This is a genomic window from Shinella sp. BE166 (assembly GCF_051201095.1).
In the GTDB taxonomy this organism is placed as follows: Bacteria; Pseudomonadota; Alphaproteobacteria; order Rhizobiales; family Rhizobiaceae; genus Shinella; species Shinella lacus.
Genome location: NZ_JBPEHL010000001.1, coordinates 457,114 through 511,421 on the forward strand (window position 1 = coordinate 457,114; position 54,308 = coordinate 511,421).

Annotated in this window: 60 protein-coding genes and 1 other annotated feature (2 of these 61 only partly in view); of the genes, 29 read left to right on the forward strand and 31 right to left on the reverse strand. The window is 64.2% G+C overall.

Annotated features, from left to right (window positions below; genetic code table 11):
- Positions 1-400, reverse strand: partial view of a PLP-dependent aminotransferase family protein gene (locus J2Y63_RS02045; protein WP_435264692.1) — the 5' portion only. The gene continues 983 nt to the left of window position 1, outside the view; the window shows 400 of its 1,383 coding nt (coding positions 1-400); its start codon is at positions 398-400; the stop codon falls past the left edge of the window.
- Between the two features lie 122 nt (positions 401-522).
- Here J2Y63_RS02045 and J2Y63_RS02050 point away from each other — a divergent pair, with 122 nt between their 5' ends.
- Positions 523-972, forward strand: coding sequence for a GNAT family N-acetyltransferase (locus tag J2Y63_RS02050; protein ID WP_435264693.1), 450 nt, complete (start codon positions 523-525; stop codon positions 970-972).
- Positions 973-1,061: 89 nt separating this feature from the next.
- Positions 1,062-2,609, forward strand: a complete 1,548-nt coding sequence (locus tag J2Y63_RS02055; protein ID WP_435264694.1) for a DUF2235 domain-containing protein — start codon at positions 1,062-1,064, stop codon at positions 2,607-2,609.
- 57 nt (positions 2,610-2,666) lie between these two features.
- Here the strand turns inward: J2Y63_RS02055 and J2Y63_RS02060 are convergent, their stop codons facing one another.
- The 5 genes from J2Y63_RS02060 to J2Y63_RS02080 all read right to left on the reverse strand — a co-directional run bounded on the left by J2Y63_RS02060 (position 2,667) and on the right by J2Y63_RS02080 (position 8,718).
- Positions 2,667-4,172, reverse strand: coding sequence for a calcium-binding protein (locus tag J2Y63_RS02060; RefSeq protein ID WP_435264695.1), 1,506 nt, complete (start codon positions 4,170-4,172; stop codon positions 2,667-2,669).
- 106 nt (positions 4,173-4,278) lie between these two features.
- The gene (locus J2Y63_RS02065) at positions 4,279-5,217 is read right to left on the reverse strand and encodes an AraC family transcriptional regulator (protein ID WP_435264696.1); all 939 of its coding nucleotides are present in this window, start codon (positions 5,215-5,217) and stop codon (positions 4,279-4,281) included.
- 230 nt (positions 5,218-5,447) lie between these two features.
- Positions 5,448-6,089 carry an Isoquinoline 1-oxidoreductase subunit gene (locus J2Y63_RS02070; protein ID WP_256114847.1) on the reverse strand — a complete coding sequence of 214 codons (642 nt, stop codon included), beginning with the start codon at positions 6,087-6,089 and terminating at the stop codon, positions 5,448-5,450.
- Between the two features lie 13 nt (positions 6,090-6,102).
- A complete protein-coding gene (locus tag J2Y63_RS02075) occupies positions 6,103-8,256 on the reverse strand; it encodes a molybdopterin cofactor-binding domain-containing protein (RefSeq protein ID WP_435264697.1) in 2,154 nt (717 codons plus the stop codon).
- Between the two features lie 3 nt (positions 8,257-8,259).
- Positions 8,260-8,718 carry a (2Fe-2S)-binding protein gene (locus J2Y63_RS02080; protein ID WP_256114845.1) on the reverse strand — a complete coding sequence of 153 codons (459 nt, stop codon included), beginning with the start codon at positions 8,716-8,718 and terminating at the stop codon, positions 8,260-8,262.
- A 303-nt stretch (positions 8,719-9,021) separates the two neighbouring features.
- Between J2Y63_RS02080 and J2Y63_RS02085 the strand changes: the two genes are divergently transcribed.
- The gene (locus J2Y63_RS02085; RefSeq protein ID WP_256114844.1) at positions 9,022-9,321 is read left to right on the forward strand and encodes a hypothetical protein; all 300 of its coding nucleotides are present in this window, start codon (positions 9,022-9,024) and stop codon (positions 9,319-9,321) included.
- 33 nt (positions 9,322-9,354) lie between these two features.
- Here the strand turns inward: J2Y63_RS02085 and J2Y63_RS02090 are convergent, their stop codons facing one another.
- From J2Y63_RS02090 to J2Y63_RS02100, 3 genes are read right to left on the reverse strand one after another with little or no spacing between them, the layout of a single operon-like run.
- Complete coding sequence (locus J2Y63_RS02090; protein WP_435264698.1) at positions 9,355-11,712, reverse strand: xanthine dehydrogenase family protein molybdopterin-binding subunit; 2,358 nt, start codon at positions 11,710-11,712, stop codon at positions 9,355-9,357.
- Positions 11,709-12,182 (reverse strand): (2Fe-2S)-binding protein, encoded by a 474-nt coding sequence (locus J2Y63_RS02095; RefSeq protein ID WP_435264699.1) that lies wholly within the window; start codon positions 12,180-12,182, stop codon positions 11,709-11,711. Before J2Y63_RS02095 ends, J2Y63_RS02090 begins: the two co-directional genes overlap by 4 nt.
- On the reverse strand, positions 12,179-13,030 hold the full coding sequence (locus tag J2Y63_RS02100; protein ID WP_435264700.1) for an FAD binding domain-containing protein: 852 nt from the start codon (positions 13,028-13,030) through the stop codon (positions 12,179-12,181). Before J2Y63_RS02100 ends, J2Y63_RS02095 begins: the two co-directional genes overlap by 4 nt.
- Before the next feature lie 203 nt (positions 13,031-13,233).
- Between J2Y63_RS02100 and J2Y63_RS02105 the strand changes: the two genes are divergently transcribed.
- Positions 13,234-14,193, forward strand: a complete 960-nt coding sequence (locus tag J2Y63_RS02105; RefSeq protein ID WP_435264701.1) for a helix-turn-helix domain-containing protein — start codon at positions 13,234-13,236, stop codon at positions 14,191-14,193.
- On the opposite strand, the gene J2Y63_RS02110 is transcribed toward J2Y63_RS02105, so the two are convergent.
- Both J2Y63_RS02110 and J2Y63_RS02115 read right to left on the reverse strand, forming a co-directional pair.
- Complete coding sequence (locus J2Y63_RS02110; protein ID WP_435264702.1) at positions 14,151-15,041, reverse strand: LysR substrate-binding domain-containing protein; 891 nt, start codon at positions 15,039-15,041, stop codon at positions 14,151-14,153. The genes J2Y63_RS02105 and J2Y63_RS02110 overlap by 43 nt on opposite strands.
- 31 nt (positions 15,042-15,072) lie before the next feature.
- Positions 15,073-15,981: a LysR substrate-binding domain-containing protein gene (locus tag J2Y63_RS02115; protein WP_435264703.1), complete on the reverse strand. Its 909-nt coding sequence runs from the start codon at positions 15,979-15,981 to the stop codon at positions 15,073-15,075.
- Between the two features lie 108 nt (positions 15,982-16,089).
- Between J2Y63_RS02115 and J2Y63_RS02120 the strand changes: the two genes are divergently transcribed.
- The 6 genes from J2Y63_RS02120 to J2Y63_RS02145 all read left to right on the forward strand — a co-directional run bounded on the left by J2Y63_RS02120 (position 16,090) and on the right by J2Y63_RS02145 (position 20,222).
- Entirely contained in the window at positions 16,090-16,764 is a 675-nt protein-coding gene (locus tag J2Y63_RS02120; protein WP_435264704.1) for a cysteine hydrolase family protein, read from the forward strand.
- Positions 16,761-17,063, forward strand: coding sequence for a GYD domain-containing protein (locus J2Y63_RS02125; RefSeq protein WP_435264705.1), 303 nt, complete (start codon positions 16,761-16,763; stop codon positions 17,061-17,063). The genes J2Y63_RS02120 and J2Y63_RS02125 overlap by 4 nt, the downstream gene beginning before the upstream one ends.
- 120 nt (positions 17,064-17,183) lie before the next feature.
- Positions 17,184-18,023, forward strand: a complete 840-nt coding sequence (locus J2Y63_RS02130) for a transporter substrate-binding domain-containing protein (RefSeq protein ID WP_435264706.1) — start codon at positions 17,184-17,186, stop codon at positions 18,021-18,023.
- Between the two features lie 16 nt (positions 18,024-18,039).
- Positions 18,040-18,717, forward strand: coding sequence for an amino acid ABC transporter permease (locus J2Y63_RS02135; RefSeq protein ID WP_435264707.1), 678 nt, complete (start codon positions 18,040-18,042; stop codon positions 18,715-18,717).
- 24 nt (positions 18,718-18,741) lie between these two features.
- Entirely contained in the window at positions 18,742-19,482 is a 741-nt protein-coding gene (locus J2Y63_RS02140; protein WP_435264708.1) for an amino acid ABC transporter ATP-binding protein, read from the forward strand.
- On the forward strand, positions 19,479-20,222 hold the full coding sequence (locus J2Y63_RS02145) for an MBL fold metallo-hydrolase (protein ID WP_435264709.1): 744 nt from the start codon (positions 19,479-19,481) through the stop codon (positions 20,220-20,222). Before J2Y63_RS02140 ends, J2Y63_RS02145 begins: the two co-directional genes overlap by 4 nt.
- A 16-nt stretch (positions 20,223-20,238) precedes the next feature.
- Here the strand turns inward: J2Y63_RS02145 and J2Y63_RS02150 are convergent, their stop codons facing one another.
- From J2Y63_RS02150 to J2Y63_RS02170, 5 genes are all read right to left on the reverse strand, one after another.
- Entirely contained in the window at positions 20,239-21,723 is a 1,485-nt protein-coding gene (locus J2Y63_RS02150) for a SulP family inorganic anion transporter (RefSeq protein ID WP_435264710.1), read from the reverse strand.
- Between the two features lie 67 nt (positions 21,724-21,790).
- Positions 21,791-21,846, reverse strand: a sequence feature (sul1 is cis-regulatory element that is thought to sense ions involved in sulfur or methionine metabolism; They are found in Alphaproteobacteria).
- Positions 21,847-21,976: 130 nt separating this feature from the next.
- Positions 21,977-22,303 carry an Atu4866 domain-containing protein gene (locus J2Y63_RS02155; protein WP_435264711.1) on the reverse strand — a complete coding sequence of 109 codons (327 nt, stop codon included), beginning with the start codon at positions 22,301-22,303 and terminating at the stop codon, positions 21,977-21,979.
- Positions 22,303-23,031: an SDR family oxidoreductase gene (locus tag J2Y63_RS02160; protein ID WP_435265030.1), complete on the reverse strand. Its 729-nt coding sequence runs from the start codon at positions 23,029-23,031 to the stop codon at positions 22,303-22,305. The genes J2Y63_RS02155 and J2Y63_RS02160 overlap by 1 nt, the downstream gene beginning before the upstream one ends.
- A 159-nt stretch (positions 23,032-23,190) precedes the next feature.
- The gene (locus J2Y63_RS02165; RefSeq protein ID WP_256114827.1) at positions 23,191-23,322 is read right to left on the reverse strand and encodes a hypothetical protein; all 132 of its coding nucleotides are present in this window, start codon (positions 23,320-23,322) and stop codon (positions 23,191-23,193) included.
- Between the two features lie 104 nt (positions 23,323-23,426).
- Positions 23,427-24,317, reverse strand: a complete 891-nt coding sequence (locus tag J2Y63_RS02170; protein ID WP_435264712.1) for a LysR family transcriptional regulator — start codon at positions 24,315-24,317, stop codon at positions 23,427-23,429.
- A gap of 106 nt (positions 24,318-24,423) precedes the next feature.
- On the opposite strand from J2Y63_RS02170, the gene J2Y63_RS02175 reads away from it, so the two are divergent.
- Both J2Y63_RS02175 and J2Y63_RS02180 read left to right on the forward strand, forming a co-directional pair.
- Positions 24,424-24,912 carry a carboxymuconolactone decarboxylase family protein gene (locus tag J2Y63_RS02175; RefSeq protein ID WP_435264713.1) on the forward strand — a complete coding sequence of 163 codons (489 nt, stop codon included), beginning with the start codon at positions 24,424-24,426 and terminating at the stop codon, positions 24,910-24,912.
- Positions 24,913-25,045: 133 nt separating this feature from the next.
- Positions 25,046-26,053, forward strand: a complete 1,008-nt coding sequence (locus J2Y63_RS02180) for a magnesium and cobalt transport protein CorA (protein ID WP_435264714.1) — start codon at positions 25,046-25,048, stop codon at positions 26,051-26,053.
- A gap of 55 nt (positions 26,054-26,108) precedes the next feature.
- Here J2Y63_RS02180 and J2Y63_RS02185 read toward each other — a convergent pair whose 3' ends face one another.
- The 3 genes from J2Y63_RS02185 to J2Y63_RS02195 form a co-directional block, all read right to left on the reverse strand.
- Positions 26,109-28,073 carry a methyl-accepting chemotaxis protein gene (locus J2Y63_RS02185; protein ID WP_435264715.1) on the reverse strand — a complete coding sequence of 655 codons (1,965 nt, stop codon included), beginning with the start codon at positions 28,071-28,073 and terminating at the stop codon, positions 26,109-26,111.
- Between the two features lie 126 nt (positions 28,074-28,199).
- The gene (locus tag J2Y63_RS02190) at positions 28,200-29,375 is read right to left on the reverse strand and encodes an MFS transporter (protein ID WP_435264716.1); all 1,176 of its coding nucleotides are present in this window, start codon (positions 29,373-29,375) and stop codon (positions 28,200-28,202) included.
- A gap of 13 nt (positions 29,376-29,388) precedes the next feature.
- Entirely contained in the window at positions 29,389-29,604 is a 216-nt protein-coding gene (locus tag J2Y63_RS02195) for a DUF1127 domain-containing protein (RefSeq protein WP_435264717.1), read from the reverse strand.
- 113 nt (positions 29,605-29,717) lie between these two features.
- On the opposite strand from J2Y63_RS02195, the gene J2Y63_RS02200 reads away from it, so the two are divergent.
- Positions 29,718-31,226: a winged helix-turn-helix domain-containing tetratricopeptide repeat protein gene (locus J2Y63_RS02200; protein ID WP_435264718.1), complete on the forward strand. Its 1,509-nt coding sequence runs from the start codon at positions 29,718-29,720 to the stop codon at positions 31,224-31,226.
- Between the two features lie 130 nt (positions 31,227-31,356).
- Here J2Y63_RS02200 and J2Y63_RS02205 read toward each other — a convergent pair whose 3' ends face one another.
- Entirely contained in the window at positions 31,357-32,115 is a 759-nt protein-coding gene (locus J2Y63_RS02205) for an alpha/beta fold hydrolase (RefSeq protein ID WP_435264719.1), read from the reverse strand.
- A gap of 32 nt (positions 32,116-32,147) precedes the next feature.
- The gene (locus tag J2Y63_RS02210; RefSeq protein ID WP_435264720.1) at positions 32,148-33,905 is read right to left on the reverse strand and encodes a cytochrome c biogenesis protein DipZ; all 1,758 of its coding nucleotides are present in this window, start codon (positions 33,903-33,905) and stop codon (positions 32,148-32,150) included.
- Positions 33,906-34,179: 274 nt separating this feature from the next.
- Here J2Y63_RS02210 and J2Y63_RS02215 point away from each other — a divergent pair, with 274 nt between their 5' ends.
- From J2Y63_RS02215 to J2Y63_RS02235, 5 genes are all read left to right on the forward strand, one after another.
- Positions 34,180-35,217: an alpha/beta fold hydrolase gene (locus J2Y63_RS02215; RefSeq protein ID WP_435264721.1), complete on the forward strand. Its 1,038-nt coding sequence runs from the start codon at positions 34,180-34,182 to the stop codon at positions 35,215-35,217.
- A gap of 89 nt (positions 35,218-35,306) precedes the next feature.
- Positions 35,307-36,047 (forward strand): response regulator, encoded by a 741-nt coding sequence (locus J2Y63_RS02220; protein WP_435264722.1) that lies wholly within the window; start codon positions 35,307-35,309, stop codon positions 36,045-36,047.
- Positions 36,044-37,348, forward strand: a complete 1,305-nt coding sequence (locus J2Y63_RS02225; protein ID WP_435264723.1) for an ATP-binding protein — start codon at positions 36,044-36,046, stop codon at positions 37,346-37,348. The genes J2Y63_RS02220 and J2Y63_RS02225 overlap by 4 nt, the downstream gene beginning before the upstream one ends.
- Before the next feature lie 167 nt (positions 37,349-37,515).
- The gene (locus J2Y63_RS02230) at positions 37,516-37,932 is read left to right on the forward strand and encodes an organic hydroperoxide resistance protein (RefSeq protein ID WP_435264724.1); all 417 of its coding nucleotides are present in this window, start codon (positions 37,516-37,518) and stop codon (positions 37,930-37,932) included.
- A 24-nt stretch (positions 37,933-37,956) separates the two neighbouring features.
- Positions 37,957-38,079 (forward strand): hypothetical protein, encoded by a 123-nt coding sequence (locus tag J2Y63_RS02235; RefSeq protein ID WP_435264725.1) that lies wholly within the window; start codon positions 37,957-37,959, stop codon positions 38,077-38,079.
- A 91-nt stretch (positions 38,080-38,170) separates the two neighbouring features.
- On the opposite strand, the gene J2Y63_RS02240 is transcribed toward J2Y63_RS02235, so the two are convergent.
- Positions 38,171-38,320 carry a DUF1127 domain-containing protein gene (locus tag J2Y63_RS02240; protein WP_256114806.1) on the reverse strand — a complete coding sequence of 50 codons (150 nt, stop codon included), beginning with the start codon at positions 38,318-38,320 and terminating at the stop codon, positions 38,171-38,173.
- 170 nt (positions 38,321-38,490) lie between these two features.
- On the opposite strand from J2Y63_RS02240, the gene J2Y63_RS02245 reads away from it, so the two are divergent.
- From J2Y63_RS02245 to J2Y63_RS02255, 3 genes are all read left to right on the forward strand, one after another.
- Positions 38,491-39,051: an SDR family oxidoreductase gene (locus J2Y63_RS02245; protein ID WP_435264726.1), complete on the forward strand. Its 561-nt coding sequence runs from the start codon at positions 38,491-38,493 to the stop codon at positions 39,049-39,051.
- 89 nt (positions 39,052-39,140) lie between these two features.
- Positions 39,141-39,413 (forward strand): CopG family ribbon-helix-helix protein, encoded by a 273-nt coding sequence (locus J2Y63_RS02250; protein WP_256114803.1) that lies wholly within the window; start codon positions 39,141-39,143, stop codon positions 39,411-39,413.
- Positions 39,401-39,694 carry a type II toxin-antitoxin system RelE/ParE family toxin gene (locus J2Y63_RS02255; protein ID WP_435264727.1) on the forward strand — a complete coding sequence of 98 codons (294 nt, stop codon included), beginning with the start codon at positions 39,401-39,403 and terminating at the stop codon, positions 39,692-39,694. The genes J2Y63_RS02250 and J2Y63_RS02255 overlap by 13 nt, the downstream gene beginning before the upstream one ends.
- 26 nt (positions 39,695-39,720) lie before the next feature.
- Here J2Y63_RS02255 and J2Y63_RS02260 read toward each other — a convergent pair whose 3' ends face one another.
- The 4 genes from J2Y63_RS02260 to J2Y63_RS02275 all read right to left on the reverse strand — a co-directional run bounded on the left by J2Y63_RS02260 (position 39,721) and on the right by J2Y63_RS02275 (position 41,076).
- Positions 39,721-39,960, reverse strand: a complete 240-nt coding sequence (locus tag J2Y63_RS02260) for a BrnA antitoxin family protein (RefSeq protein ID WP_435264728.1) — start codon at positions 39,958-39,960, stop codon at positions 39,721-39,723.
- Between the two features lie 138 nt (positions 39,961-40,098).
- Positions 40,099-40,479: a DUF6481 family protein gene (locus J2Y63_RS02265; protein WP_256114800.1), complete on the reverse strand. Its 381-nt coding sequence runs from the start codon at positions 40,477-40,479 to the stop codon at positions 40,099-40,101.
- 34 nt (positions 40,480-40,513) lie between these two features.
- The gene (locus J2Y63_RS02270; protein ID WP_256114798.1) at positions 40,514-40,738 is read right to left on the reverse strand and encodes a hypothetical protein; all 225 of its coding nucleotides are present in this window, start codon (positions 40,736-40,738) and stop codon (positions 40,514-40,516) included.
- Positions 40,739-40,866: 128 nt separating this feature from the next.
- A complete protein-coding gene (locus J2Y63_RS02275; RefSeq protein ID WP_256114797.1) occupies positions 40,867-41,076 on the reverse strand; it encodes a cold-shock protein in 210 nt (69 codons plus the stop codon).
- Positions 41,077-41,398: 322 nt separating this feature from the next.
- Between J2Y63_RS02275 and J2Y63_RS02280 the strand changes: the two genes are divergently transcribed.
- The 7 genes from J2Y63_RS02280 (at position 41,399) to J2Y63_RS02310 (ending at position 49,612) form a co-directional block, all read left to right on the forward strand.
- Positions 41,399-41,902, forward strand: coding sequence for a hypothetical protein (locus tag J2Y63_RS02280; RefSeq protein ID WP_435264729.1), 504 nt, complete (start codon positions 41,399-41,401; stop codon positions 41,900-41,902).
- Between the two features lie 117 nt (positions 41,903-42,019).
- Positions 42,020-42,517: an RNA polymerase sigma factor gene (locus J2Y63_RS02285; RefSeq protein ID WP_435264730.1), complete on the forward strand. Its 498-nt coding sequence runs from the start codon at positions 42,020-42,022 to the stop codon at positions 42,515-42,517.
- 83 nt (positions 42,518-42,600) lie between these two features.
- Complete coding sequence (locus J2Y63_RS02290; RefSeq protein WP_435264731.1) at positions 42,601-43,551, forward strand: FecR family protein; 951 nt, start codon at positions 42,601-42,603, stop codon at positions 43,549-43,551.
- A gap of 102 nt (positions 43,552-43,653) precedes the next feature.
- On the forward strand, positions 43,654-46,062 hold the full coding sequence (locus tag J2Y63_RS02295; RefSeq protein ID WP_435264732.1) for a TonB-dependent receptor: 2,409 nt from the start codon (positions 43,654-43,656) through the stop codon (positions 46,060-46,062).
- A gap of 2 nt (positions 46,063-46,064) precedes the next feature.
- Entirely contained in the window at positions 46,065-46,946 is an 882-nt protein-coding gene (locus J2Y63_RS02300) for an ABC transporter substrate-binding protein (protein WP_435264733.1), read from the forward strand.
- Between the two features lie 3 nt (positions 46,947-46,949).
- Positions 46,950-48,923, forward strand: a complete 1,974-nt coding sequence (fhuB, locus tag J2Y63_RS02305; protein WP_435264734.1) for a Fe(3+)-hydroxamate ABC transporter permease FhuB — start codon at positions 46,950-46,952, stop codon at positions 48,921-48,923.
- Positions 48,920-49,612 carry a siderophore-interacting protein gene (locus tag J2Y63_RS02310; protein ID WP_435264735.1) on the forward strand — a complete coding sequence of 231 codons (693 nt, stop codon included), beginning with the start codon at positions 48,920-48,922 and terminating at the stop codon, positions 49,610-49,612. Before fhuB ends, J2Y63_RS02310 begins: the two co-directional genes overlap by 4 nt.
- 23 nt (positions 49,613-49,635) lie before the next feature.
- On the opposite strand, the gene J2Y63_RS02315 is transcribed toward J2Y63_RS02310, so the two are convergent.
- The 5 genes from J2Y63_RS02315 to J2Y63_RS02335 form a co-directional block, all read right to left on the reverse strand.
- A complete protein-coding gene (locus J2Y63_RS02315; RefSeq protein WP_435264736.1) occupies positions 49,636-50,175 on the reverse strand; it encodes a chromate transporter in 540 nt (179 codons plus the stop codon).
- Positions 50,168-50,770, reverse strand: a complete 603-nt coding sequence (locus J2Y63_RS02320; RefSeq protein ID WP_435264737.1) for a chromate transporter — start codon at positions 50,768-50,770, stop codon at positions 50,168-50,170. The genes J2Y63_RS02315 and J2Y63_RS02320 overlap by 8 nt, the downstream gene beginning before the upstream one ends.
- Positions 50,770-51,777 (reverse strand): aldo/keto reductase, encoded by a 1,008-nt coding sequence (locus tag J2Y63_RS02325; protein ID WP_435264738.1) that lies wholly within the window; start codon positions 51,775-51,777, stop codon positions 50,770-50,772. Before J2Y63_RS02325 ends, J2Y63_RS02320 begins: the two co-directional genes overlap by 1 nt.
- Positions 51,778-51,779: 2 nt before the next feature.
- Positions 51,780-52,019, reverse strand: coding sequence for a hypothetical protein (locus J2Y63_RS02330; RefSeq protein ID WP_256114785.1), 240 nt, complete (start codon positions 52,017-52,019; stop codon positions 51,780-51,782).
- Between the two features lie 89 nt (positions 52,020-52,108).
- Positions 52,109-53,461: a Rieske 2Fe-2S domain-containing protein gene (locus tag J2Y63_RS02335; RefSeq protein ID WP_435264739.1), complete on the reverse strand. Its 1,353-nt coding sequence runs from the start codon at positions 53,459-53,461 to the stop codon at positions 52,109-52,111.
- A 215-nt stretch (positions 53,462-53,676) separates the two neighbouring features.
- Between J2Y63_RS02335 and J2Y63_RS02340 the strand changes: the two genes are divergently transcribed.
- Positions 53,677-54,308, forward strand: partial view of an IclR family transcriptional regulator gene (locus tag J2Y63_RS02340; protein WP_435264740.1) — the 5' portion only. 121 nt of this gene lie beyond the right edge of the window; 632 of the gene's 753 nt are visible here — the first part of the coding sequence; its start codon is at positions 53,677-53,679; its stop codon lies off the right edge, out of view.

Genomic DNA, 54,308 nt, shown 5'->3' on the forward strand with positions numbered 1-54,308 from the left:
AGGACAGCACAGCGGTCGGCGGGAGGGTGTCCGCCAACCGGTGCAGCGCGTCCTTCATCCGATCCAGATGAAAGGAGGTGCAGACAGGCGTGACGATGGAAAGATCGATGACATTGGCCAAGCGCTCGGCAATGTAGGGAGATTGCAGGGAAGGGCCGGTCGACGTCACATAGGTGCCGCGGCCGACCTCGCCCGAGACCAGCCCGCGCCGCGCCAGGACGTCATAGGCCTTGCTGACCGTCTGGATCGAGACCTTCAGGTCATAGGCGAGGTCGCGGTGCCCGGGCAACTTCTCCTCACGCACAAGCCGGCCGCTCTTGATGGCCGCCGTGAACTGGTCCGCAAGGGAAATGTAAACGGGCCGCCGCAATTGGCCGGCATCGGGTCGCCACTTTGTCATGCATTCTTGTCGGTCAAATGCAGGACAATTTCAATCCTCATGGGAATCTTTCCCGGTGGCACGCGCGAGGCTTTCGCTGCTAACCTTTCCGAAACGGCCAAACTCCCCGGAAAGGTTCTTCAATGTCCGACATCACGGTTCGCGCGCTTCATCTGGACGATCGTGCGCAATGGGACGCGCTCTATCAGGGCTATGCGACCTTCTACAATGTCACCCAGACAGCGCAGATGCGCGACACGGTCTGGTCGTGGCTGCACGATGCGAACGCGGACCCACGCGGTCTCGTCGCCGCGCGCGCGGATGGCACCTTGATCGGCCTCGCGCATTTCCGGCCGTTCCCGCGGCCGCTCTCCGCCACCACCGGCTGTTTCCTCGATGACCTTTTCGTCTCGCCCGACGCCCGCGGGACGGGTGCCGCCGACGCGCTGATCGAAAACGTCCGCTCGATTGCCGCAGGCGAAGGATGGTCCGTCGTGCGCTGGATCACCGCCGAGAACAATTATCGCGGCCGCGGGGTCTACGACCGGGTGGCGAGCAAGACGGCGTGGGTGACCTACGACATCAAGATCTAAAAGGGATCGCCTTTAAATTGTAAAAGCTGCTTTCCTTCCGCCGATTTGGCGGCATACTTTCCGGCAGCAACGTCTCGGAGGAAGGGAAGATGCATCTCATCGTATTCTGCGACGGAACCTGGAACACGCCCGATCAACTGGAAGACGGGCTGCCGGCGCCGACCAATGTCGTGAAACTGCACCACGCGCTGGCACCTCTGGATGGGGCCGGCCGGGAACAGCGGGCCTATTACCACCCCGGCGTCGGCACCGACGGCGGTGTGTGGGATCGCCTTGCCGGCGGCGGCATGGGCGAGGGGCTCGATCGCAACATCATGAGCGCCTACAACTGGCTGGCGCGCAACTACGAGGAGGGGGCGCAGATCTGGCTCTTCGGCTTCAGCCGCGGCGCCTATACCGTGCGCAGCCTCGGCGGCATGATCTCCCGCTGCGGCCTGTTGAAGGCCGCGGGACTGGAGGAAAAGGCGATCTGGGCCGCCATCGAGACGCTTTTCGAGAATTACCGCACGCCGGAAAAGACAGCAAAGCCGGTGACCGCGACGAAGCGCCTGCCGTTTCATGGCGTCGCGAGTGGCCAGAAATGCAAACATTCGATGCCGATCCACTGCATCGGCGTGTGGGATACGGTCGGCGCGCTCGGCGTGCCGGACGACCTGGCGCTGCTGAACCTGCTGGACGACCCCGCCAAACACAGCTTTCACGACACGGAGCTGAGCCCGGTCGTCAAGAACGCCCGCCACGCGATCGCCATCGACGAGCGCCGCCAGAGCTTTACGCCGACGCTCTGGACGAATGTCGAGGGTCGCCCCACGGTCCAGCAGATCTGGTTTTCGGGCGTGCATGGCGATGTCGGCGGCGGTTACGGCCGCAGCGGGCTCTCCGATGGTGCGCTCGACTGGATGATCGAGGAGGTGCGGGCGCTTGGGCTGAATTTCCGCGAAAACATCCAGCAGCAGCTCGTCGCCGATCCCCTCGGCCTGCTGCACGATTCGGTGACCGGCGTGTTCAAGACCTTGCGGACCCGGCCGCGCAGCGTGCCGCTTTTCTCCGCAAGCAGCACGGAGCTGCACCGCTCCGCGCGCGATCGCCACGACAACCCGCCGCTCATGCAGGGCGACTACTGGAAGACCAAGCGCCTCGACAAGGGGCAGGAGGTGACGGTCGAGGTTTTCGCGCGCGAAAGGTGGAACTTTACCGGGCTCTTTCTGGAGGCCGGCGTTACCTACCGGTTTTCCGCCAAGGGGGAGTGGATGGACGGCGAGATCACCTGCCCGCCCTCCGGCACGAATGACGGCAAGTTTCACCTCGGCGAAGCCGTCCAGATCGCCTCGTCGATCTTCGGCAAGGGCGAGCAGCTCTTCACGAAGCTGACCGGCAATCACCAGGTGGATTTCTGGTACACCAAGCGCGCGGAAGACGCCCCCTGGTTCTCGCTGATCGGCATGGTCGCCAATGGCGTGCTGCCGGAAAAGAAGCCGGAGGACCGGCTGAGCTTCGCGCCGCACGAAGAGTTCGAAATCGGCACTGGCAAGGATTTCACGCCGAAGAAGAGCGGCTATCTCTACGCCTTTGCCAACGACGCCTGGCAGACCTACGACAACAATCGCGGCAGCGTGCGGCTGACGGTCAAGCGGTAGCGTCTGGTTTTGCCAGGCAGCATAGCGGCCCGATCGGCCGCCATGCCATCCGACATGCTAAAGCACGAGGATATCCGCCGAGGTCAGGCGCAGGCCATCGTCCAGGGTGGCAATGAGCTGGCGTGCGGCATCGCCGGAGCCGTCGGCGTCGTAATAGAGGGCGCCGGTCTTGTTGTCGTAGATGACCCGGTCGTTGGCATCGACCTTGGCATTGCCGACGCCGATCGTCTTGAACAGCGCCGAGCCCAGCTTGCCGAGCGGGCCAAGGCCGGCAAAAAAGTCCTTCTCCAGGCCGATCGTGTCGGCCACGCGGTCGAAGTCGGTGATCGTGTCGCGGTTGGCCGCCGTCGGCTTGTTCATGAAAATGAAGGTGTCGTTTCCGCCGCCGCCAGTCAGGATGTCCTTGCCGGCGCCGCCATAGAGCTTGTCGTTGCCGGCACCGCCCGAAAGCCTGTCCGCGCCCGCGCCGCCATAGAGGAGGTCGCTGCCGCCGAGCCCGTTGAGGAGATCGTTGCCGCCGAGGCCGCGTAGCGTGTTGGCGGCGGCGTTCCCGAGGATCGTGTTGGCCGAGGCATTGCCGACGCCGGTGGCAGCTGTGCCGAGCAGCGTCAGCTTCTCGTGGTAGCGCCCGAGCGTGTGGGAGATGGAGGACATGACGAGGTCGATGCCGTCGTCGTAATAGTCCCATTCGAACGTGTCGCCGGCACCGAATATGTAGGTGTCGTTGCCACCGCTGGCGCAGCGATAGATGTCGGCGCCCGCGCCGCCGTCATAGACATCGTTGCCCGTGCCTCCGTTCAGCACGTCATTGCCGGCGCCGCCGTATAGCCGGTCGTTGCCGGAGAAGCCGAACAGCTGGTCGTTGCCATTGCCGCCATAGAGCAGGTCCGCTCCGTCTCCGCTCGCCGTGGCATAGTAGCCGCCGCCCTCGATATAGTCGTCGCCGTCGCCGCCATAGATGATGTCCGCGCCGTTGCCGCCGGCGAGATCGTCGTTGCCACCGGCACCGTTGAGCTGGTCGTTGTCGTCGCCGCCTTCCATCTCGTCACTGCCGGCGCTGCCATAGAGCCGGTCGTTGCCGGCATCGCCGAACAGCGTGTTGCGGACGGTTTCGAAGGTCATGTCGTTCTGGAGGCCCGCCCAGAGCACGTCGTTGCCGTCCCCGCCGCGCAGAGCATCCGTGCCACTGCCGCCGACCAGCAGGTCGTTGCCCGTGCCGCCTTCCAGCCGGTCGCCGCCGGCCTGGCCGTAGATGCGGTCGTCGCCGGCGTCACCGTAGAGCACGTCGGCGGCGCCGTTATCACTGGTCTGCCAGTTCGGTTCGTCCTCGCCGCAATCGCCGTAGATGATGTCGTTGCCGTCGCCGCCATAGGCGGTGTCGCCCTCGGTGTGGTCGTCGCCGTTGTTGTAGATGTCGCCGAAGATCAGGTCGTCGCCGCCGAGACCGCGCAGCGCGCTGTCGCTGTAATTGTCATAGGTGCCGTCGCTGAGCACCAGCGCGGTGCCCCACAGGATGTCGTTGCCGCCTGTACCGTTGATGTTGCCGTTTGGATCGCGTGCCATGATGTCCCTCGTTTTTCTCGCCAGGAGCGATGGGCACGAACTTACATGCCCTTACGTCACGCTGGCTTGGGGAGGGTCTCAGGGTTTTGGGATACTCGCCGCTGTCTCAGTTTGAGACGATACTCTGGCGGATGTCTGACGGCGTTGCCTGGAAACGCCGGCGAAAAACCTGGTTGAACCAGGAAATATCGCCGAAACCGACCATCAGCGCGATGGCAGCGATGGTGTGGTGCCGGAAGCCGGGATCGCCCAGCAGCCCATGCACATGGTCGAGCCGCTCGGCCGTCACATGGTCGGTAAAGCTCGTGCCTTCCTCGTAAAATAGCGCCCGCACATAGGGCACGCTGATGCCGTGACGCCGGGAGAGCCATTCGAGGGAGAGGCGCGGATCGCACAGATGGGCGGCGATATCGGCCTTGATCGCCTGCAGGCGCGCGGCGCGCACGCCGTTCTTGCGGGCCTGCTGCCCGCTGTCGCGCTTTGCGCCCAGCATCAGCACTGCAAGGTCGACGAGATGGGCGGCAAACACCGCCTGGTCCGCCTCCGGAATATCGACATGGTTGTGCAGCAGCGAAACCGCGTAGCTGTTGAGAAGATGGGCAGCGGGATCGCGCAGCGAGCGCGTCTTGAGGAGATTGTCGCTGGACGAGATACGATCGACGACAAGGCGGCGCGGAATGGCGATGCTGAGGCAGGAACTGCGCTCAGCGACGGTGGTCACCGTCGTGCGGTCGCGCCGCATCACATTGACGTCACCGGGCCGGATGTAGAGGTCCTCGCCCCGCGCATCATGCACGCCATTGCCGCCGGCCACGCTCAGATAGAGCAGGTCTTCCTCGTCGGACGGGGTAACGAGCGTCACGGGCGTCGTGTTGGCAAAGGCGATATGCACATCGCCGACGCCGCGCAGCGCCACGTCGATTTCGACCGGCCCCTCGCCATGAAAATCGAGGCCGGTGCGCACATGCCCGTTATAGACCGCCTCGACAAGCTCCCGGCGCAGGTTTTCGGCCGTATCGCGCGTGGAGAACTGAACAACGGACATAACGACCCCAAGCAAAGGTGGATTGTTCGACCTGCGATGCACAGACTAAGCAGGGCAAGGCTGCAAGATCAAGACGTCCGGTATGCCGGCTCTATTCTCGCTCATACCCTCGCGGACCCGTTGTGCGGGTGACATTAACGTGAGTGGTCGTGACTTGCTCTCCTCTCAAATGAGCACCGCACGGATCGTTCGATCCATGCGGTGCTCATTGTTGAGACGTCCAGATTCCGTCAGGACGCCGGACAGACTGCGCCGGTGTCCACCCAGGCCTGGATGATCTTGCCGAACTCTTCCTGCGTGCCCGGCACGGGTTCGCGGCCTTCGCCCGGATCCCATCCCCAGCCGACGAGGTCGTCATGGGCCATGTGTTCGACCATCTCGGCCATGGTCTTGTCGCCGTTGCGTTTGGGGTCCTTCAGCTGTTCGCAGATCTGGCGGAGCGTCTTGCCCTCCCAGGCCATTTCGATCGGTGCGAGATGCCAGGCGGGGTTGCCGGGGATGCTCTTCAGCGTATCCGCCTGGCCGACGACCGGCGTGTTTTCCGCGCTATGGCAGGTGTTGCACTGCATGCCCACGAGACCCATGCCGCCGTCGCCGCGGAAGACCGGCGGCTGATGCGGATGCATCGTCATATCCTGCAAGGGACGGTCCGTCGCCGGATGACAGTTGACGCATCTGGGATGCTGGATGACCTTGCCGGCCTCTTCGAAGAGCGCGATCGAGCGGGCGCGCTCGTCGGAAATCGACTGGAACGTCTCCGCCGGCTGCAAGGCGTTGGGGTTCTGGGCAACGGAGGCGGGGGCGAGCGCCAGGCCCGCGCCCACGATGAGACAGTGCGCAAGAACGCCCGAAAACAGGAGCTTGATTTTCATCTGACGGTATCCCTCACGAGGAAATAAGGCTGACGATGGGGAGCTGGCGAACGGGGGCGTTCGTCAGCTTTCGCCACGCATTGGCGACCGCCGGTCCTATGGGCGGCACGCCGGGTTCGCCGACACCGGTCGGGCTTTCCGCCGACTTGATGATCTCCACCGCGACGTCGGGCATCTCGTTGATGCGGATCGACCGATAGTCGTGGAAATTCGACTGCATGATCTTTCCGCCCTTGCCGAGCATGACCGCATCGAAGAGCACGGCGCCTAACCCGTAGCCGATACCGCCCTCCATCTGCGCCTTGATGATGTTGGGATTGACCGCGACGCCGCAATCGACCGCGCACCAGACCTTGTGCACGCGCGGCGCGCCATCGGAGCCGACCGAGACTTCCGCCACCTGGGCGACGAACGAACCGAAGCTTTCGACGACCGCAACACCGCGCGCCCGTCCCTCCGGTGGCGTCGCCCCCCAATCGGCCATCTCCGCCGCCTTGCGCAGCACGCCGGCGTGGCGCGAGTCTTTGTCGAGAAGCGCCAGCCGCCCTTCCACCGAGTCGCGGCCCACGCGGGTCAGCAACTCGTCGACGAAGGTTTCCACCGCAAAGCCGGTATGGGTATGGCCGACCGAGCGCCACCAGAGCGGCGGGATCGGCAGCGTAATGTTGTGCGAGGTGACCTTGAGGTTGGGAATCTGGTAGGGGAGGTTGGACGCGCCCTCTACCGACGTCGAATCGAGGTCGGCCTTGGCCATGATCGACTGGCCGACGATTATCTGCTCCCAGGCGGTGATCCGCCCTTCCGCGTCGATCGCCCCGCGCATCCTGTGGGCATACATCGGGCGGTAGAAGCCGCCCTGGATGTCGTCTTCCCGGGTCCACATATGCTTGAGCGGCCGGTCGCCGCCGATTGCGGCATAGACCATCGCCGCCTCCTGCATATAGGGCGAGCCGAACTGCGCCTTGCGGCCGAAACTGCCGCCGGCGAGCTGGGTGTTCACGCGGACTTTCGTTTCGTCGAGCTTTAGGATCTCGGCCGCCACCTGCTGGTCGAAGCCGGGAAACTGCGCGCCGTTATAGATGTCGACCGAACCGTCCGCCGCCTTGATGAACACCGCATCGAGCGGCTCCATCGGAGCATGCGCGAGGAAGGGAAAGACAATGTCCGCCTCGATGGTCTGGAGCCCCTCCTGCTGGAAGGCCGTCGTGACATTGCCGGTATTCGTCGCCTCGATGCCGGGCTTGGCAAACTGGCGGGCATATTCGGCGGCGAGTTCGCTGGAGGAGCGGGTTTCCGCCTTGCTGAGATCCCATTCGATTTTGAGCGCGTCACGGCCCTTCAGGGCGGTGAAGGTGTTGTCGGCGTAGACGGCAATCCCCTGCGGGATCTGCTTGACGTCGACCACGCCCTTGATCTTGCGTGCCTCGCTGTCATCGAAGGATTTTACCGTGGCGCCGAAATGCTTGGGGTGGGCGACCACGGCGATCAGCAGGTTGTCCGGCGTGATGTCCAGCGTGAAGATCGCCGTGCCATTGATCTTCTCGCGGGTGTCGAGTTTGGGCAGGTCGGTGCCGATCAGCACGAAGTCCTTGGGCTCCTTCAGTGCCGGATCCTCCGGCACCACCTGTCCCTTGGCCTTTTCCGCGAAGGCGCCAAAGCCGCTTTCCTTGCCGGATGCGGCGTGCCGCATGCGGCCCTTTTCGACCGTGATCTCGGTCGCCGGCACGTTCCATTCCTGTGCTGCCGCGGCAACCAGCATTGCCCGCGCCGTGGCGCCGGCCTTGCGCATCTGCTCATAGGCATTGGCGATCGAGCTCGATCCGCCGGTGCCTTGCAGCCCGAAAGCGAGATTTGCATAGATCTTGTTGTCGGTCGGCGAATGGACCGCGCGCATCTGGCTCCAGTCGGCGTCGAGTTCCTCGGCCACCAGCGTGGCGAGCCCCGTGAACGGCCCCTGGCCGAATTCGATATGCTTCGAGAGGATGGTCACGGTATCGTCCGTGCCGATCTTCACGAAGGCGTTGAGGGGGAGAAGCTCCGGGCTTCCGCCGGCAGGCGTGCCGGTCGGTGAGGCCCGCAGGACCTTCGGTGCAATTGCAACGCCGATGACGAGGCCAACGCCGGCGAGGAAACCGCGGCGCGTGGATGGGATTTCATGGATAGTCATGGCTCAACCCTCCATCGCGTCGGCAGCGTTGTGGATCGCCGCTCGAATGCGATGATAGGTGGCACATCGACAGATATTTCCGGTCATGGCGCCGTCGATCTCGTCGTCGCTCGGTTTCGGCACCATCTGTAGGAGGGCGACAGCCGACATGATCTGCCCGGATTGACAGTAGCCGCATTGCGGTACGTCGAGACCGGCCCAGGCGGTCTGGATGGCCTCGGCCTCCTTGCCGGAGATGCCTTCGATCGTCACGACGTCGGAGCCTTCGATCGTTGCGATCGGGGTGATGCAGGAGCGGCGTGTCATGCCGTCCAGATGCACCGTGCAGGCGCCGCACTGCGCGACGCCGCAGCCATATTTCGTGCCGGTCAGTTTCTCGAAATCGCGGATCACCCAGAGAAGCGGCGTGTCTGGGTCTCCGGTGAACGAGCGTTGTTTTCCATTGAGGGTGAAGGTCACCATGTCCATGCATCCTTCCAGCAGGGAGCCGCGGGGCGGGGCTCATATTTAAAAGAGGTATGGCGTCAGTCGACGATGGAAAGGGACTGACGGAAGAGGCAATCAAACCAGTCAATCGGCATAGTATCGGCCGATCAAATCAAATGCGTGTGACGCGAGGGGCAGGGGTGAGGCCGCGACCCCGACGCGGTCGAACGCGCAGGATCGATATTTGTTCCTGAAGGCCGGGCCGCTGCTTCCTTGATTATGACAGGGAATTGCTGGATTCAGTTGTAACAATTGTAATATTTAACGGAGTATGAATTAGTGAGTGGCAAAATAAACAGGATTTACGAAGCCCTGATCGAGGGCGCGGAGACCGGTTTGTCGGGTGACGAACTGTTCAAGCATGTGGCGAGCCACTGTCCCAATGCGAGCAGCAAGAAGATCGTGAAGGCCTCGCTTCTTGCCCTTTCTGACCCGGACCTGAAGGACGCCAATATCCTTCAGGTCGTCTATGCGCTGGCGATCAAGCACCGGCTGGACCCCGTGTCCAAGGGCGACCTGGAAGACACGGAAGAGCCGTCGGCCGACAAGGCTCAAATCAAAGAGCGCAAACAAGCATGAGGCTCTGAGCCGGCGGAGGCGATGCCGGCTCCTTCACCGCCGCGCCAGATTGGCGTGCCAAACCGGGCTGACATGCTCGAAATCCAGCGCTTTTGCGTTGCCTTGCATCAACTCCAGCACCCGCGGCGGCGTCAGCGGCAGCTCCGCCACCGGCCTTCCCGTCGCGCGCGCAACGGCGCAGGCGATGGTGGCGCCGACATTCAGGATCGGTATTTCGCCCGCACCCTTGGCACCCAGCGGACCGATCGATGGCGCGCCCTCGTGCAGCACGATCTCGACCGGCAGCACGTCTTGCGCGAGTGGCAGGAGATAGTGCTCGAAGCCGGATTGCTCCATGGAGCCGCGGTCGTCGATCGTGATGTTTTCGTGCAGCGCATAGCCCAGGCCTTGGGTGACGCCGCCCTGGATCTGGCTCCTGATCGCACGCGGGTTGATGGCGACGCCGACATCCTGGACCACCCTATAGCTCAAGACGTCGACATGGCCCGTATCCGGATCGACGGCGACTTCGCAGTCGTGCACGGTGAAGATCGGGATATCGATGGCATCGATGAAGTGGCCTGCCGCGCAACCGGGCAGGGATGGTACGCCGGGCGCGGTAAAGTTGCCCGTGCCGGACATGGGGCCGAAGAGTTCCTCGGCATGCTGGACGACTGCCGCGATCGTCATGCCGCTGCCGGGACGGCCGGCGATCTCGACGCGCCCGCCCCGGAGCGCCAGGCCCGATGGCGGCGTTTGCAGCATTTCGGAGGCGATCTCCAGGATCTGCTCGCGGATCTTCTCCGCGGCCATCTTGCTGGCGGAGCCGATGGAGACCGTGGTGCGACCGCCGCCGACACCGAGATCGCGGCCGGAAGCGTCGGTATCGGCGGTCTTGACAATCACGTCCGCGGGATGAATGCCGAGGATCCCTGCCACGATCTGCGGCAGCGACTGGACCATCGTGCCGGACCCGATCTCGACGCCGGAGGTGACGAGCGTCGCGGAGCCGTCCGCATTGAGGTTGATGGTTGCCGCCGACGGGCCGACAAAGACGAACCAGGTGCCGACCGTGGTGGCGCGCCCGTAGAGCCGGCCATCGGCCGCCTCCCGCCTGTCCGCGCCGGCGCTGATCGTCCCCATCCGCTCCAGCATGGGCCGCAGCACGTCGCCCTGGAAGACCTGTCCCGTGGCGCCAATATCGCCATCGCCGAGCACGTTTCGCTTGCGGAAATCCATGGGGTCCATGCCGATCGCCGCGCAGATATTGTCGGTGTGGCGTTCAAGAAAGAAGGTGTTGTAGACGCCGTTGCAGGCGCGGAAGGCGCCGTTCGGTGGCGTGTTGGTATAGACCGCGCGGCTGTTGAGTTTTACCGCGCCCAGCCGGTAGTTGCCGCCGAGCGTGTGGGCGGTCATGGTGGAGAGGAAAATCTGCTCACCGCCATAGGCGCCGCAATCCATCAGCACGGTCGCCTCCCGGCCGACGATTTTTCCATCGGGTGTGACGGCGGAGCGGATGCGGACCTCGGCATTTTCGCGGCAGAGGCAGGAGAGGAATTCCTCCTCTCGCGAATTGCAGAGCGAGACGGTTTTCCCGGTTTTCCGCGCGAGAAGGGCCGCGACCGGCTCGATGGTGCAGTCGAATTTCAAGCCGAACCCGCCGCCGACGGCGGGCACCGTGACGCGGACGCGCGAGGCGGCAACGCCCAGCACCTTGGCCGTCACGTTGCGCACCGTCCAGGGCACTTGGGTCGAGCACTGGATGTGAAACCGGCCGTCTTCGTAGCTGGCGATGGCGCAGCGCGGCTCGAAAGGCAAATGGCTCTGGCGGCCGACGCGGAAACAGTCGTCGACGACGGTGACGTCCGGGCGGGCGAAGGCCGCGTCCGTATCCCCTCGCGTGACATGGGCTTCCCAGGCGACGTTGCCGGCGCGGGGCGCGCCCTCCTTCAGGAGTTCGTAGCGCTGCCAATCCGGGTGGATGAGGGGCGCGTGTTCGCCCAAGGCTTCGGCCATAGTCAAGACTGCGGGCAGGGGCTCGGTCCTCACCACGACGGCTCTCGCGGCGGCGCGTGCGATCTCCAGCGTGTCGGCCGCGATCGCAGCGATCGGCTCGCCGTGATAGCGGATGAGGTCGCTTGCAAACAGCGGGTGGTCGGCCACGCCGATGCCATGCAGGCCCGGCGCATCCGCATGGGTGACGATCGCCCGCACGCCCTTCATCGCCAGCGCCTCCGAGCAGTCGATTTCCAGAATGCGGGCGGATGCTACGTCGGAGCGCACCTGCACGGCGTGCAGCATGTCCGCGCCGATATTGTCGATCGTATAGCGGGTGCGGCCGGTGAGTTTGTCCTGCGCATCGCGCCGGGGCAGGTCCATCACAACGGAGGCGAGATCGGTCACAGCGTTCATCGGCCGGATACCTTTCGCATGTCCTGGACCGACAGGACGGCATCGACGATGCGCTCGTACCCGGTGCATCGACAGATATTCCCCAAAAGTGCCGCCTTCACCTCGCCCCGGCTGGGCGCAGGATTGGTTTCGAGAAACGCCGTCAGCGTCATCACCATGCCGGGAAAACACATGCCGCATTGCACTACGTCATGGTTGATGAAGGCCTGCTGTACCGGGTTGGGCGTCTCGAAATGAGCAAGGCCCTCGACGGTGACGATGCTGCGGCCATCGAGCATGCCGATAGGCCTGAGGCAGGACGGAATGGCCTCGCCATCGACCAGGACGGTGCAGGCGCCGCAAAAGCCTTCGCGACAAACCGCCTTGGCGCCCGTCAGGCGACAGCTGTCGCGCAGCACATCCAGCAGCGCCGTCCGAGGATCGGCTGTGACCGTGCGGAGTTCTCCGTTGATGGTCAGTTCGATGGTCATGATGCCCTCGTTTCGTGATCGGCCCGGATGGTTTCAAAGGCGCGGCGCAAGAGCACGGGCAGGATGCTCGTGCGATACCAGCCAGGCGCATCGACGGCATCGCGGCCGGTGAAATCGCCAATGAGGTCTCGTGCCGCCGTTTCCGCAAGCGCGGGGTCCATGGGCTGGCCTTCCAGCGCCTGCTCCATATTTGGCCAGCGGCGAGGGGCGATCTCCACGGCGCCGACGCCGATGCGTGCATCACGAATCCTACCCTTGTCGTCGACCGCTACGGAGACGCTGGCGATGGCACAGGGATAATCGCCCGCCTTGCGCATCGGGAGACGCTCATGGGCGCTCAGCCGTGCGGTTCGCGGAACGATGATGCGGGTCACGAGCCAGGGCCGTTCGCGGCTTTTCCGGCTTTCCAGAAAGGCCAGCACCGGCAGCCACTCCAGCCCCGCCTTGTCGCGCACCTCGATCTGGGCGTCGAGGCTCAGGAGAGCCGGCGCGAAATCGGAGGCGGCGAAGGCGGCGGTGCAGATATTGCCGCCGATCGTCGCGATGCGCCGGACACCGGGATTGGCGGAGCGGGCGCTCGCCCGCTTCAGCGCCTCGAGATCCGCTGTCGGCGGGAGTTTCTGCGCCAGCGCGTCATGGGTGGCGAGCGGGCCGATCGATACTGTTTCATCAGTGACGTCGATGCGCTGAAAACCCTCGATGCCGGAGAGGGCGACATAGACCGGCGCCATCGCCTCGTGCCGCAGCGGGCTTCGCATCACCCAGGTGGCCCCGGCAACGAGGATGGCGTCAGGCCCGGCGGCGGCAAGATCGTTCAGCGCTTCGTCGACCGATCGCGGGAAGGTCATCCTTGGTCGTGATGGTTCCGTCAGCATGGCCAGTTCACCCGTTTCGTTTTGCAAAAAGGTAGCCGGGTGATGGACGGCCGCATGCAGGAAAGCGCACGATTTCATGGAGGAAAGCGCGATGTCATTGCCGTGAGAAGATTTGCGCGCGCCGGCATCCTTTGTTACCCTTCGATCCTGGCTCCCCAACGGAGGATGGCGGATAGATGGCACCGGGCGCGGGTCGATCGATCGATGATGGTCTCGCCGATTGGCAGCAGAGGGTTTCTGCGGCCTATTTTCCGCTCGTCACCGAGGGACGCCGGGGGAAGAATTTTCGCGGGCGACTGGATATCTGGCAGCTCGGCCTCGTCAGCGCCACGCGCATCGATTGCGACGCGGTGCTCTATCGCCGGACAGCCCATCACCTGCGCGAGGAGCGGGAAAGCGCCTTCCTGATCTCCATCCCGGGATCGGCCGAGGTGACGTTCCACCAGAGCGCGCGCCAGACGCAGTGTCGGCCCGGTGGCTTCGTCATCGAGCGCAGCGACGCGCCCTACGAATATTGGCACGAGACACCGGACGTGCAGTGGGTGGCGAAAATCCCGCGTGACAGCGTGCGGGCGCGCATCGGCTCCTTCGAAAAATTCCTCGGCCTGAGCATGGATGCCCGCTCGGGCATCGCCTCCTATTTCCTGTCGGGCCTGTCCTCGGCCGTCACCCATGCGGATGCGATGGACGAGGCTGCGCGGGCGCTTGCGGGCGAACACCTGATCGAGGTTCTCTGTCTGGCGCTGCTTGCCGGCGAGCGGGCGCTCGACAGTTCGGAATCGGCCGTCCGCCGTGCGCATCTCCACCGCGCGGAAACCTTCATCCGCAAGAACCTCAAGAATCCCGGTCTTTCGGCGGGCATGGTCGCGGAGGCGTGCGGTATTTCAATGCGCTATTTGCAACAGCTTTTCGAAGGCACGGGCTTCACCGCCAGCGGCTATATCCGCGAATGCCGGCTGGTGCGCTCGGACGAGGACCTGCGCCGCGGCGCCGATACGATCACCACGATCGCCTATCGGTGGGGGTTTTCCGACCAGGCTCAGTTCAGCCGCCACTATCGTGCCCGCTTCGGCCTCACGCCGAGCGAGACGCGTCACGGCGTCGCCGCTTCTTCGATCAGCCAGTTGATGAAATAGCCGACCTCTGCAGTTTCGCGTTTCGACTCGGCGCAGATGCAATAGTAGTTGTGCACGGCCGGCACGCTGAGCTGCAACGGCTGCACGAGGCGGCCTTCATCGAGATCGCGGGCGGACACGACTTCGTCACTGAGCGCGACGCCAAAACCGTCTCGCGCCGCTTGAAGGACGATGCCGAAATCGTCGAAATAGACATCCGACTCGCCCATATAGGCGATGCCGGCCTCGGCCTGCCAGCGGCGCCATTGCGAGCCGTCATCCTCGTGCAGCAGCCGGTGATAGGCGAGGTCGGAGGGCTGGCGGATGGCGTTCGGCCCGCGCAGGAGCTGCGGGCTGCAAACCGGCGTCATATGGATGCCGTGCAGCAGGCGCCACCAGAAGCCCGGCCACGGCGGCACGCCATAGACGATCGCAACGTCCGTCTTGCGCCAGTCGACGCCGTGGAAATGGCTGGAGGTGACGACCTTCAACTGGAAACTCGGGCTTTCCGCCATGAAGGTGAACAGCCTTGTGGCAAGCCAGGCGACGCCGTGCACCTGTGGGATGGAGATGGTCAGGGACTGCCGCGCCGCGCCGCCATATCTATGCGCCGAGAGCTGGCGCACGCCGGTGTGGATTGATTCCATGGCGCTTGCCACCGAGCGCTGGAGCTGGCTTCCGCTCGGTGTCAAAGCCAATTGCCGGCCGCGTTTCTGAAAGAGGTCGACGCCGAGTGACACCTGGAGCGCGCGGATCTGCTGGCTGACGGCACCCGGCGTCACATGCAGCTCCGCCGCCGCAGCACTCACATTGCCGAGCCGCGCGACGCTTTCGAAGACGCGGAAGGCATGAAGGGGTGGTAGCGCCATCGGTTTCTTCCCTCAATTGACGTTCAACGGATCAGGCATTCTGCTCACGCCCCGGCCGCAACTGCTCGACCACCCGGTCGGCGAGCGCGCGCAGGACGGGGTCGTTCGCCCGGTCGACGGGGCAGACGATATAATATTCCCGCGCCGCATTGATCGTGGTGGAGAACGGCTGGATGAGCCGCCCCTCGCTCAGATAGTTTCGCGTGAGCACATCCGAAACCAGCGCCACGCCGCGGCCCTGGACGGCCGAGGCGATCGCCTGCGCCACCGAATTCACCCGCACGCGGGTATTACCCTCAAGGCCGATGCGCGCGGCAACCGACCATTTTGCCCATTCCCCGCCATCATCTTCATGCAGCAGCGCGACGGAGCTCAGTTTCCTGTCGCGATTGCGCAGGTCGAGCCGCGGAAACAATGTCGGCGAGCACACGGCGCAGAGCCGGACCTCGCTGAGCGAGCGCCAGTATTTTCCGGTGAAGGGCGGATTGTCGTAGACGACTGCCAGGTCATTTTCCTGCCAATCCACCTCCGCGGCGGTGATCGCCTCGTTGATGGTGAGATTGGCGATGCCGTGCGATTGCGCGAAATCGACGATCGTCGCCGTCAGCCAGGCGATCCCGAGTGCGGTCGGCACGGAGACCGACAGGGAGGCGGGCTGGTCGCCGGCGGTTATTTTCCGCGATGCCCGCGTCGCCGTGCCGAGCTGCCCGAGCGATATGGCGACGGCCTGCGAAAAATCCTTGCCCGCCTGCGTAAGGGCGACATTCCGGCCCGACTTCTGGAACAGGATGATGCCCGTCGCATCGCTCAGCTTCTTCAGCTGCAACGAAATCGCGCTCGGGCTGAGGTTCAATTCTTCCGCCGCATGCCGCACCCCGCCAAGGCGCGCGGTCGCTTCGAAAGCGGGCAGATATTGCAGGTAGGGCGGGAGGCGGCTCATCTCGATATCCGATTGATCGTTTAGCTTTATAGAACGATATAGGTGATTTTAAATTGATTTTTTCAAACTGTTAAGAGTGCTATCCCATCGACAAAGAGGAGCGTGTTCATGATCTCGGCAAAACCATTCGACTACCCCTATGACGGCAATCTCGATGCGCGCAAAACGGCGCTGATCGTCATCGACCTGCAAGAGGATTTCCTCTCCACCACGGGGTATTTCGCCCTGCAGGGTTATGATCCCGCACCGCTGCGCGCGATCCTTCCCGCGGTGAACCAGCTCATCACCGCCTGCCGCGAGGCGGGCATCCAGATCATCCACACGCGGCAGGGTTATCGCGGGGACCTCGCGGACATGACGCCTTATGAAAAATGGCGCCGGCAGCGGTCGGGCCTTGAGGGCACCACCGCGCTGCTGCGCTCCAGCCCCGGTTTTCAGATCGTTCCGGAACTCGACGTGCGCCCGCAGGACATCATCGTCGACAAGACCTGCAACGGCGCCTTCACCTACACCGATTTCGAGCATGTTTTGCGCGCGCAGGGCATCACCCATCTACTGTTCACCGGCTGCACGACGGATGTCTGCGTTCACACCACGCTGCGCGAAGCCTGCGACCGGAATTTCCAGTGCCTGACCATCTCCGACGCCTGCGCCAGCGGCGATCAATATGCCCACGAGGCCGCCCTCCACATGGTTACCGTCGAGAACGGTATTTTTGGCGCGCTCACCGATACGGCGGCGGTGCTCGAAGGCCTGAAAAAGCTGGGAAACTCCCCGAAATGAGCGAGACCCAGAAATACGTTTCCCTGATGCGCCTCACGCAGAAGGGCCTCGCCGAGCTGACCGACAGCGCCAAGCGCCGGAAGGTCAGCGAGGATCGCGTGGCCGCGCTCGGCGGGCGGTCGATCGCCTTTTACGCCCTGCTCGGAACCTATGATTTCATGCAGGTTTTCGAAATGCCAAGCAATGAAGCGATGATGCAATACGTGCTCACGGCGCGCCGAGATGGCCATGTCGAGCCGCTCATTCTGCCCGCATTCGATACCGAGATTTACGGCCAGATCCTCCGCGCAGTCGGCTAGCCAAATCGTTTAGTTTTTCTGCGAATTTGCAGCGAAAACATTTAGCTTGTCTGCAAAAGGCCTTCGTATACGACTTCAAAAAACGTCAATGCAAGAAGCCAAAAACAAGGGAACACGACCATGATGAAGGCAAAACTGGGAACGAAAACGTCTCTTCTGGCAGGCACCATGCTTGCCGTCCTGCTCGGCGCAGGCACTGCTCTTTCCGCCGATCAGAAGCCCGATTTCGTATCAGGCGGCGTCCTGAAAGTCTGCACCAGCGGCGAATTCCCGCCGATGGAATATTATGAAAATCCCGGCGACAAGGATCTCGTCGGTTTCGAGATCGACGTCATCGACGCGATCGCCAAGGGATGGGGCGCGAAGGCGGAATATGTCGTCGGCGACTTCAAGGGCCTGCTGCCGTCGCTTGATTCCAAGCGCTGCGACCTGGTCGCGAGCGGCATCCTGATCACGCCGGCCCGCCTCGAAAAATACGATGGCATTCCGTATTTCAGCTCGCATATCGTGATGGTCACCGCGGCGAGCGACACGGAGACGAAAGTCCCCGCCGATGTCAGCGGCAAGGTGATGGCGATCGAAGCCGGCACGTCCTACGAAAAGATGGTCGCCGATCTCAATGCGGAGCTGGAAGCCGCCGGCAAGGCGCCGATCCAGGCGCAGACCTATCCGTCCGCCTCCGGTGTCATCGAGCAGATCCTGGTCGGCCGCGCCACCGCGACGATCACGCAGGATACGACAGCCGCCTACCGCATGCTCCAGGTGCCCGGCCGGCTGGCCATTCCCTATACCTACGAGCAAAGCGAAAACTACGGCATCTACCTGCGCAAGAGCGATGGCGACCGGCAGATGTTGAAGGAAGCGATCGAGGCTTTGCAGGCAAGCGGCGAGATGAAGACGCTGCTTGAGAAATGGAAGTTGCCGGAAACCGCGACCGACGTTTCCCACGACGTCAACTGACGATAGGCGGTCTGCGTTGTTCCAGCTCGACCTCTTCCTGCAGGCGATCTTCAGTGCCCCCCTTTTCAAGGGGGCACTGCTGACGATCGGCCTCTCGCTCTGCGTCATGGCCGTGTCCCTCGTGCTCGGCATGGGGCTCGGCTCCATGGCGGGCTCGCCGCGCCGCTCCGTCCGGTGGCTGGTGACGCTCTATGTCTGGCTGTTCCGCGGCGCACCCGCACTGCTCGTGCTTTTGTTCGTGTGGAACGGCCTGCCGCAGATCTCCGAAATCTTTCGCGCCGGCTGGTTCACGCCCTTCGTCGCGGCCTTTCTCGCGCTGTCGCTGATCCAGATCGCCTATCTGGCGGAAATCCTGCGCAGTGCCTTTGCCGCCGTGGGACGAGGGCAGCAGGAGGGCGCTGCTGCGCTCGGTATGCATCGCTGGCAGATTTTCCTGGTCATCACCATGCCGCAGGCGCTGCGGATCGCGGTTCCTTCGTTGATGAACGAGTTCATCTCGTTGTTGAAGACCACGTCGCTTGCGACCGTGATCTCGCTCAAGGAGCTGATGACCGTCTCGCAGTTTGCGATCGCCACGAGCTTCCGGTTCCTCGAATGGTATGGCGCAGCGCTCGTTTACTACCTCGTCATCGTCTCGGTGCTGACGCTCGCCCAGAACCGCATCGAACATGTGCTTTCGCGCGGCTATCGCTGATCGCCGCAAACCCACGGGTCGGATATGAACACGCAAACCGCAATTCAGGTTGCCGGCGTCAACAAATGGTACGGCGCCTTCCAGGTCCTCAAGAGCATCGATCTTACCGTGCACAAGGGCGAACGCATCGTCATCTGCGGCCCGTCCGGCTCCGGTAAATCGACGCTGATCCGCTGCATGAACCGTCTGGAGGTCCACCAGGAAGGTTCGATCATCGTCAACGGCATCGAGCTCACCAGCCAGCTCAAGCGCATCGACCGCGTGCGAAGCGATGTCGGCATGGTCTTCCAGCACTTCAACCTGTTCCCGCATCTGACGGTTCTGGAAAACTGCACGGTTGCCCAGCGCTGGGTGCGCAAGCTGCCGAAGAAGCAGGCGACCGAGATCGCGATGAAATATCTGGAACGCGTGCACATTCCGGAAAAGGCCGACAAATATCCCGGCCAGCTTTCCGGCGGCCAGCAGCAGCGCGTCGCCATCGCGCGTGCCCTTTGCATGAACCCGAGCATCATGCTGTTCGACGAGCCCACCTCGGCGCTTGACCCCGAAATGGTCAAGGAAGTGCTGGACACAATGATCTCGCTTGCCGCCGATGGCATGACGATGGTCTGCGTCACCCACGAAATGAATTTCGCGCGCGAGGTCGCCAGCGAAGTGGTCTTCATGGATGGCGGCCAGATCATCGAGCGCAACAAGCCGGACATCCTGTTTTCCGCGCCGACGCACGAGCGCACGAAGCGCTTCCTCGGCAAGCTGCTGCATTGAGCGAGGCCATCGTGAAGAATACGGACTGGTTTTTAAAGGAAGCGATCTCGGATCGGCTCACCCGGATCTGCGAGCCGCATGTCCACAAATTCTTCCGGGCCAACATGTTCCACATTGTCGGCCGGGACGCCGACCTCGTCGTCGATTTCGGCATGGGCCTCGCCAACCTCAGAAGCGAGCTGCACATCCCTTCAGGTAAACCCGTCTTCGCCGTGGCAACGCACGTCCACGTCGATCATGTTGGCTCCTTCCACGAATTCGAGACGCGGTTAGGCCACGAGGCGGAAGCCGAGGCCTTCGCGCGCATGCCGGATGCGGACACGCTGGCCGACTATTTTCGCACGCAGCCGGACGCCCTGACCGCGGTGCCCCCCACGGGCGTGACGCCGGAAGCGTACAAAATTCCACCCGCACCGCTCACCACGACCCTGGCGGAGAACGACGTCGTCGACATCGGCGACGCCTGTTACACAGTCCTGCATCTTCCCGGTCACTCTCCAGGCTCCATCGGCCTGCTAGACCAGAAGACCGGCACATTTTTCAGCGGCGACGCGATCTACCAGGGCGGCCTCGTGGACGACCTGCCGGGATGCGACAGGGGCGTTTACCGCGAGACGATGGCGCGGCTGTCAGATCTCGATGTCCATGTGGTCCACGGCGGCCATGGCGCGGAGCTCGGTATGAGCCGCATGCAGGAAATTGCGCGGGACTATCTTGCCGCAACGTCCGCCGCAGACTGATGCAAACCTTCCCTCATCAGTGCCGTTCCGCTGAAAAAGCGGCATGGTCCTTATCATGCAGGGCGAAACGGTCGAGCATATGTGCGCTCGCCTCGTTGGCGCCGATCACCGAGACATCGACGCCCTGCCGGCGATATTTGAGCACGACCTTGTCGAGTGCGCCGACCGCAGTGATGTCCCACAGATGGGCCTCCGTGACGTCGATCGTAACCTTTCGCAGCGGCTCGGCGAAGTCGAAGGCCGCCGTGAAACTTTCCGCGGAGGCGAAGAAGACCTGGCCTGCCACGTGGTAGGTGCGTTCGGTTTCGTCCACATTCAGCACTGAACGGACGCGGAAGAGTTTTGCCACCTTGCCGGCAAAGAACACGCCGGACAGCAGCACGCCGACGAGCACGCCCTTGGCCAGATCATGCGTACCGACCACGGTTGCCACCGTCGCCAGCATGACGATGGAGGAGGGCAGCGGATTGCGGCGGAGATCCAGGATCGACCGCCAGGAGAAGGTGCCGATCGAGACCATGATCATCACGGCAACGAGCGCCGCCATCGGGATGATGCGAACGAGGTCGTCCAGAACGAGGATCAGGAACAACAGGAAGGCGCCGGCCACGAAGGTGGACAGGCGTCCGCGTCCGCCCGAGCTGACATTGATCACCGACTGGCCGATCATCGCGCAACCTCCCATGCCGCCGATCAGGCCGGAGGCGATATTGCTTGCGCCTTGCCCGATGCATTCCTGGCTCTTGGAACTGGGCGTATCCGTCATGTCGTCAACGATCTGCGCGGTCAGCAGCGATTCGAGCAGGCCGACGGCCGCGAGCGCCACCGAATAGGGGAAGATGATCTGCAAGGTCTCGAAGGTCAGCGGCACCTGCGGCAGCGCGAAGACCGGCAGCGCAGAGGGTAGCGCGCCGAGATCGCCGACGGTTCGGATGTCCATGCCGCCCCAATAGGCGAGGCCGGTAAGCACCAGGATCGCCACGAGCGGCGAGGGGATGGCCTTGGTGAGGTAGGGAAAGAGATAGATGATCGCGAGGCCGGCCGCGATCATCGCATAGGTCAGGCCCGGCACGCCGATGAGCTCCGGCAATTGCGCCATGAAGATAAGGATCGCCAGCGCATTGACGAAGCCCGTGATGACCGAGCGAGAGACGAAGCGCATCACGCGCCCGAGTTTCAGGAAGCCGGCCGCGATCTGGATGAGCCCCATCAGAAGCGTGGCGGCAAAGAGATATTGGAGGCCGTGCTCCTTGACGAGCGTGACCATGAGCACCGCGGTCGCTGCCGTCGCCGCCGAAATCATGCCCGGCCGGCCGCCGAGGAAGGCGGAAACGCAGGCGATGGCAAAGGAGGCAAAGAGCCCGACCATTGGATCGACGCCGGCGATGACGGAAAAACCGATGGCTTCGGGAATGAGCGCAAGCGCCACAACGATGCCGGAGAGAATATCGGCGCGGATGTTCGAGAACCACTCGCGCTTGTAGGTCGTCAGATTGAACATGGAAATTCCGCAAGAGTAGCATCCAGGCCGGAGGGCATCCGGCATGTGAACTGGTTTGATGCTTTTGCGTTGTCTGGCGGATCGGCGGCCAGAAGAGCCACCCGGAGTTTCACCGGGTCCGTGGTGAGTGGGCTCGTTATATAAGAGGCTGCGCGCGGGTCAACGGTGATTTGTACACTGTTGACCCGCGTACCCGTTCAGCCGAACGTCACGAGATTGAGCGCCGGCAGCCTCGGCTGACCGGCAAAGGCGGTCATGGCTCGCGATAGAGGATCATGCCCCCATGGTGCAGCACGCCGTCGATGAAGTCGCCGTCCGCGGTGAAGCCCGTATCGTCCCAATAGTCGATATGGTTGCCGGTCACGGCATAACGCCCCTGATAGGCGCTCTTGCGCGCGCCGCGCGCTTCGTCATAGCGGGCGTTGGGCCGCAGTTCGTGGCGGACGTGGCCGTCTTCGGTGACCCACATGCCGACATAGGGATGCGTTTGCGTATTCATGTTCGCCTCTGCGGAGGTGTGATGGAAAAGCGCTGAAGCGAGCGTCGCTCCAGCGAGATGGAGGAGGGAGCGGCGGCGCATCAGGGCGCCGCCTTCGTCGGCCGCACGACGATCTCGTTGACGTCGACATCATCCGGCTGCTCGATGGCGAAGCGCACGGCACGGCCGATGGCGTCCGGCTGGAGCGCAATGGCGCGGTAGGTCTTCATGGCCTCGGCCGCCACCGGATCGGTGATGGTGCCGGCAAGTTCGCTTTCCACGACGCCGGGATGGATGCAGGTGACGCGGATGTCGTCCCGCTCCTGGCGCAAGCCGTCCGAGATGGCGCGCACGGCATATTTGGTGGCGCAGTAGACCGCCGCGGTGGGCGATACCGCCAAAGCACCGATCGAGGCGATGTTGATCACATGGCCCGCACCGCGCGCGGTCATTTCGGGCAGCACGGCCGCGATGCCGTAAAGCACGCCCTTGATGTTGACGTCGACCATCTGGTCCCACTCGTCGACCTTCAGGGAGGCCATCAGCGACAGCGGCATGACGCCGGCATTGTTGACGATCACGTCGATCCGGCCGTAAGCGGCGCGTGCCGCCTGGACGAAGGCGACGAAATCCGCGCGGTCCGTCACATCGAGCCGGCGGGTTTCGACGGTCCCGCCCTTGGCTCTGATCTCGTCGGCAAGGTCCGACAGGCGATCGGTTCGGCGCGCGCCGAGCATGAGCTTCATGCCGGCCGCGCCCAGTTCACGGGCTATGCCGGCGCCGATGCCGCTGGAGGCGCCGGTGATGAGAACGACTTTGGACATTTTGATTTCCTTTCCGATTACGCTCGAAAGGCGTTCGAGCGTTGGAAGGAAATTTAGCGATCATCCATTGTCGCGATAAGTCATCCAGTGATTTCCATGTTGGGAAGATTTTCTAACCAATTCGTTTTGCTTGAATGCGTTTGCGTCTCAGAAAGCCATCGGCACTTACGAAAGAAAAGCCGCCATGAAGAGCAGCATGGCGGCGCTGAGCAGCAGGCCTACGGCCAGGTTTACGAGGGGACGGGCTTCGAACGTCGCCTTTCGATAGGGAAGGTGGGCGTGCTTGTTCTTATCCATGTCGCTACTCCTGTTAAGTGCACAGGATGTACGAACGCGGCCCCTGCTTCAGTAGGTGGGCGAATGTGAGCAGTGTGGTTAGATTTCTTGAACAATCAGTCCGGTCAACGGAGGTTTTGCACGTGCCTGACCAGGGCGCGCAGCTTCGGGGCGACGTTGCGGCGGCTTGGATAATAGAGGTAGAAACCCGGGAAACCGGCGCAGAAATCCCCCAGGATGGGAATGAGTTCGCCGCGCTCGATTGCGGCGCGATAACTCTCCTGCATGCCGAAACTGATCCCGGCTCCGGCGATGGCGAGTTTGATCATCAGGGCCATGTCGTTGGTGGTGATTTCGGGTGAGACGGCGACGCTGAAATCCTTGCCGTCCTCCGTGAATTCCCAGCGATATGGCGCCGCCTTCGGCGCCGGCCGCCAGCCGATGCAGCGGAAATCGGGAAGCTCGCGCGGGTGGGCGGGGAGCCCGAACCGGTCGCGAAAAGCCGGCGCGCAGACGGCGATCTGCCGCTCTTCGCCGGCAATCGGCACGGCAATCATGTCCTGCTCGATCACCTCGCCGAGCCGCACGCCGGCGTCGTATCCGGCCGCGACAATATCGAATTCCTCGTCGGTCACGGTGATGTCGAGCTGGATTTCCGGGTTTTCCTCGGCAAAGGCCGCCAGCATGTCGCCGGAGAGAAAGCGGTCGGCGATCGATGAAACGGCCAGCCGCAATTGCCCGCGCGGCGGGCCGCGCAGGTTCACGGTCACCTCGACCGCCGCGCGCATGTCGGCGATGGCCGGCGCCACTTCATTGTAAAGCCGTTCCCCCGCTTCCGTCAGGTTGACGCTGCGCGTGGTGCGCTGGACGAGCGCTATGCCGAGCGTCCCCTCCAGCCGCGCGATCGTCTGGCTGACCGCGGAGCGGGAGACGCCCAGACGGTCTGCCGCCGCACGAAAATTCTTCTCTTCGGCGACCAGGGCGAAGATCGCGAGCGCATTGAAATCGGCGTCCATTGGTTAGCAGTTCTTTCCATGGAAGAAAGGAATGGCAAACTTATCACAACAATGGCGCGCGTCTATCCTCGTGGTCATGGCAACCAATGATCGGAGAAAGACGACGATGACATTTCTTTCCAGCATTTCACTCGCCGGCGCCACGATCGCGCTGTCCCTTGGCGGGCCGGCGGCAGTCGCCGTCGCCGAAACGACCGAACGCCGCCTGCAGCGCGGCGAGGCCGTGATTCGGGACCTGAACCTCGGGGCCCCGCAGCCCACGCTGGAGCGCATGCGGCAGGAATTTCCGTTCTTAGCGGAAGCGACGCAGGCCTATGCGCTCGGCGATGTGTGGTCGCGGCCCGGGCTCGACAACCGGACGCGCCAGATCGCCGCCGTCGCCGCGTTCGCCGCCATGGGCGAGACGGCCTTCATGAAGATCCACGCCCAATACGCCCTCAACATCGGCGTCTCCGAGGATGAGCTCAAGGAGGTCGTCTACATGATCACGGTCCCGGCCGGTTTCCCACGCGCCATTGCCGCCTCGCAGGTGTTGTCGGATCTGTTTGCAGAGCGCGCGGCATCGGGCGAGCAGCCGGACGGTGACGGAAAATGACCTGCGTCTCTGGGTTTGCCGTCTAGACAATCTCTCGATCCAACCCCCTCCTCGAACCCGCGGCAAAACTGCGCTAGATTAGCGGTCCTGCGCATTCGTTGCGCAGGGGAGGCATCGCGGTTGGGAGGTGGTGATGGATTATGCCCATAAGTTCGCGCCGGTCTCTGGGGAAGAGGGGATCGTCGCCTCGAGCGCCTATACGGCCGGCCGGCGCGTTGCCGATATCGCCATCGAGGAGGCCGGGGAGTGGGCGGCCAAGGATGGCCATGTCGTGTGGATCGGTCTGCTGGAGCCGAGCCGGGAGCTTCTGCTGCGCGTCCAGGCGCAGTTCAACCTGCATGACCTCGCGATCGAGGATGCCGAGCACCCGCACCAGCGGCCCAAGCTGGAGCAATATGGCGATGCGCTGTTCATCGTCGCGCGCACCGCGCAATTGATCGAGCGGCGCGTCATCTTCGGCGAAACGCATCTTTTCGTCGGCAAGGGCTATATCGTCAGCGTGCGGCACGGTCCGTCGACCTCCTACGCCTCCGTCCGCCAGCATTGGGAAAGCTGCCCGCATTCGCTGGCCAAGGGCGAGGATTTTGTCCTCTACGCCATTCTCGATTTCATCGTCGACAACTACATGCCGGTGCTGGAGCAACTTGAATATGAGGTCGAGGAGATCGAGGACAAGGTGCTGGTCCGGCCGATGACGGCCACCGATATCGAGCGGCTCTACATGATGCGCCGCGACCTCCTACGGCTGCGCAACGCCGCCCTTCCGCTGGTCGAGGTCTGCCGGCGGCTGACGAGCGCCGACCTGCCGCAGATCCAGGCGGCCATGCACCCGCTGTTTCGTGACGTGACCGATCACATCCGCACGGTGCAGGAAAAGATCGACAGCCTGCGCGAGGTTCTGGCCTTCGCCTTCGAGGCGAGCCTGCTGGTCGGCCAGAGCCAGGAAACGGCGATCTCCAAGAAGCTCGCCTCCTGGGCGGCGATCCTCGCCGTGCCGACCGCGCTTGCCGGCATCTACGGCATGAATTTCAACGACATGCCGGAGCTGCGGATGGAATACGGTTATCCGATGGTGCTCAGCGCCATCATTGCCACCTGTACCTTCCTCTACTGGCGGTTCCGCAAGAACGGCTGGCTTTGAACCGCCAATAAGAAGGCCGGCGCGATATCGATCGCGCCGCCCCTCGTGTCTCTCCTCAGAACTCGTCCCAGCCCGCCTCCGCGGCCGGAGCGGCGCTGCCGCCACCGAAGGCGCTGGTCAGCTTGCCGACCATGCGCTTGGCCGGGGAGGCGACGTGGAATGATGCGGTATTCGCCACCTTCAGGTGCGGGCGGGTGGGCGCCGGTGCAAAGCCCCGGCCGGCGCCGGACGTAGCCGCGGTGCCGAGCTGGAACTGGCCGACCAGTTCACGCAATCTGTCAGCTTCCGTCGCCAATGATGCGCTTGCGGCCGTCGACTGTTCGACCATGGCGGCATTCTGCTGCGTCGTCTGGTCCATCTGGTTGACGGCGGAGTTGACCTCGACAAGGCCGACCGACTGTTCGCGCGCCGAGGTCGCGATGGCGTCGAGCTGGGCGTTGATGTCGTTGACGTGCTGGCCGATCACCTTCAGCGCCTCGCCGGTTTCCGTCACGAGACGCACGCCGCCCTCAACCTCGCCGGCAGAGTTCCGGATCAGCTCCTTGATTTCCTTGGCCGCCTGGGCGGAGCGCTGGGCGAGTTCGCGCACTTCCTGCGCGACCACCGCGAAGCCCTTGCCGGCCTCGCCGGCGCGCGCCGCTTCGACGCCTGCATTCAGCGCGAGCAGGTTGGTCTGGAAGGCGATCTCGTCGATGACGCCGATGATGTTGGAAATCTGGCCGGACGACCCCTCGATGCGCTGCATCGCAGTCACCGCCTCGGAGACGACCTTGGCCGAGTGATGTGCGGCGGCATTGGCCTCCGAGGCCTTGCTGCGGGCCTCTTCGGCGCGCCTGGAGGACTGGGAGACATTGGCGGTGATCTCGTCGAGTGCTGCGGCGGTCTCCTCCAGGGCGGCCGCCTGCTGCTCCGTGCGGCGCGACAGGTCGTTGGCGGCCTGGCTCAGCTCGCGTGAGCCGCTGTCGATCGAGACGGTGGTTTCCGAAACCGCCTGGAGCGTGGTGCGAAGCTGGCCGACGGCGGCGTTGAAATCCTGGCGCAGGCTCTCGAATTCCTCCGAGAAGGCTTGCGTCAGCTCGAAGCCGAGGTCGCCGCTGGCCATGCGCTTCAGGCCCTCGGCAATTCCGCCGGTCGCTTGCGTCATCGCGGCGGCGCGCACGCGATCGACTTCCGTGTTGCGTTCGCGCTCGGCCTCGGCAGCGGTGCGCTCTGCCGCGGAGCTCGCTTCCAGCGCGCGGGTGCGCAGGCCGTTGTCCTTGAAGACCTGCACGGCGCGCGCCATGCCGCCGATTTCGTCACGGCGTTCCGTTTCGGCAACCGTCGCGGAGAGATCGCCATCGGCGAGCGTCGCCATGGTGGCAGACAGGGCGTTCAGCGGGCGGGCGATCCAGGCGCGCACGGCGAAGAAGCCGGCGATCATGATGCCGATGAGGCCGGCGATGACGCCGATGATGGTCGTCACGATGGTCGAGCGCGACATCTCGCCGAGGTCGGCCCTGCGGGCGTTTGCGATATCGGTGATGACTGTGATTTCGTCCGTCAGCTTCGCGATAGTTGCGGTGAAGACGGGTTGGCAGGTCGTCCGGAACTCGGCCTGCGCGCGTGCGGTATCCGCGTCGCCGGTTGCGGCGGCGATCAGGGGGGCACATATCGTGTTTAGGGCGTTCAGCCCTTCGTCCTTTAGGACCTTGAAGCTCGTTCTGGACGGCATGGCCGCGCTCGCCAAATCTATCTGCTGGACGAAGAAGCCTTTGCTCAACTCGATATCGGCAAGTGCTGCCTTTCTGGCCTCCTCCGTGTGGGCCAGCAGCAGATCCGCGATGCCGGAGCGGATGGATACAAGGCTGCGGCTGGTGCGAGCAAGCGTCAGGGCAGCGGTGGATTCCTGTTCCAGCAGCGCCGTGTAGGAGGTGTTGATCAGGGACAGTCTGGAGCTGCTGTAGGCGATGACGCCGGCCACGAAGAGGCCGAAGGCGCAGAGGATGACAAGGAACTTGCTGATGATCGGGATATTTCGCATGGGCGCTCGCCTATCGTGGAGGAACTGCACCGGGATACGAGGAGATCGTTAGATTTCGCTTAAATTTTTTAAATATTGCATGCAATTACTGAATGACAATAATTTGTGGACGGTTTGACGCCGCGATCAAGTCCGCCATCTAGCGCCCATCAAAAACGTCGCCAGAACACAGCACAGCAGGCCAAGCGACAGTGGCAGTCCCTGATGGCCGACCAGTTGCATCGCCAGTCCTGTCGCCGGTGAGCCGACGATGCCGCCCATGCCCCAGGCGAAGGCGAAGGCCGCGTTGCCGGCGATCAGGGCCTGGCCCGTGAACCGCTCGCCGAGTTGGATCAGCGCCATGGTGTAGATGCCGAACGAGACGCCGCCCCAGACGAAGATGAGCGGCCAGATGAGCGGCGCGTTGAAGAGCAGCGGCAGCAGTGCGCAGCCGGTGAGCGAAGCCAGGACGCAGAAGACCATGGTCCGCGTCGAGCCGAACCGCTCGGCGATGCGCCCGAGAACAATCTGCAGCACGGCATTGCCTGCAACGAAACAGGTGATGAGCGACGCGGTGCGCTCCTCGGCGCTGGCGAGTGCCGCGCCATAGACCGCGAACAGGGACAACAGGACCTGCTCGAAGGCGGCGGCCGTAAAAACGGCGAACAGCAGCAGCGGCGCCAGTGCGAAGAAGCCGCCGACCGATGTCGCCTCGCCCTCCTGCGGCATTTTCGGCAGGCGCGGCACGACGGCGAGCATGATGGCGCCGCAGACAAGGAAGGCGACGATGCCGATGAGGAAGGGCGGCCAGCCCTCGGCGCCGACCAGGCCAAGCGAGAGCGGGCCGATGGCGAAGCCGCCCGAAACGATCGACGAATAGAGGCCCATGATGCGACCGCGCCGGGAGGCCGGTGTGATCGAGAGCAGCCAGGTCTCGCTGATCACGGAAAGCGGATTGGCGAAGAAGCCGAGCAGGAAGCGCAGCGGCATCCAGGCCCAGACGTCCTGCGTGAGCGCAATCGCGACGAGGATGAGTGCGGCCAGCACCGAACAAAGGATCGCGAGCCCCGCCCCGCCCGCGCGCAACACCAGCACCGGAATGAAGGGCGCGGAGACGATGAAGCCCAGCGGCGTCATCGCCGCCGACAGGCCGATCAGGCCGGATGTCGTGCCCTGCCGCTCCAGTATGAAGCTGAGCAGCGGATAGGTCAGTCCCTGCGCCACCGCAAACACCGTGACGGTCGCGATGATGCCGGCCATCGCGGCCCAGGGGATCCGGTCTTCTTGCGATGCCGTCGTGCAGGCTTGCTGATCCGATGTCATTGCAGCATTCGCCTCACACCTGCCAGAAGGGCTTGGCGATCTCCGCCTCGACCTGTCGCTTCGTCAGGCCGATATCGTCGATCAAATGCGGACTGGCCTTGAATTTTCGCGCAAGGTCCCGGCGAAAGCGTTGCCGCGCGTCCCACATCGTCATCACCTCACGCAGTGTCGCGAGGCTGTGGCGCCAGTTCGATACGTCCACCGAATTCGCAGAAAGAATATGGCTCATGGCAGCCTCCTTTGGCCCGAAAGAGGCTGAATTCTGTCGGATGCAGACAGCGCCGTAATTAAGCCCTCCCAAAAAGTTCTCAAAAACATCCAAACCGATTATAGATGCGCCGCATGCAGGGATCGCGTTTTGCCTTTGGTCCGTTCGTGCTTGATCCGGCGGCGGGAACGCTCCTTCGGGACGACGAGCCCGTTGCCGTCGGCCATCGCGGGGTCATGCTGCTGGCGGCGCTCGTCGCCCGGCCCGGCGAAATCCTCGACAAGGCCGCGTTGATGGATGCGGCGTGGCCGGGCATGGCCGTCGAGGAAGGCAACCTCACCGTCCAGATTTCGCAATTGCGCAAGCTGCTCGGCACGGCTGCCGACGGCGGTGAGTGGATCGCCACCGTGCCCCGCATCGGCTACCGCTTCACGGGCGCCGTCGAACAGCACGTCAGCACGAAGCGAAAACCTCTGCCGCTGCCCGACAAACCATCGATCGCCGTGCTGCCCTTCGTCAATCTCAGCAACGATCCCGAGCAGGACTCCTTTGCGGACGGCTTGACTGAAGATCTGATCACCGACCTGTCGAGGACCGCCGGCCTGTTCGTCATCGCCCGCAACTCGGCCTTCGCCTACAAGGGCAAGACGATGGACGTGCGCGCCATCGCCGAGGATCTTGGCGTGCGCTACCTGCTGGAGGGCAGCGCAAGGCGGGCGGCGGGGCAGGTGCGCATCAACGCCCAGCTTGTCGATGCGGTGAGTGGCGATCATCTCTGGGCGGAACGGTTTGACCGCGGGCTGGACGATATCTTTGCCGTTCAGGACGAGGTGACGGCGAAGATCGTGGAGGCGCTGCTCGGCCGGCTGCAAGCATCGCCGCCGCGCAATCGGCCCAAGAATATCGACGCCTACGACCTCTGCGTGCGGGCGCGCAAGCTGATGGACGACACGCCGCAATCGGCACGCGAAGCGCATCTGATGCTGACGCGCGCGATCTCTCTCGATCCGGACTATGCCGAGCCCTATCGCTGGCTGGCCATGAACCATTGGATGGGATGGGTGCATAGCGGAGGGCCGACGGAACCGAACCGTGACATCGCGATGGAACTGGCGCGCAAGGCCGTCCAGATGGACCCCAACGATGCCGGCTGCCGCTGGGTCCTGGCCTACCTGCTCGCCTATGAGCGAAGCTTTGCCGAGGCGGATGCGGAATTCGCCAAGGCGATCGCGCTCGACCCGAACGAGGCCGACACCTTTGCCGCATTGTCCGATATCGCGGTCCTGGCAGGTCGCGTCGGGGAGGGCTTTGAGCACATCCGCAAGGCATTCCGGCTGAACCCGTTTCCGGCAAGCTGGTACTACTTGACGCTCGGACAGGCATTATATGCGGCCGGCGACTACGAAGCCGCCGTCGAGACGCTCCGTCGGGACGAGACCTACCGCACAAGCTCCCGCCGCTTCCTGGCGGCAAGCCTCGCCCAACTCGGCCGGCTGGACGAGGCGCGCGCCGAGGCCGAACTGTTCCTCGTCGGCAACCCCGGTTTCACGACCCGCCACTGGGCCGCGACCGAGCCGTTCCGCGACGCCGCGACGCTTGCGCATTTCGTCGACGGTTATCGCAAGGCCGGCCTTCCGGAGTGACCCGAGATCTCGGTGCATAAGGCCGAACACCAGATAGGAAGAGAAAAGCCGGCAGCCCCTTAGAGAGGCTGCCGGCAATCCAAGTTGGACGTTCCGCAAACTTAAGGACTTGCGGGCGCCAATCGGCTCATTACTCCGAGAGAGCCCGTGCAGCCGCATCGATCACGTCGGCAACCTTTTCCGGCTGCGAGGCGAAGACGGCGTGGCTGGCTTTGATTTCGGTGACGGTGCTGCCGGCGCGTTTGGCCATGTCGCGTTCGAGGTCGGGGTTGATCGAGCGGTCTTCGGTGGCAACGATCGCCCAGCTTTTTTTGTCTTTCCAGGCAGGATCGCCGGCCTTTGCGGAGAAGGCTTCCTTCGCGGCGAAGACCTGGGACCGGGCGAGGAAGGCCGTTTCGTCCTTCGGCAGGTCGGCGGCAAAATCGTTGGGGAAGGCCACGGGGTCGATGTAGAGGAACTTGCCGTCCTTCGTTTCGCGGATGTTCATGCCGCTCGCCGGCTTCGAGCTTGCGAGGCTGAGCAGGCTCTCGCCCTTGTCCGGCTGGAAGGCTGCGACATAGACGAGGCCGGCGACCTTGTCGTCATGGCCCGCCTCGGTGATGACGATGCCGCCGTAGCTGTGGCCGACGAGCAGGGTCGGCCCGTCTTGTAGGTCGAGCACGCGCTGGGTGGCCGCGACGTCGTCCGCCAGTGAGGTGATCGGCTGCTGCACGATCGTGACGTTGAAGCCGCGGCGGGTGAGGATGTCCGTCGCCTTGCGCCAGCCGGAGCCGTCGGCGAGCGCACCGTGCACGATGACGATGTTCTTCACCTCGGCGGCCTGCGCCGCAAAGGCGATGACGCTGGTGGCGAAAGCGAGGGCGAGGGTCGAGAGGATGTTGCGGGTCATGGTTTTCTCCTGTGGTTTAAGGGTGTTTGGGATCAGCCGAAGGTGAAGGCGTAGGCTTCGACGCCGGGATCGAGGAAGCGGATTTCGAAGGTGCGCGCCTCCACCGCGCCGGCCTGGCGGACGAGTTGGTAGAGCCGCGTGGAGGAGACCGTGCCGCGGCCGGCGGCGTCGGTGTCGGCGCCGTGATCGGCCCCGGGCGCCTTGCCGTCGATCGTCACCTCGAAGCGCACCGGCTTGCCATCGGCGCCCGGCCCGAGCACGAGATGCAGGTCGCGGGCGCTGAAGCGGTAGGCGATGCGGCCGTCCGGGCGGTCGAGCATTGCCTGTTCGGCATGCACGGTCCAGGTTCCGGCGAGGCCCCAGGCATTGAGGCCCGGTTCCGCGAAGGAATAGGTCTGCGACGCATCGGCGGTGATGCCTTCCAGCGAGGCAAAACTCGTGGCGCGCTGGTAGCCGAGATAGGTTTCGCCGGAGCGGATGTTCTTGAGGTCCGGGCCGGCCTCGGCGCCCTTGGTGTCGGGCGTTACCGCAGCACTCGCCTGCATCTTGCTGCCGGCTTCGCGCAACAGGTCCTGGATCGCCTTTTCGGTCTCGGCATAGTTGCCCTCGCCGAAATGGTGGTAGCGGATCTGGCCTTCGGCATCGATCAGGTAATGCGCCGGCCAGTAGCTGTTTTCGAAGGCGCGCCAGATGCGGTAGTCGTTGTCGACGGCGACCGGATAGGCGATGCCGAAATCGCTGACCGCCTTTTTGACATTGTCGATCTTCTTTTCGAAGGCGAATTCCGGCGCATGCACGCCGATGACGACGAGGCCCTGGTCCTTGTACTTTTCCGCCCAGGCGCGGACATAGGGCACGGTGCGAATGCAGTTGATGCAGGAATAGGTCCAGAAATCGACGAGCACGACCTTACCCTTGACCGCCGCATTGTCGAGCGGCGGCGAATTCAGCCATTCCACGGCGCCGTCGAATGAGGGGGCGGCACCTTCGACCGGCAGGTCGCTGCGGAACGGCTGCGCGCCGTCGGCGGCGGTGACGATCGCACCGGCCATCTCTTTCTTCGGCATGGCATGCAGGCGGTCGAGCACGGCCTGTTCGAAGGCCGCGGTGCTGGCATAGGAGAGGCGGGCGAGGAGGCCGGTATCGAGGCCGAGCGCGATGGTGGCGACGCCGACCAGAACGGCAGCGCCGAGCGCCTGGCGGACTCTTTCGCTGACGCCGAGCGAGCGCTTCATGCCGGCAAAGACCCGGCCGCCGACGAGGAGGGCGATGGCCAGCGAGCTGGCGGCGCCGGCGGCATAGGCGAGAAGCAGGAATGTGGTTTCGAGGTTGGCGCCCTGAAGGGCGGCTCCCGTCAAGACGAGGCCGAGGATCGGGCCGGCGCAGGGTGCCCAGAGCAGGCCTGTGGCGATGCCGAGCAGGAGCGAACGTGCTGCGGTGCTTCCGGAACCCGTGGGACCGGAGGCGTTCAGCAGCCGGTTGCCGAGATCGACCACCGGGCGGCTGACGATGCTGGCGATGCGGGGCGAGAGCAGGCTGACGCCGAAGACGGCGAGCAGCGCGATTGCGGCGATGCGGCCATATTCATTGGCGTGGACCGCCCAGCTGCCGCCGACAGCCGCCAGCGTCGCGACGAGCGCGAAGGTGGCCGCCATGCCAAGCAACATGGGCAGCGTGCTGTTAACGAACGGCTGGCCAGCGCGGGCGAAGACGAAGGGCAGGATGGGCAGGATGCACGGACTGAGAATGGTCAGCGCACCGCCGAGATAGGCAATGACAAAGAGCGTCATCATCGTTTCCTTTGAACCGGGGTTTCGGGCGCTGGACGACGACGCGGCCAGCAATGGCAGCGATATGGCCGGCGCGACGTATCCCGGATGTGTCCGGGAGCGGGCGGAATTGTACCGAAGTGTAGGAAGGGGGCGCCGGTTGGGATTTGTATCAGAACGTATCCGGACGGGCGGACGCTACATGGGCATGCAATAGTGCCCGGTCGCGAACATATCGGCGATACATCGGGCCGGCTTTCGTGGCGCCATGTTCGATCCCTTCAGGAGAAAGCCCATGTCCGACACGATCAACCACCAGCGCCGCCGCTTCTTCGGCCTTGCGGCCGTTACGCTCGCCGCCGCCCAGTTCGGCGCTGCCGCCATCGCCAATGCCCAGTCGTCCATGATGAAGGCGTCCACCACCAAGGCGCATACGTCTTTTCCGGCGCTGAAGCAGGTGAAGGCCGGCGTGCTCGATATCGGTTATGCCGAGGATGGTCCGGCGGATGGCCCGGTGGTCCTGCTCGTGCATGGCTGGCCCTACGACATCTACAGCTTCGTCGATGTCGCGCCGATTCTGGCGGCTGCCGGCTACCGGGTGATCATGCCCTATCTCCGCGGTTACTGCACCACGCGCTTCCTGTCCGAAAAGACGCCGCGCAACGGACAACAATCGGCGCTGGCCGCCGACATGATCGCGCTGATGGATGCGCTCGGCATCGAAAAGGCGATCGTCGCCGGCTTCGACTGGGGTGCGCGCACCGTCAACATCATGGCCGCGCTCTGGCCGGAACGCTGCACGGCGATGGTATCGGTCAGCGGCTACCTGATCGGCAGCCAGATGGCGAATGCCAAGCCGCTGACGCCGGCCGCGGAACTCTCCTGGTGGTATCAGTTCTACTTCGCGACGGAGCGGGGCCGCCTCGGCTACGCCGCCAATACGCGTGAATTCGCAAAGCTGATCTGGCACAGCGCCTCGCCGACCTGGGCCTTCGACGACACGACCTTCGAGCGCTCGGCGGCCGCCTTCGACAATCCTGACCACGTCGCCATCACCATCCATAACTATCGCTGGCGGCTGGGTCTTGCGGAAGGCGAGGCGCAGTTCGACGCCTATGAGAGCCTACTCGCACAGGCTCCCTCCATCGCCATTCCGACGATCACGCTGGAAGGGGACGCGAACGGCGCGCCGCATCCCGATCCGGCCGTCTATGCCAAAAAATTCACCGGAAAGTACGCGCACCGCACGATTACCGGCGGCATCGGCCACAACCTGCCGCAGGAGGCGCCGGAGGCGTTTGCACAGGCCGTGCTCGACGTCGTTCGGTTGTGAGCGATTTCTCCCCTTCGCGGAGGCCCTCCCAAAGTCTAGAACAAGGTGGCGGCAGATGGGCCGCCACGAGCGCTTTCGAAAGTCCGACCATGGAGCATATCGACCATATCCTGATCGTCGACGACGACCGCGAAATCCGCGAGCTGCTGTCCTCGTACCTGACGAAAAACGGACTGAGGACCAGCATCGCCGCCGATGGCCGGCAGATGCGCGCCTTTCTGGAGGCGAACACCGTCGATCTCATTGTGCTCGACGTGATGATGCCGGGCGATGACGGGCTCGTGCTGTGCCGGGAGTTGCGGGCCGGGAAACACAAGGCGACGCCGATCCTGATGCTGACGGCGCGCACCGACGAGATGGACCGCATCATCGGCCTCGAAATGGGTGCCGACGACTATCTGGCGAAACCCTTCGCGGCGCGCGAACTGCTCGCCCGCATCAAGGCGGTGCTGCGGCGCACGCGCATGCTTCCGCCCAACCTCCAGATCAGCGAGGCCGGCCAGTTGCTGACCTTCGGCGACTGGCGGCTCGATACCGTCGCCCGGCACCTGCTCGACAGGGAAGGCACGGCGATTGCGCTGAGTGGCGCCGAATACCGCCTGCTGCGCGTCTTCATCGATCATCCGCAACGCGTGCTCAACCGCGACCAGCTCCTGAACCTGACGCAGGGCCGCGATGCGGATCTCTTCGACCGTTCCATCGATCTTCTGGTCAGCCGGCTGCGCCAGCGGCTCGGCGACGAGGCGCGCGAGCCCACCTATATCAAGACCGTGCGCAGCGAAGGCTATGTGTTTTCGGTGCCCGTCGAGATATCGGAACCTCGCTTATGATGGCCGCGCTGCCTTGGCCGAGCACGCTGCGCGCCCGGATCTTCCTCATCCTCTTCATCGGGCTGGTCCTCGCCTACGGCCTCTCCTTCACCGTGCTCTACCTGGAGCGCTACATGTCGGCGAAGGCGGTGATGCTCGGCACGCTGGAAAACGACGTGGCGACCTCGATCGCCGTGCTCGACCGCCTGCCGGCCAGCGACCGCGCCGGCCTCGTCGATCGCCTCAGCCGCGGCAATTACCGCTTCGTTCTGGGCGAGGGCCTGCCCGGCGTGCCGGATACCTCGCTCCGCAGCGCCGAGATCGCGGCCCGCATCGAGGAGGCGGTCGGCCATCGTTTTCCGCTGCGCGTCGAGGCCATTCCCGGCGATGTGATGCGCTTGCAGGCGCACCTGACGCTCAGCGACGGCAATCCGCTGACGATCGACATCACGCCGCGCGGCATCATGCCCTTGGCGGACTGGCTGCCCTATGTCTTCATCGTACAGATGGCGCTGCTCGTGCTCTGCGCGTGGTATGCCGTTCGCCAGGCGGTGCGGCCGCTGGAAACGCTGGCCGCTGCCGCCGATGCGCTCGATCCCAACCGGCCGGGCCTGCCGCTCGGCGAGACGGGGCCAAGCGAGGTCGCCCATGCGGCGAGCGCCTTCAATGCCATGCGCGGTCGCATCGCGCATTATCTGGAGGAGCGCGTGCAGATCCTCGCCGCGATATCGCACGACCTCCAGACGCCGATCACCCGCATGCGGCTGCGCGCCGACATGGCTGACGACACGCCGGAACGGGACAAGCTGGTGCGCGACCTCGGCGAGATCGAGCGGCTGGTGCAGGACGGTATCGCCTATGCGCGCAGCGCCCACGGCAATGGCGAGAAACCCTCGCGCATCGACCTGTCCTCCTTCATCGACAGCATCGCCTATGACTACCAGGACATGGGCAAAGCGGTCGCGGTGCTGGGCACGGTCTCCGGCACGGTCGCCACCAAGCCGCATGCGCTACGCCGCATCCTCACCAATTTCGTCGACAACGCGCTGAAGTTCGGCGGCAGCGCCGAGATCGGCGTCGAGCGGGGCGGGGACGGCGGCACGGTCATCACCGTTTTCGACAAGGGGCCGGGCATACCGGAGGACAAGCTGGAGGCGGCCATGCAGCCGTTCTTCCGGCTGGAGCAATCGCGCAACCGCGAGACGGGCGGTTCGGGCCTCGGCCTTGCCATCGCCCAACAGCTTGCCGTGTCGCTCGGCGGCGCGGTGCGGCTCTACAATCGCCCCGGTGGCGGCCTTGCGGCGGAAGTCTCACTGCTCTGAAAAATGCCCGGCCTGTCCGGGCATTCGTATGAAAAGGTAGCCCCGCGGGCGGGTGCTACGCTCTGATACATTTCCGTCTTTTCCGGAAACATGCCGGATACGTCGATCCGTCAAAACCACGCTCGTCAACAACGTCGCAGCGTGCGGCAGAACGAAGGAGTTTCCTCATGACCAAGATCGAAAAGGTTCTCTACACCGGCAGGACCCACACCACCGGCGGGCGCGATGGCGCGGCCCGCAGCGATGACACGCAGCTCGACGTGCGCCTCTCGCCTCCGGGCAGCGGCAAGCCGGGCACCAATCCCGAGCAGCTTTTCGCCGCCGGCTGGTCCGCCTGCTTCATCGGCGCGCTCGGCCTTGCCGCCGCCAAGCGCAAGATCCGCCTGCCGGCCGAGACCGCCATCGATGCCGAAGTCGACCTTGGCACGGCGGGCGACGCTTATTTCCTTCAGGCCCGCCTGAACGTCAGCCTGCCGGGCATCGAGCCGGACGTTGCACGCGCCCTGATCGACGAAGCCCACCAGACCTGCCCCTATTCGAAGGCGACGCGCGGCAATATCGACGTCGTGCTGGCGCTCGTCTGACCGGCCGGGACGGTGGAGGTTTCGATGAAACGCATCCTCGTCTTGATGCTGGCGGCCGTCATCTTCGCAGCACCCTGCGCCTATGACGCCTTCTCGCCAGAATCGTCGCCGCTGGCCGGCCTGGTTGCGGCCACGGCCGGTTCCTGAAAACAAAAAGGGCGGCTGTCGAAAACAGTCGCCCTTTTACTTGAATTTTCTGAGAGGCCATCGGCCCGCGCCCGGCTTCCCGGGCGTCGTATCAGCCGAGGACCAGGAGGCCGGCAACGGCGGAACGGATGTTCGAACGCGAGATGCCGAGGTCCTGGAGGGCGCGGTCGTCGAGGGCACCCAGTTCGCGCACGGCGCGGCGTTCAGCGTTGTACTTCTTGAGCTTTGCGAAGACGTTCATGATCAACTCCTTTTGTGTTGCCCATTACATAAGCAATCCCATGCCCGGATAAAATGCATATGCTTGCAGTGTAGGCATGCTTCTATTGCATGGCGGAGACGCCGGTGGACGCTTCAGGGCGACGCTGGTAGAACGCCGTGGATGCCAAGGGTGAGCAGCGGCGAGGGTTTGTGACAGTCACGATCAAGGACATTGCCAGGCGTGCCGGCGTCTCCACGGCGACCGTCTCCAAGGTCCTCAACCGGAAGGACTCGTTCATCGGCGAAGAAACCCGCCAGCGGGTCTGGGCGCTCGCCCGCGAGCTCAACTACACGCCGAACTCGCTTGCCCGTTCGCTGGTCATGCGCAGGTCCCACGTCATCGGCATCATCGTTCCCGATATTCTCAACCCCTATTTCACCGAGCTGGTCAGGGCCTGCGACGACGCGGCGCGCCTGCGCGGCTACACGACGCTCGCCTGCAACACCGGCGGCGTGGCGGAAATCGAGGCGTCGCGGGAACTGGCGGACCAGAACATCACCGTCAACATGGTGTCTCCCGGCTGGATCCCCGTCGAGCGCCACGCCGGCATGACGCCGGAACGAAAGCAGCGTTATCTCGACCAGGTCCCGATGAAGCGCTTTGGTTCGCCGGAAGACATTGCCCATGCGGTGGCGTTCCTGGCGTCGGATCGCGCGCGTTTCATCACCGGACAGCGCCTGACCGTCAACGGTGGCCGCGCGTTCTCGTAAACGCCTCTGAGTCCGGAGCGCGAGTCGACAGGAGGGGGGCGAGGGGCTATAGTATCACGAGGTATTACTCTGTGATAAGAGGTGCGGCCATGGCGACATCCCTGAAGATCGACGATGGATTGAAAAGCCGCGTGCAGCAGCTTGCCAGCCAGCGCCGCCGTTCGCCGCACTGGATCATGCTGGAGGCGATCCAGCAATATGTCGAGCGCGAGGAAGCGCGCGAGAGCTTCAAGCAGGAGGCCTTGTCGTCCTGGGCGGCCTATCAGGAAACCGGCCGGCACCTGAGTGGCGCGGAGGCCCGCGCCTGGCTGAACACATGGGGCACTGAGGACGAAAAGGCCGTGCCCGAGTGCCACGACTGATCGTTACGGAAGGGGCCGCACAGGGCCTTGAGCGCTGCCGCCAGTTCCTGGCGGCCAAGGCGCCGGAAGCGGCGCGGCGCGGCGGCCAGGCCATCGAGAGGCAATTCCTGCTGTTGGAAGCAAAGCCGGATATCGGCCGCCCGTTCCCCGATCTGCCGGAACTGCGCGAACTGGTGATCGCCTTCGGCGATTCCGGCTATGTCGCGCTCTATCGCCACGAACCGGCCGACGATGCGGTCTACGTGCTGGCCTTCCGGCACCAGAAAGAGGCCGGGTATTGAATGACGGACGGTGACCGGCCCCGGATTTAGCTGCCGGTCGCCTGCTTCATGGCGGCGCGCAGGGTATCGTTCATGCGATCCTGCCAGCCGGGTCCGTCCGCCTGAAAATGCGCCAGCACATCGGCGTCGATCTTCAGCGAAACGAGTTCCTTGGTGTTGGGAATGGCAGGCCGTTCGACCGCAGGTGCTGCGACCTTCTTGATCGGCTTGAACAGCGCCTCTGCGGCGTCTTTCGGATTCACATGTCTGCGCGGCGTCGTTGCCATGATTGATTCCTTTTCTGGGCCGATTGGGTTGTGCCATCCTTACCGGGAGGATGTCGAGCGGTGCTCGCCTTACACTCGTTCGGCAAGGCGATTTAGCACGTCCATTCGTCCTTGGTGCGCAGGGAGGCGCACCAGGATTTATCCGCGTCTGGCTTTGCGGGCGGCATAACGCAGGTCGCGTTCGGCCTTGCGCGCCGCTTCGTCTTCGATGACGCGGGCGACCCGGGCCTTTTCGGCGATTTCACGCGCTTCCGTCTCGGCTCTCGCCTCGGCCTGGGCAGCGGCTTCGCGCTCGGCGGCTTCGCTCGCGATACGGGCCTGTTCTTCCTGCTTGATGCGGTCGCGCTCAAGGCGGCGCTCTTCGCGGGCTGCGGAGATGGCGGCGCGTTCCGCCTGGCGTGCGGCCTGGGCGGGTTCGGATGCAGCGCGGGCGGCCCGGAAGGCCTCCAGTTGAGCGGCTTTCGCCTCTGCGGCCGCACTGCGGCGGTCGGTCAGCTGGTTGTCTCTGGCGTTTTTCAAATTCGTGTCCTGACTGTGAGGGTTGCCGAAAGGGTCATTTCGCGGCCGCGCGCTTGGCGAGAAGGGCGGACGTCGCCGAGACGCGGTCCTTCAATTCCTTGGCAAGGCGGGCTTCGCGAAGCCGCAAGGTCTTGGCCTCGCGCGACTGGGTGATGGAGGCAAGCTCTTCGGCTGCCTCGGCTTTCGCGAAGAACGGCGTCTGGAGATTGCTGAAGGCAGCCTCCGCCTTCTGGCGCGATGGGCTGAATTTTTCGGTCATGAGATGTCCGATCCTGGGCTCGTGAACGAGCGGAAATTAAAAAGGCCAGGCAAATAGCCTGGCCTCGCATGGTTACCGTGCTTCCGGCAGTGCCAGTACATCCGTGGTCAAAGGGAAGCACAAACCGCTTAGGCAGCCTGGAGATTGCAGGCCGACATCTTGCCAGACTTCTTGTCGCGCTCCAGGTCGAAGGCAACCTTCTGGCCTTCGACGAGTTCGCGCATGCCTGCACGCTCGACGGCGGAGATGTGAACGAATGCGTCCGCATCGCCATTGTCAGGCTGAATGAAGCCGAAGCCCTTGGTGGAATTGAACCATTTAACTGTGCCAGTGGTCATGATGAACCCTTTCATAGCAACATTGAGAGACCGCTGCGCCAGGGCGCCGCGGATGATGATAGCGATTTTGAAAGGAAGTTCGTTCAGGGCGCGGCGTTAGGCGCGCGATAACCAAAGCTCAGCAAGCAAATTCGATGCGCCCTTGTATCCTGCCTGCGCCGCCGCGTCAACCATTCGTTCCTCGAATGTTTCACTTCATCGAAAGGTTGTGATTGCGCGGCATTGATCGGCGGCGGCTTCGGCACGGAAAGCAGTGTCGCCCCCAGCCGGCGCATGCTAGGGCAGGCCGCACTTTTGAACGAGACAGCACGGGTGAGGCGCCATGACCGTCGCGTTATACGCAGACTACATTGCCGAGTTGAAAAGCCTCTTCGTGGAGCTGGATCGATATCCTGAACGATTTCAGACCTATACCGCCCGCTTCGAACTGGCCGCGGCAAGCAATCTCGTCGTCTACGAGACCCGAAGGCGGAAAGGCCAGACGGACAGCCTCTATTACGGCCGCTCCGGCGCAACCGGAGCCAACCAGCAGATTTCCCAGGCCACGGCCTTTGCCGCGATCGACCGGTTTTTCGCCCTCGGCGAGTTCGTCGCCCTGACCGGCGAAGCAGGCGCCCGCGTGGAAGCGGATACGCAATATCCCCACTGCGCCGTCAATTTCTCCTATCGCAAGAAGGGCCAACCGGTCACGCGCTCGACGCTGATGGTGTTCGTCGCCTTCAACGACGAGGCGGATGCGTTGCAATATGTCTCGCAGGCCGGCGATCCCTCGGCTTTCGTGATCGAGCGGCCGTGGCGCGCGGAAAAATCCTACGAATGGATGTGAAGGGCCGGCGTTCCAGCGGTTTTGCGCACGATATGGAGGTTGAAAGATGATGTTGATCGTCTTAAACATGAGTATCGAACGCAAGTTAAGACGCTTGCCGCTGGGGGCCAGCCTTGAATGGCATGGGATATTCATAATCTTTTCAAGCGCCATGCGCAGGAACTGAAACGGTCGCTGCGCCGTCGGGGGCTGTCGGAGGACAATGCGGCCGACCTGACGCAGGATACGTTCCTGCGGGCGATGACGGCGTCCCCGCGCGGCGTCGACGACAATCCGCGGGCCTACCTGTTCCAGGTCTCGCGCAATCTCGCGACGGATTTCGAGCGGCGGGCACGCTCCGCCCCGTTTCTTTCGATCGGGGAGGACATTGCCGAAGCGGTGGCCGACCCGCGGCCCTCTGCCGAACGGGCGCTCTACGACAAGCAGCGGCTGCTGGCCTCGGCAAGGGCGCTTGCCGAACTTCCCGAGCGCACGCGAAAGGCCTTCGAACTGCACAGGCTCGATGGACTGTCGATTGCCGAAATCGGCCCGCTGGTCGGCCTTTCCACCACGCAGACCTGGTCGCTGATCCGCGATGCCTACCGGCATGTGCGCGACCGGCTCAAGGAAATCTGAGCGCTTTCAGCGAAATTGACAGCGGTTGCTGCGTTACACCATTCAGGGTAGCGCTACCGCGACGCCATATCCATGGGACCACCATGACCGGACCAGCGACAGACAGGGACAGGTTGTTCGACGAAGCCGTCGATCACATGATCCGGCTGCAGAACGAACCGAACAACCCCGTGGCCATAGAGCTGGCGCAGGGCTGGCGGCTGCGCAGCCCCGAGCATGAACTGGCCTGGCAGGAGGCCGGCGAGATCTTCGGCATGACCGGCAAGGTGCTCGACGGCCAGCGCAAGGCGGAGCAGAGGCCGGCACGACTGTCGCGGCGAAAACTCATCGTCGGCGGGCTGGTCGTCGCGACGGCGGCCGCGACCGGCGGACCCGAACTCATCGTCCAGGCAAAGGCCGACTACCTGACGAGTACGGCGGAAATCCGCCGCGTCGTGCTTTCGGATGGCAGTGCAGTGACGCTCGGCCCGGAAAGCGCCATCGCCTTCCATGTCTCCGAAAGGGTGCGCAGGGCGGACCTTTTGCGCGGCATGGGCTATTTCGAGATCGCCGAGGATGCGGCGCGGTCCTTCGAGGTCGGATCGGGGCCTGTGCTTTCTACAGGCGCGGGGCCGTCCTTCGACGTCAGCATCGACGACGATTTCGTCAATGTCGGCGTGGACCAGGGCCGCATGGACGTGCGCTTCGCGGGCGTCGAGAATGGCGAGGTCGTCGAGCTTCTCGATGGCGAATGGGCACGGCTGGGCGGCGAGGGCCGCGCGATCGTCCGCGGCGCGCGCGACAAGGCGCAGATCGCCGCCTGGCGCCAGGGCCTGATGTTTGCCGACAACGAACCGATCGGCGCCGTCGTCGCCAAGATCGCCCGCTGGCAGCCGGGGCGCACCATCCTCGCCAATCCGGCGCTCGGCCGGGCAAGCATCAGTGGGGCCTTCGACCTCAGCAATCCGATCGCCGCACTGCGCGCCGTCGTGCATCCCTATGGCGGCAAGGTCCGCCAGATTTCCCCCTATCTGACGATCATTTCCTCGGTCTGAAGAATTTTCGAAAAATCACCGAAAACCCGCGCACCAACTTCGTTTCAACGATGAGGCCGGGTTTTGACACGGCGTGGTTGGACATATGCCTGGGGTAGACGCATGAGACGGGACGTTCGCAAGAGCATTGGAAATTCAACGGGGAAGGGCCTTCTGGCAACGCTTCTGGCGGGTGCGTGCCTCTCGGCCGCCTTCGCCCCGGGGCTTCGCGCCGAAGACGATCCCGTGAAATCCTACTCGGTGGAGGCAGGCCCGCTCAGCAGCGCCCTTGCGACATTCAGCCGGCAGGCGGGCGTACAGGTGACCTATATTCCCTCGGTCGCCGCCCGCAAGCGCACGCAGGGCGCCTCCGGCGCGATGACCCGCAAGGTCGCCCTCGACAAGATCCTCCAGGGCTCGGGACTGGTCTATGCCTATCCCTACGGTGCGACGATCGCGATCTCCGATCCGCAAATGGACACGACCGAGGTCGGCGCCGTGACGAACACGGCAACGACGCTGGAACGCGTCGTCGTCGATGGCGACGCCACCACGATCCTGCAGAACGATGGCCTGGCTTCCGCCGGATACAAGGCCGAGATGATCTCCGGTCTCGGCCTGCTCGACGGGCTTTCCCTGAAGGACACGCCCTTCGCCGTGAGCGTCATGCCGCGCGAGCTTTTGCAGAACATCCAGGCGCAGTCGCCGGACGATGTCTTCCGGCTCAACCCCTCGACGCGCTCCTCCACGCCGCAGATCAGCGGCTGGTCGCCCATGGTCAATATCCGCGGCTTCACGACCTATGATTCCGCTCAGGACGGGCTGCGGCGCTCCTACAGCCACGCGACCTCGCTTGAGGACGTCGAGCGCATCGAGATCCTCAATGGCCTTTCCGGCTTTCTCTACGGTGCCTCCGCGCCCGGCGGCATGATCAACTATGTCAGCAAGCGGCCGACGGACGACCGCTACAACAGCATCACGCTCGGCAGCTATGGCGGCGAGCAGGGTTACGTGCACGGCGATTTCGGCGGCCCGATCGACGCGGAAGGGCTGTTCGGCTACCGCATCAACGTCGTCAAGCAGGCGGGCGATACCGCCATCGACGACCAGAACATCAATCGCGGCCTGATCAGCGGCGCTTTCGACTGGCAGGTGACGGACCAGCTCAAGCTGGAGCTGAACGCCTCCTACGGCAGGTACAAGACCGAAAACCCGTCGACCTACTGGTATTTCGCCATCCCCCACGACTTGGTTCCCGATCCGGAGAAGAACTGGGGGCAGAAATGGATCCGCGACGAATTCGAGAAGAAGAAGGTCCAGCTCAAGGCGACCTATGAGCTCAACGACGCGATCACCATCCGCGGCGCCTATTCGAAGGAATTCGTCGATCGTCCCGTGCAGGACCACATCATGAACTCAGTGGAGGTGCCGGGCGAATATACCCAGATCGGCATCCATTCCGGCCGCACGAAAAACGAGTTCGATGCCGCGCAGCTCTTCGGCGACTTCGTGTTCGATACCGGATCGATCGGCCACAAGGTGACGGTGGGCTACCAGATGTTTTCCGACAGGTCCTGGAGCACGTCGTACAATCCCAATACGGGCTGGATTGGTCCCTTTCCGCTGACGACGCCGACCCACCTGCCGCGGCCGCTCTTCCCCAGGGACGATAGCGACTACTATTATGCCGGCCGCGTGAAGAACGAGAGCTTCGTGCTCGGCGACCAGATCGACTTCAACGAGCGCTGGAGCGCGCTGGTGGGCGCGAGCTACAGCAAGATCTACGCCTCCGGCTATGACAGCGAAGGCGGGCTTTCGTCGCCCGTCTATGACGAGGGGCGCCTGTCGCCCTCCGTGTCGCTGATCTTCAAGGCCACGCCCTCCATCTCGATCTATGGCAGCTATATCGAGGGCCTGGAACAGGGCGGTGTGGCGCCGGACGGCACGACGAATTCCGGCGCGATCATGGCGCCGATGGTGAGCACCCAGAAGGAATTCGGCATCAAGGCCGAGGTCGGCGACGTGCTGCTGACGGCGGCGCTGTTCGACATCGAGAAGGCCTACGAATTCACCAACGGCAACAATGTCTACACGCAGGACGGCCGCCAGAACCACCGCGGAATCGAATTCACCGCGACCGGCAATGTCACGGACAACCTGACGGTGCTCGGCGGCCTCACGCTGCTGGACACCGAGGTGAAGGGCGGCGAGTTCTCGGGCAACGACCCGACGAATGTCGCAGCGGTGCTCGCCAAGGTCTATGCGGAATACGAATTGCCCTCGGTCGAAGGGTTTTTCCTGACGGCCGGTGTGCAGCATACCGGCAAACAATGGGCCGATGACGCCAACACCGACCGCCTGCCGTCGTTCACGACCTTCGACCTCGGTCTGCGCTACACGACCACGCAGTTCGGCGACCCGCTGACGGTGCGCCTTGCCGTGACCAATGTGGCGAACAAGGGATACTGGCAGACCAGCAACTATCTCGGCGCGCCGCGCACGGTGGCGTTTTCCATCCAGAAGCAGTTCTGATCGTGGCACCGGGGTTAGCGCTGACGCGCCGGGCGCTGCTCGGCGCGCTTGCCTTCGCCGGGCTCGGCGCGCGCGCGCGGGCGGCCAAGCCGGAGCGGATCGTGGCGCTCGACTGGCCGAGTGCGCAGAACCTCCTGGCACTCGGCGTGACCCCTCTGGCCCTGCCGGAGTGGGCGCTTTATGCCGCACTGGTCGTCGAGCCGGCCCTGTCGCCGGCAACGCTCGACCTCGGCCTGCGCTCCGAGCCGAACCTGGAACTCGTCCTGCAACTCGCCCCCGATCTCGTGCTGATGGGCGACGACCTGACGAGCCTGCGCGAACGCATCGAGGCTGCCGCACCCGTCGTGATGTTTTCTGCCGATGGTTTCGACGGGATCGATCCGGTGCTGACGGGAGCTACCGCCTTGCAGGGCTTGGCGCAACGTCTCGGACGCGTTGACGCGTACCGCCTGTTTCGGCAGGGCTTCGATCGGGAACTGGACGAGGCGCGAAAACGCCTGCGCCATTATGACGGCCGGCCCGTCTTCGTCGCCACCGTCATCGACGGCCGCCGCCTGTTGCTCTTCGGCAAAAACAGTCTGTTCCAAAGCGTCCTCGACCGGTTCGGCATCGTCAATGCCTGGACGGGTTTCACCTCGGCCTACGGGCACACGACCGTGACGGCCGACCGCCTGGCGCAGCAGAAGGATGCCCGCCTGCTTTGCGTCGGCGATTCAAGCACGCTCGCCTTGGAAAAACTGCTGGCATCCCCGGTCGTCGCAAGCCTGCCCTTCATCAGGAGCGGCCGCGTCGCGCGCATCCCCGATGTGCTCTTCTACGGCGGGCTGCCCTCCGCCAGCCGTTTTGCGCGCCTCGCCTCCATGGCGCTCGCTGCGGAAGGCTGATGCATGGGCGTGACGCGAAATCCCATGCTCCCGGTCATGCTGTGCGGGCTTTCGCTGTTCAGCCTCGCCATGATCGCTGGCAATATCCTGTCCGTCCTGCCCGGCAATGTGTCCATATGGGCGGTGGTGTCGCCGCAGTCCGGCGCGACCGAGGAAATCCTGCTGCACTATACCCTGCTGCCGCGCATCGTGGTGGCGCTGATGGCTGGCGCGGCCCTCGGCATCGCCGGGTCGATCCTGCAACGGGTGTTGCGCAATCCGCTCGCCGAACCCGCGACGCTCGGCATCTCCGCGGGGTCCTATCTCACCTTGACCATCGCAACCCTGTGGTTCCCGCTCGCCGCCAGCAACGCCGCGGAATGGGTGGCGCTTGCCGGTGCGGCGCTGGCGCTCGCGGCCATCCTGGGGCTTTCCTGGCGGAAGGGTCTGTCACCCCCAACCGTCACGCTTTCGGGCATGATCGTCAGCCTGTACTGCGGCGCCGCCAGTGCCGTGCTCATGCTGTTCAACCACGATTTCCTGACGGGCATCTATCTCTGGGGCGCCGGTTATCTCGACCAGCAGGATTGGTCCGGTGTGTTGTTCCTCGCGCCCCGCCTTCTCGTGGCGATCGCAGTGGCCGCGCTGATCCAGCGGCCGCTCGCACTGCTCGCGCTCGACGACAGCAATGCCAGAAGCCTCGGCCTGAACATCGAGGCCTTCCGTCTCCTCTCGCTGCTCGTCGCCGCGGTGATCATCGCGGTCGTCACGGCCGCCGTCGGCGTCATCAGCTTCATCGGCCTCGCCGTGCCGGCGCTCGCGCGCGCCACCGGAGCCCGCAGCCCCGGCCGCGAGATGGCCTGGTCGGCCGTCTTCGGCGCACTGGTGCTGACCGCTACCGACCAATGTGTCCAGGCCCTGCCGGTGACTTATCGCATCTTCCCGACCGGCGCCGTCACCGCTCTGATGGGCGCGCCGCTGCTGCTCGTGCTGGTGCGCCGGCTGAAATCGCTCTCCCCGCCCGCGATGACCGGGATAACGGAAGCCCGGCGGCTGATGCGGCCCTGGACCGTCATCGCCGTGGCCGCCCTCGGGCTCGCCATCGCTGTTCTCCTCTCCGTCTTCGCCGGCCGGGGCCCTTCCGGCTGGCATGTCATGGCGGCGCCCGAGGGCCTGTATTCGATGCGGACGATCCGCTCCGTCGCAGCCGTCGCCGGCGGCGCCATGCTCGCCCTTGCCGGCGCGATCCTGCAACGCATGACCGGCAACCCGCTTGGCTCGCCGGAAGTGCTGGGCGTTTCCTCCGGCGCCATGCTCGGCGTCATCGCCGCGACGCTGTCGGCGACGGCCGTATCGCGCGGATTGCAGATCTCGGCGGGTGCCGTCGGCGCCGGCATCACACTCGCCTTCATCATGGCGCTTGCCCGAAAGGGCGACTTCCAGGGCGATCGCCTGCTGCTGATCGGCGTGACACTGAGCTCCATCTCCGGCTTCGTCATGGCTGTCCTGATGGCGGCGCAGGACCCGCGGCTCGAACAGCTCCTTGCCTGGATGTCGGGCTCGACCTATGCGGTGCGCGGGCAGGAAGCGATCGCCGCAGTCGCCATCCTGGGCGCGGGACTGGCCGTCGGGGCGCTCCTACGGCGATGGCTGGAGATCCTGCCGCTCGGCGAAACCGTGGCGCTCTCCCAGGGCGTGTCACTTCGCACCGCGACCACCATTCTTCTGCTCCTCTCGGCAGTCCTAACCGCCGCGGCGACGATCCTGGTCGGGCCGCTCAGCTTCGCCGGGCTGATGGGGCCGCATCTCGCGCGCCTCGCCGGATTCCAGCGGCCGGCCGCCCATCTGTTCGCCTCGGCACTGGTCGGCGGCGCCATCCTGCTCGGCGCCGAATGGCTCGGCCGCAACCTCATCTTCCCCTACCAGATCCCTGCCGGCCTGCTGGCGACCGTGGTCGGAGGACCATTCCTGTTGCTTCTGATCGGGAGACGCCTATGACGGAACGAAAGCCGCGCGGGTTCCGCCTCGTCACGGTCCAGGCATCCCAGCGCCTGACGCCCTCCATGCAGCGCCTCCGCTTCACCGGCCGCGATCTGCACCATTTTGCGACGAACGACAACCTGCACGTCCGCCTGCACCTGCCAGTCTCGACAGGCCCCGATCCCGAGGTCCAGACGCGCTATTACACCATCCGCAGCATCGACGCCGATGCTGGCTGGCTCGACATCGATTTCGTGCTCCACGACGACGGCCCCGGTTCCAATTTCGCACGCCGGGCAGAACCCGGCACGGCCTGCGGCGTTTCCGGCCCCTGCGGTCTCGGCATCAAGCCGGCCCGCCACTACTTGCTCGCGGGAGACGAAACCGCCCTGCCAGCCATCGCCCGCATCGCCGAAATCATGCCAAGACACGCCCAAGGCCGCATCCTCCTGGAAATCCAGACCCCCGAGGACAGCATCGCCCTCGATACGCCACAAGATGTCGAAGTGCAGTGGTTCTACCGCCATGCAGCGCCACAGGCCCCGGACTTCCTGCAAAAGCTCTCCTCCGAAGTCGCCGTATTCAAGACCTTGCCGGACCGCTTCATCTGGATCGCCGGCGAACACACCGCCGTCATGCCCTTCCGCCCAATACTGCGAGGCATCCCCTCCCTCTGCGTTCCCTATTGGCGCCGAGGTGGTGATTGAGGGTGCGGGCGCAGTTGAGCGTTCTAGGCCATCGCCGTGTGGTAGAGCACGGCGAGCCCTGCGCCGCAGAGCAGGTACAGCGGGACCGGCACGCGGGGTGCCACGACGACGACGATGGCGGAGAGGGCGGCGAGGAGGAGGGTCAGGAGGCCGCCGTCGGAGAGTTGCAGGATGGCGATGACGGAGCTGATGACGAGGCCGGTGCCGACGGGGGCGAGGCCCTGGCGGACGGCGCGGTGCCAGGCTTTTTCGCGGTGGGCGTTCGACAGGCGGAAGACGCCGTAGCAGAGCAGCGAGGAGGGCAGGAAGAAAGCGAGCGTCGCCACCACGGCGCCGAGCCAGCCGGATATCTGCCAGCCGATCAACGTCGCGATCATGGTGCCGGGGCCGGGCGAGGCGCGCGAAATGGCGAAGAGCTGGACGAAATCCTGCGCGGTCAGCCAGCCGCGCACCGCGACGATCTCGTGCTGGATGCCCGACAGCACGCTGATGCCCCCGCCGATGGAAATCAGCGAGAAGGGCACGAAGACGGCCAATAATCCGACGAGGTGATCGTCACGCATCCTTGTTTCCCCGCCGCCAGGCAATCGCGATGCTGATCGGCGCGACGAAGAGCGTGACGAGCAGGAGATGAAGCTTGAGCACGCCGACGCCGATGACGACGGCCGCGATGATGCCAAGCATGGCCGGATTGCCGCTTTCCCGCCGCACGCCGCGCCAGCACAGGTTGATCAGGAATCCGATCGCGGTCGCGGCAGCACCGCCGAGCGCGATATCGAGCAGCTGGGTCTGCGGAATGCTGCCGATCAGCGTCGCCATGGCGATAACCGCGAAGAACGGGCCGACCAGCAGGCCGAAAACCGCCGTCGCCGCACCCAGCGGGCCGCGCAATTGCTCGCCGAGGCAGACGACGAGATTGGCGACATTGCCGCCCGGCAGCATCTGCCCTATGGCGAAACTGCTGGCGAAATCCTCGTCGCTGATCCAGCGGCGGCGCACGACGAAATCCTGGTAGACCCAGCCGGAAAGCCCACCGCCGAAGCTCAGCAGACCGAGCTTGAGGCAGGCCAGGAACAGGGTCGACAGGCTGACGCTGGGATTGTCATCGGTGCGCACGGAGGCGGAATCACTTGAGCGAGCAGGAAGGACTTCAGCCATTAGGCCGCCGACCAGATTTTTTCAATGGACTCGAACTGGACGACATCGAGTGGTCCGGCCGATGCGGCGGAGACGGCCGCATCGATCTGTTCGGCATCGGAAAATCCGCCGATCAGCGTGCTGACGCCCGGATCGCTCAGGATGAAGCGATAGGCGAGTCCGGCGAGGCTGGTGCCGCTCTCCTGGGCGATTGCCTGGAACCGACGGGCTCGGGCGAGATCGCCCTTGGCCTCCAGTTGGGCGTGATCCTTCTGCCGGGCGAGCGGATGGGTCTGCTGGCCCGAGAGCAGCGTGTCCGTCAGCAGGCCGCCGGCAAGCGGGCTGAAGACGGCAATTCCGGCGCCGGAAGCGGCGGCCGCGCCGACCACGTTGCCGTGGTTGTTGCCCGCCATGCCCGCGGTCTTGAAACGGCCAGCTGTCGGGTTGAGCAGCGTGTAGGGCGTATTCACGAGATGGAAGAGGCCGGTCCAGAGGAGCGTGCCGACTTCGGCCGCGTCATTGCCGCGGCAGATGAAGCCGGAGTGGCGCGCCTTTCCGCTTTCCAGAAGACGGCGCACGCCGTCCAGCACGCCGCCGGGCCGCATGAAATCCTCAAGCCAGAGTGTGGCGTAGTAGGCGCCTTCCATGAGGGGCTGTGCGGCCACCGGGCCGTTATGGATCTGCACGATATCGACGCTGTCGACCTGCAGGCGGCGAAGGCTCTCCTCCACCGAGCGCACGATATGATCGGCGATATCGTCGAGGTCTTCCGCGCGGATTTCCACCTTGGTGTTGATGACCGGCGAGGCACCGAGTTCCTTTAGCACCCGGCCGAGATTGGTCTCGGCCAGGCCGTCGCCATAATCGGGCGCATTGTCGAAATAGGTGATGCCGCTTTCCAGCGCGTGGGCAATGATGCGCCGCTGTTCGGCGGCGTCACCCCTGATCATCAGTCCGGCATTGCCGCCGCAGCCGAAACCGACTTCGGAGACCATGAGGTCGGTGGAACCGACACGGCGTATCTTCATGGTCAGTCCAGTGCCTCGTCCGGGTCGTTGAGGTCGATGACGCTCGCCGAAGAGAGGCTGCCATTGCCGTCGATCTCGCAATAGACGAGCCGGTTGTTGGAGACGTCGATCCTGGCGATCACGGCGTCGCCGTCCTTCGGATGTTCGGGGATCGTGGTGATTTCCCGAACAGTCATGGTCGGCACCTGGTCGATGACGACCTTCAGGACGGCATCGATGATCTCGCGTGTGTTGCTTGACATGGTGAAGCTCCGCGGCCCCGAGGGACCGGTATTGAGGGTCGAAAGTCCATGCCGCGCGCGTGGGGCGCGGCATGGATCGACGGTTTCGGTCAGGCGTGCGCGGGATCGCGCTGCTGCCCGGCGGCGCGCCTGATCTCGAAATCCTCGATGGCCCGGTGCAGGTCCTTGACCGTTTCGATCAGCGGGCCGTAGCGGTCCGCGTCGTCGTTCGCGAAACCCTTGTGGTAGTATTTGCGGAAGCCATGTTTGTTGAGCGATTCCGGCTTGTCGTAGTCGGGCGCCGAACCGAGCGGGTGAATGATGTCCGGGCTCTTCTGGAAGTAGTTCATCGGCTCCAGGCCCTGCTCGACACGCTTGATCTGCTCGTCGAGCTGCCGGCGCAGCACGACGATCGGAATGTCGGTACGACCGAGCAGTTCCGTCGTGCGGTCGGCGATCGGCCCCTGGGCGACCCAGACGATGGCATCCTGTGCGAGGACATAGTCGAGGATCGGCCGGCCGGTGTCGTCATGCGTCGGCGGAATGTAGTAGGGCACCACGTCCTGCTCGGGCGCCTCGACGCCGGGAGGGGCGGCGTAACACTGGTAGCAGATGTGGTAGGTATGCGTGTCGTCGATCGGCACGCGGATCTGGTATTCGCTGCGCGGCGCGCCCGTCTTGCCGGTCTGGGTGTAGAACGGGAAGATGACGGTCGAGTGTTCGACGTCCTTGTCGGCATCGGCGCCGAGATCCTTCGAGTAGCGGATGCCCTTGCGGAAGCCGTGCTCGGTCTGGCTGGCGTAGATTTCCTTGATGCCGACGCCGACGCGCTTGCGCTGGTGCAGCGTGTGCAGGTTGTCGGAGCTGCGCTCGTCGAGCTTGCCGTTGCGGCTGAGTTCATATTCGAACAGATGGCCGTGCGCCCAGGCGCTGTGGGTCGGGTCGCCGGTGTTTTCCTGGCATTGCAGCCAGTTGCAGTCGATGACGGTGAGGCCGATCTGGCGGATCGAGTTCGGCCAGACGAAAAGGTCCCAGCGCGGCAGGTCGGGCGCCGGCAGCGGCCCCATATAGGCGAACACCAGGCCGCCCATTTCCTGCACCGGATAGCCCTTCAGCTTCTGCTTGATTTCGGCCTGCGGGGCACCTTCCATCGGGCGTTCGACGCATTTGCCGGTCTCGTCGAACAGCCAGCCGTGATAGGGACAGCGCAGGCCGCATTTGTCCGGAATGCCGAATTGCAGGTCGACGTTGCGGTGCAGGCAGCGATCGCCGATGAGGCCGAGGCCGCCGCTGGTATCCTTGTAGAGGACGAGGTCCTCGCCGAGGATGCGCACCTTGCGCACGGGATTTTCCAGAAGCTGCGCATAGGGCGCAATCGGTATCCAGTAGCGGCGCATGAGTTCGCCGCAGGGCGTACCCGGTCCCACCTGTGTCAGGCGATCGTTCTGTTCCTTGCTGAGCATTTTCTTCTCCCAAAATCACGGAGCACCGGAAGGAAAAAGTCCGGAGCCGGATACCCAAGGCAGCACGACGCTCCCCGCGTGGAATGCCACGCCCCGCGCATGCTATGCCGTTGCTGAAACCAAGGCGTCGTGCCTTGCCGGGATAGATGTATCAGAGGAAATCGTTCTGTCAAGCAGACCATGTTTCGCTAGACAGAATTATTGAGGAGTGCTAAATGACAAAAATGGACGCAGGCAATGACGAGATCGATGCAGGCAGGGATCGGGTTGAAGCGGTGGAACGCGCGATAACTTTGCTGCAGTGCTTTTCCGAGCCAGGGGAGACCCTGACGCTTTCGGGACTTGCGCAGCGTTCGGGCCTCTACAAGAGCACGATCCTGCGGCTTGCCGGATCGCTGCTGCATACCGGCTTCCTGGATCGCGGCGTGGACGGGCGCTACCAGCTCGGGCCGGAGCTTCGCCGGCTCGGCGATCTCAGCCGCTCGCAGTTCACGCTGGAGGATGTCGTGCGCCCGGTGCTGCGGCACCTGACATCGGTGACGCAGGAGACCGCGTCCTTCTATGTGCCGGATGGCAGCGAACGCGTCTGCCTCTACCGGGAGAATTCGCCGCGCAGCGCCCGCCACCATCTGGAGGAGGGCACGCGCCATCCGCTGACTTCTGGGGCGGCAGGCGTTCTGCTGTCGCATTACGGCGATGCGTCCGACCATCCGAGCGCGGTCGAGCTGCGCACGACGGGGTCCATCGTCTCCAAGGGCGGGCGTGACGAGGATCTCGCGGCCGTCGCCGTGCCGATCACCAATATGGCGGGTGAATTGGTGGGCTCGCTTTCGGTTTCAGGGCTCAT

Excerpts from the sequence above, each read along its gene's own strand:
- J2Y63_RS02050 (WP_435264693.1), top strand. The coding sequence starts at position 523 with ATGTCCGACATCACGGTTCGCGCGCTTCATCTGGACGATCGTGCGCAA.
- J2Y63_RS02055 (WP_435264694.1), top strand. The coding sequence starts at position 1,062 with ATGCATCTCATCGTATTCTGCGACGGAACCTGGAACACGCCCGATCAA.
- J2Y63_RS02060 (WP_435264695.1), bottom strand. The coding sequence starts at position 4,172 with ATGGCACGCGATCCAAACGGCAACATCAACGGTACAGGCGGCAACGAC.
- J2Y63_RS02065 (WP_435264696.1), bottom strand. The coding sequence starts at position 5,217 with ATGTCCGTTGTTCAGTTCTCCACGCGCGATACGGCCGAAAACCTGCGC.
- J2Y63_RS02070 (WP_256114847.1), bottom strand. The coding sequence starts at position 6,089 with ATGAAAATCAAGCTCCTGTTTTCGGGCGTTCTTGCGCACTGTCTCATC.
- J2Y63_RS02075 (WP_435264697.1), bottom strand. The coding sequence starts at position 8,256 with ATGACTATCCATGAAATCCCATCCACGCGCCGCGGTTTCCTCGCCGGC.
- J2Y63_RS02080 (WP_256114845.1), bottom strand. The coding sequence starts at position 8,718 with ATGGTGACCTTCACCCTCAATGGAAAACAACGCTCGTTCACCGGAGAC.
- J2Y63_RS02090 (WP_435264698.1), bottom strand. The coding sequence starts at position 11,712 with ATGAACGCTGTGACCGATCTCGCCTCCGTTGTGATGGACCTGCCCCGG.
- J2Y63_RS02095 (WP_435264699.1), bottom strand. The coding sequence starts at position 12,182 with ATGACCATCGAACTGACCATCAACGGAGAACTCCGCACGGTCACAGCC.
- J2Y63_RS02100 (WP_435264700.1), bottom strand. The coding sequence starts at position 13,030 with ATGACCTTCCCGCGATCGGTCGACGAAGCGCTGAACGATCTTGCCGCC.
- J2Y63_RS02105 (WP_435264701.1), top strand. The coding sequence starts at position 13,234 with ATGGCACCGGGCGCGGGTCGATCGATCGATGATGGTCTCGCCGATTGG.
- J2Y63_RS02110 (WP_435264702.1), bottom strand. The coding sequence starts at position 15,041 with ATGGCGCTACCACCCCTTCATGCCTTCCGCGTCTTCGAAAGCGTCGCG.
- J2Y63_RS02115 (WP_435264703.1), bottom strand. The coding sequence starts at position 15,981 with ATGAGCCGCCTCCCGCCCTACCTGCAATATCTGCCCGCTTTCGAAGCG.
- J2Y63_RS02120 (WP_435264704.1), top strand. The coding sequence starts at position 16,090 with ATGATCTCGGCAAAACCATTCGACTACCCCTATGACGGCAATCTCGAT.
- J2Y63_RS02125 (WP_435264705.1), top strand. The coding sequence starts at position 16,761 with ATGAGCGAGACCCAGAAATACGTTTCCCTGATGCGCCTCACGCAGAAG.
- J2Y63_RS02130 (WP_435264706.1), top strand. The coding sequence starts at position 17,184 with ATGATGAAGGCAAAACTGGGAACGAAAACGTCTCTTCTGGCAGGCACC.
- J2Y63_RS02140 (WP_435264708.1), top strand. The coding sequence starts at position 18,742 with ATGAACACGCAAACCGCAATTCAGGTTGCCGGCGTCAACAAATGGTAC.
- J2Y63_RS02150 (WP_435264710.1), bottom strand. The coding sequence starts at position 21,723 with ATGTTCAATCTGACGACCTACAAGCGCGAGTGGTTCTCGAACATCCGC.
- J2Y63_RS02155 (WP_435264711.1), bottom strand. The coding sequence starts at position 22,303 with ATGCGCCGCCGCTCCCTCCTCCATCTCGCTGGAGCGACGCTCGCTTCA.
- J2Y63_RS02165 (WP_256114827.1), bottom strand. The coding sequence starts at position 23,322 with ATGGATAAGAACAAGCACGCCCACCTTCCCTATCGAAAGGCGACGTTC.
- J2Y63_RS02170 (WP_435264712.1), bottom strand. The coding sequence starts at position 24,317 with ATGGACGCCGATTTCAATGCGCTCGCGATCTTCGCCCTGGTCGCCGAA.
- J2Y63_RS02175 (WP_435264713.1), top strand. The coding sequence starts at position 24,424 with ATGACATTTCTTTCCAGCATTTCACTCGCCGGCGCCACGATCGCGCTG.
- J2Y63_RS02180 (WP_435264714.1), top strand. The coding sequence starts at position 25,046 with ATGGATTATGCCCATAAGTTCGCGCCGGTCTCTGGGGAAGAGGGGATC.
- J2Y63_RS02185 (WP_435264715.1), bottom strand. The coding sequence starts at position 28,073 with ATGCGAAATATCCCGATCATCAGCAAGTTCCTTGTCATCCTCTGCGCC.
- J2Y63_RS02190 (WP_435264716.1), bottom strand. The coding sequence starts at position 29,375 with ATGACATCGGATCAGCAAGCCTGCACGACGGCATCGCAAGAAGACCGG.
- J2Y63_RS02195 (WP_435264717.1), bottom strand. The coding sequence starts at position 29,604 with ATGAGCCATATTCTTTCTGCGAATTCGGTGGACGTATCGAACTGGCGC.
- J2Y63_RS02200 (WP_435264718.1), top strand. The coding sequence starts at position 29,718 with ATGCAGGGATCGCGTTTTGCCTTTGGTCCGTTCGTGCTTGATCCGGCG.
- J2Y63_RS02205 (WP_435264719.1), bottom strand. The coding sequence starts at position 32,115 with ATGACCCGCAACATCCTCTCGACCCTCGCCCTCGCTTTCGCCACCAGC.
- J2Y63_RS02210 (WP_435264720.1), bottom strand. The coding sequence starts at position 33,905 with ATGACGCTCTTTGTCATTGCCTATCTCGGCGGTGCGCTGACCATTCTC.
- J2Y63_RS02215 (WP_435264721.1), top strand. The coding sequence starts at position 34,180 with ATGTCCGACACGATCAACCACCAGCGCCGCCGCTTCTTCGGCCTTGCG.
- J2Y63_RS02220 (WP_435264722.1), top strand. The coding sequence starts at position 35,307 with ATGGAGCATATCGACCATATCCTGATCGTCGACGACGACCGCGAAATC.
- J2Y63_RS02225 (WP_435264723.1), top strand. The coding sequence starts at position 36,044 with ATGATGGCCGCGCTGCCTTGGCCGAGCACGCTGCGCGCCCGGATCTTC.
- J2Y63_RS02230 (WP_435264724.1), top strand. The coding sequence starts at position 37,516 with ATGACCAAGATCGAAAAGGTTCTCTACACCGGCAGGACCCACACCACC.
- J2Y63_RS02235 (WP_435264725.1), top strand. The coding sequence starts at position 37,957 with ATGAAACGCATCCTCGTCTTGATGCTGGCGGCCGTCATCTTCGCAGCA.
- J2Y63_RS02240 (WP_256114806.1), bottom strand. The coding sequence starts at position 38,320 with ATGAACGTCTTCGCAAAGCTCAAGAAGTACAACGCTGAACGCCGCGCC.
- J2Y63_RS02250 (WP_256114803.1), top strand. The coding sequence starts at position 39,141 with ATGGCGACATCCCTGAAGATCGACGATGGATTGAAAAGCCGCGTGCAG.
- J2Y63_RS02260 (WP_435264728.1), bottom strand. The coding sequence starts at position 39,960 with ATGGCAACGACGCCGCGCAGACATGTGAATCCGAAAGACGCCGCAGAG.
- J2Y63_RS02270 (WP_256114798.1), bottom strand. The coding sequence starts at position 40,738 with ATGACCGAAAAATTCAGCCCATCGCGCCAGAAGGCGGAGGCTGCCTTC.
- J2Y63_RS02275 (WP_256114797.1), bottom strand. The coding sequence starts at position 41,076 with ATGACCACTGGCACAGTTAAATGGTTCAATTCCACCAAGGGCTTCGGC.
- J2Y63_RS02280 (WP_435264729.1), top strand. The coding sequence starts at position 41,399 with ATGACCGTCGCGTTATACGCAGACTACATTGCCGAGTTGAAAAGCCTC.
- J2Y63_RS02285 (WP_435264730.1), top strand. The coding sequence starts at position 42,020 with ATGGCATGGGATATTCATAATCTTTTCAAGCGCCATGCGCAGGAACTG.
- J2Y63_RS02290 (WP_435264731.1), top strand. The coding sequence starts at position 42,601 with ATGACCGGACCAGCGACAGACAGGGACAGGTTGTTCGACGAAGCCGTC.
- J2Y63_RS02295 (WP_435264732.1), top strand. The coding sequence starts at position 43,654 with ATGAGACGGGACGTTCGCAAGAGCATTGGAAATTCAACGGGGAAGGGC.
- fhuB (WP_435264734.1), top strand. The coding sequence starts at position 46,950 with ATGGGCGTGACGCGAAATCCCATGCTCCCGGTCATGCTGTGCGGGCTT.
- J2Y63_RS02310 (WP_435264735.1), top strand. The coding sequence starts at position 48,920 with ATGACGGAACGAAAGCCGCGCGGGTTCCGCCTCGTCACGGTCCAGGCA.
- J2Y63_RS02315 (WP_435264736.1), bottom strand. The coding sequence starts at position 50,175 with ATGCGTGACGATCACCTCGTCGGATTATTGGCCGTCTTCGTGCCCTTC.
- J2Y63_RS02320 (WP_435264737.1), bottom strand. The coding sequence starts at position 50,770 with ATGGCTGAAGTCCTTCCTGCTCGCTCAAGTGATTCCGCCTCCGTGCGC.
- J2Y63_RS02325 (WP_435264738.1), bottom strand. The coding sequence starts at position 51,777 with ATGAAGATACGCCGTGTCGGTTCCACCGACCTCATGGTCTCCGAAGTC.
- J2Y63_RS02330 (WP_256114785.1), bottom strand. The coding sequence starts at position 52,019 with ATGTCAAGCAACACACGCGAGATCATCGATGCCGTCCTGAAGGTCGTC.
- J2Y63_RS02335 (WP_435264739.1), bottom strand. The coding sequence starts at position 53,461 with ATGCTCAGCAAGGAACAGAACGATCGCCTGACACAGGTGGGACCGGGT.